Origin of the sequence: Streptomyces sp. NPDC050625 (assembly GCF_040654755.1) — a bacterium.
Taxonomy (GTDB): domain Bacteria; phylum Actinomycetota; class Actinomycetes; order Streptomycetales; family Streptomycetaceae; genus Streptomyces.
Window position 1 is genome coordinate 1 of the sequence record NZ_JBFAIQ010000030.1, and the last position, 55407, is coordinate 55407.

55 protein-coding genes and 3 pseudogenes (1 of these 58 only partly in view) are annotated in these 55407 nt (G+C 71.3%); 25 read left to right on the forward strand and 33 right to left on the reverse strand.

Annotation, left to right across the window (positions count from 1 at the left end; genetic code table 11):
• Positions 1-90 precede the first annotated feature (90 nt).
• The 5 genes from AB0I54_RS39030 to AB0I54_RS39050 all read right to left on the reverse strand — a co-directional run bounded on the left by AB0I54_RS39030 (position 91) and on the right by AB0I54_RS39050 (position 4059).
• Positions 91-819 (reverse strand): TIGR03943 family protein, encoded by a 729-nt coding sequence (locus tag AB0I54_RS39030; RefSeq protein ID WP_363301054.1) that lies wholly within the window; start codon positions 817-819, stop codon positions 91-93.
• Positions 816-1850: a permease gene (locus AB0I54_RS39035; protein WP_363301055.1), complete on the reverse strand. Its 1035-nt coding sequence runs from the start codon at positions 1848-1850 to the stop codon at positions 816-818. The genes AB0I54_RS39030 and AB0I54_RS39035 overlap by 4 nt, the downstream gene beginning before the upstream one ends.
• Positions 1851-1965: 115 nt before the next feature.
• Positions 1966-2787 carry a lysozyme gene (locus AB0I54_RS39040; protein ID WP_363301056.1) on the reverse strand — a complete coding sequence of 274 codons (822 nt, stop codon included), beginning with the start codon at positions 2785-2787 and terminating at the stop codon, positions 1966-1968.
• Positions 2788-2938: 151 nt separating this feature from the next.
• Positions 2939-3409, reverse strand: a complete 471-nt coding sequence (locus tag AB0I54_RS39045) for an NUDIX hydrolase (RefSeq protein ID WP_363301057.1) — start codon at positions 3407-3409, stop codon at positions 2939-2941.
• 137 nt (positions 3410-3546) lie between these two features.
• Positions 3547-4059: a hypothetical protein gene (locus AB0I54_RS39050; RefSeq protein WP_363301058.1), complete on the reverse strand. Its 513-nt coding sequence runs from the start codon at positions 4057-4059 to the stop codon at positions 3547-3549.
• A gap of 144 nt (positions 4060-4203) precedes the next feature.
• On the opposite strand from AB0I54_RS39050, the gene AB0I54_RS39055 reads away from it, so the two are divergent.
• From AB0I54_RS39055 to AB0I54_RS39085, 7 genes are all read left to right on the forward strand, one after another.
• Entirely contained in the window at positions 4204-4671 is a 468-nt protein-coding gene (locus AB0I54_RS39055; protein ID WP_363301059.1) for a hypothetical protein, read from the forward strand.
• Between the two features lie 76 nt (positions 4672-4747).
• Positions 4748-6358 carry a multicopper oxidase family protein gene (locus AB0I54_RS39060; protein ID WP_363301060.1) on the forward strand — a complete coding sequence of 537 codons (1611 nt, stop codon included), beginning with the start codon at positions 4748-4750 and terminating at the stop codon, positions 6356-6358.
• 254 nt (positions 6359-6612) lie between these two features.
• On the forward strand, positions 6613-7626 hold the full coding sequence (locus AB0I54_RS39065; RefSeq protein ID WP_363301061.1) for a sugar ABC transporter substrate-binding protein: 1014 nt from the start codon (positions 6613-6615) through the stop codon (positions 7624-7626).
• A gap of 71 nt (positions 7627-7697) precedes the next feature.
• Positions 7698-10142: a nitrate- and nitrite sensing domain-containing protein gene (locus AB0I54_RS39070; RefSeq protein ID WP_363301062.1), complete on the forward strand. Its 2445-nt coding sequence runs from the start codon at positions 7698-7700 to the stop codon at positions 10140-10142.
• 1 nt (position 10143) lies between these two features.
• Positions 10144-10572 (forward strand): roadblock/LC7 domain-containing protein, encoded by a 429-nt coding sequence (locus AB0I54_RS39075; RefSeq protein WP_363301064.1) that lies wholly within the window; start codon positions 10144-10146, stop codon positions 10570-10572.
• Position 10573: 1 nt separating this feature from the next.
• Positions 10574-10933 (forward strand): DUF742 domain-containing protein, encoded by a 360-nt coding sequence (locus AB0I54_RS39080; RefSeq protein ID WP_363301065.1) that lies wholly within the window; start codon positions 10574-10576, stop codon positions 10931-10933.
• 32 nt (positions 10934-10965) lie between these two features.
• On the forward strand, positions 10966-11580 hold the full coding sequence (locus tag AB0I54_RS39085) for an ATP/GTP-binding protein (RefSeq protein WP_363301066.1): 615 nt from the start codon (positions 10966-10968) through the stop codon (positions 11578-11580).
• A 54-nt stretch (positions 11581-11634) separates the two neighbouring features.
• Here the strand turns inward: AB0I54_RS39085 and AB0I54_RS39090 are convergent, their stop codons facing one another.
• The gene (locus AB0I54_RS39090) at positions 11635-12414 is read right to left on the reverse strand and encodes an SDR family oxidoreductase (protein WP_363301067.1); all 780 of its coding nucleotides are present in this window, start codon (positions 12412-12414) and stop codon (positions 11635-11637) included.
• A gap of 170 nt (positions 12415-12584) precedes the next feature.
• Here AB0I54_RS39090 and AB0I54_RS39095 point away from each other — a divergent pair, with 170 nt between their 5' ends.
• Positions 12585-13601, forward strand: a complete 1017-nt coding sequence (locus AB0I54_RS39095; protein WP_363301068.1) for an NAD-dependent epimerase/dehydratase family protein — start codon at positions 12585-12587, stop codon at positions 13599-13601.
• Positions 13602-13776: 175 nt separating this feature from the next.
• On the opposite strand, the gene AB0I54_RS39100 is transcribed toward AB0I54_RS39095, so the two are convergent.
• Together AB0I54_RS39100 and AB0I54_RS39105 are read right to left on the reverse strand one after the other, a co-directional pair.
• Complete coding sequence (locus tag AB0I54_RS39100) at positions 13777-14889, reverse strand: HAMP domain-containing sensor histidine kinase (protein WP_363301069.1); 1113 nt, start codon at positions 14887-14889, stop codon at positions 13777-13779.
• A gap of 2 nt (positions 14890-14891) precedes the next feature.
• On the reverse strand, positions 14892-15659 hold the full coding sequence (locus tag AB0I54_RS39105) for a response regulator transcription factor (RefSeq protein WP_363301070.1): 768 nt from the start codon (positions 15657-15659) through the stop codon (positions 14892-14894).
• Between the two features lie 115 nt (positions 15660-15774).
• Between AB0I54_RS39105 and AB0I54_RS39110 the strand changes: the two genes are divergently transcribed.
• Both AB0I54_RS39110 and AB0I54_RS39115 read left to right on the forward strand, forming a co-directional pair.
• The gene (locus AB0I54_RS39110) at positions 15775-16482 is read left to right on the forward strand and encodes a glycosyltransferase family 2 protein (RefSeq protein ID WP_363301071.1); all 708 of its coding nucleotides are present in this window, start codon (positions 15775-15777) and stop codon (positions 16480-16482) included.
• Positions 16479-17096, forward strand: coding sequence for a DUF2064 domain-containing protein (locus AB0I54_RS39115; protein WP_363301072.1), 618 nt, complete (start codon positions 16479-16481; stop codon positions 17094-17096). Before AB0I54_RS39110 ends, AB0I54_RS39115 begins: the two co-directional genes overlap by 4 nt.
• A gap of 22 nt (positions 17097-17118) precedes the next feature.
• On the opposite strand, the gene AB0I54_RS39120 is transcribed toward AB0I54_RS39115, so the two are convergent.
• Both AB0I54_RS39120 and AB0I54_RS39125 read right to left on the reverse strand, forming a co-directional pair.
• Positions 17119-17577, reverse strand: coding sequence for a hypothetical protein (locus AB0I54_RS39120; RefSeq protein ID WP_363301073.1), 459 nt, complete (start codon positions 17575-17577; stop codon positions 17119-17121).
• A complete protein-coding gene (locus AB0I54_RS39125) occupies positions 17574-18803 on the reverse strand; it encodes a molybdopterin-dependent oxidoreductase (RefSeq protein ID WP_363301074.1) in 1230 nt (409 codons plus the stop codon). The genes AB0I54_RS39120 and AB0I54_RS39125 overlap by 4 nt, the downstream gene beginning before the upstream one ends.
• 113 nt (positions 18804-18916) lie before the next feature.
• Here AB0I54_RS39125 and AB0I54_RS39130 point away from each other — a divergent pair, with 113 nt between their 5' ends.
• Complete coding sequence (locus tag AB0I54_RS39130; protein WP_363301075.1) at positions 18917-20311, forward strand: hypothetical protein; 1395 nt, start codon at positions 18917-18919, stop codon at positions 20309-20311.
• A gap of 97 nt (positions 20312-20408) precedes the next feature.
• On the opposite strand, the gene AB0I54_RS39135 is transcribed toward AB0I54_RS39130, so the two are convergent.
• Positions 20409-22325: a collagenase gene (locus tag AB0I54_RS39135; protein WP_363301076.1), complete on the reverse strand. Its 1917-nt coding sequence runs from the start codon at positions 22323-22325 to the stop codon at positions 20409-20411.
• Between the two features lie 146 nt (positions 22326-22471).
• Positions 22472-23440, reverse strand: a complete 969-nt coding sequence (locus tag AB0I54_RS39140) for a LysR family transcriptional regulator (protein WP_363301077.1) — start codon at positions 23438-23440, stop codon at positions 22472-22474.
• Between the two features lie 197 nt (positions 23441-23637).
• On the opposite strand from AB0I54_RS39140, the gene AB0I54_RS39145 reads away from it, so the two are divergent.
• From AB0I54_RS39145 to AB0I54_RS39165, 5 genes are all read left to right on the forward strand, one after another.
• Positions 23638-23856 carry a hypothetical protein gene (locus AB0I54_RS39145; RefSeq protein ID WP_363301078.1) on the forward strand — a complete coding sequence of 73 codons (219 nt, stop codon included), beginning with the start codon at positions 23638-23640 and terminating at the stop codon, positions 23854-23856.
• A 128-nt stretch (positions 23857-23984) separates the two neighbouring features.
• Positions 23985-25430 (forward strand): glyceraldehyde-3-phosphate dehydrogenase, encoded by a 1446-nt coding sequence (locus tag AB0I54_RS39150; protein ID WP_363301079.1) that lies wholly within the window; start codon positions 23985-23987, stop codon positions 25428-25430.
• Between the two features lie 928 nt (positions 25431-26358).
• Positions 26359-26622, forward strand: a complete 264-nt coding sequence (locus AB0I54_RS39155; RefSeq protein ID WP_363301080.1) for a hypothetical protein — start codon at positions 26359-26361, stop codon at positions 26620-26622.
• A gap of 36 nt (positions 26623-26658) precedes the next feature.
• Positions 26659-27105 carry a hypothetical protein gene (locus tag AB0I54_RS39160; protein WP_363301081.1) on the forward strand — a complete coding sequence of 149 codons (447 nt, stop codon included), beginning with the start codon at positions 26659-26661 and terminating at the stop codon, positions 27103-27105.
• A gap of 72 nt (positions 27106-27177) precedes the next feature.
• Positions 27178-27918 (forward strand): methyltransferase domain-containing protein, encoded by a 741-nt coding sequence (locus AB0I54_RS39165; RefSeq protein WP_363301082.1) that lies wholly within the window; start codon positions 27178-27180, stop codon positions 27916-27918.
• 351 nt (positions 27919-28269) lie between these two features.
• Here the strand turns inward: AB0I54_RS39165 and AB0I54_RS39170 are convergent, their stop codons facing one another.
• The 3 genes from AB0I54_RS39170 to AB0I54_RS39180 all read right to left on the reverse strand — a co-directional run bounded on the left by AB0I54_RS39170 (position 28270) and on the right by AB0I54_RS39180 (position 29963).
• Positions 28270-28905 (reverse strand): PASTA domain-containing protein, encoded by a 636-nt coding sequence (locus tag AB0I54_RS39170; RefSeq protein WP_363301083.1) that lies wholly within the window; start codon positions 28903-28905, stop codon positions 28270-28272.
• Between the two features lie 278 nt (positions 28906-29183).
• Complete coding sequence (locus tag AB0I54_RS39175) at positions 29184-29399, reverse strand: hypothetical protein (protein ID WP_363301084.1); 216 nt, start codon at positions 29397-29399, stop codon at positions 29184-29186.
• Positions 29400-29747: 348 nt separating this feature from the next.
• Entirely contained in the window at positions 29748-29963 is a 216-nt protein-coding gene (locus AB0I54_RS39180; protein ID WP_363301085.1) for a hypothetical protein, read from the reverse strand.
• Between the two features lie 271 nt (positions 29964-30234).
• Here AB0I54_RS39180 and AB0I54_RS39185 point away from each other — a divergent pair, with 271 nt between their 5' ends.
• Positions 30235-30447 (forward strand): hypothetical protein, encoded by a 213-nt coding sequence (locus AB0I54_RS39185; RefSeq protein ID WP_363301086.1) that lies wholly within the window; start codon positions 30235-30237, stop codon positions 30445-30447.
• Between the two features lie 212 nt (positions 30448-30659).
• On the opposite strand, the gene AB0I54_RS39190 is transcribed toward AB0I54_RS39185, so the two are convergent.
• From AB0I54_RS39190 to AB0I54_RS39200, 3 genes are all read right to left on the reverse strand, one after another.
• Positions 30660-31088, reverse strand: coding sequence for a hypothetical protein (locus tag AB0I54_RS39190; protein ID WP_363301087.1), 429 nt, complete (start codon positions 31086-31088; stop codon positions 30660-30662).
• Between the two features lie 33 nt (positions 31089-31121).
• Positions 31122-31595: an SHOCT domain-containing protein gene (locus AB0I54_RS39195; RefSeq protein ID WP_363301088.1), complete on the reverse strand. Its 474-nt coding sequence runs from the start codon at positions 31593-31595 to the stop codon at positions 31122-31124.
• Positions 31596-31676: 81 nt separating this feature from the next.
• Positions 31677-31811 (reverse strand): hypothetical protein, encoded by a 135-nt coding sequence (locus AB0I54_RS39200; protein ID WP_363301089.1) that lies wholly within the window; start codon positions 31809-31811, stop codon positions 31677-31679.
• A gap of 225 nt (positions 31812-32036) precedes the next feature.
• Here AB0I54_RS39200 and AB0I54_RS39205 point away from each other — a divergent pair, with 225 nt between their 5' ends.
• On the forward strand, positions 32037-32606 hold the full coding sequence (locus tag AB0I54_RS39205; protein WP_363301090.1) for a potassium channel family protein: 570 nt from the start codon (positions 32037-32039) through the stop codon (positions 32604-32606).
• A gap of 57 nt (positions 32607-32663) precedes the next feature.
• Here the strand turns inward: AB0I54_RS39205 and AB0I54_RS39210 are convergent, their stop codons facing one another.
• From AB0I54_RS39210 to AB0I54_RS39220, 3 genes are all read right to left on the reverse strand, one after another.
• Positions 32664-32870, reverse strand: coding sequence for a hypothetical protein (locus AB0I54_RS39210; protein WP_363301092.1), 207 nt, complete (start codon positions 32868-32870; stop codon positions 32664-32666).
• A gap of 183 nt (positions 32871-33053) precedes the next feature.
• The gene (locus tag AB0I54_RS39215; RefSeq protein WP_363301093.1) at positions 33054-33566 is read right to left on the reverse strand and encodes a hypothetical protein; all 513 of its coding nucleotides are present in this window, start codon (positions 33564-33566) and stop codon (positions 33054-33056) included.
• Positions 33563-36178, reverse strand: coding sequence for a LuxR C-terminal-related transcriptional regulator (locus tag AB0I54_RS39220; protein ID WP_363301131.1), 2616 nt, complete (start codon positions 36176-36178; stop codon positions 33563-33565). Before AB0I54_RS39220 ends, AB0I54_RS39215 begins: the two co-directional genes overlap by 4 nt.
• A gap of 270 nt (positions 36179-36448) precedes the next feature.
• Between AB0I54_RS39220 and AB0I54_RS39225 the strand changes: the two genes are divergently transcribed.
• The 3 genes from AB0I54_RS39225 (at position 36449) to AB0I54_RS39235 (ending at position 40462) form a co-directional block, all read left to right on the forward strand.
• Positions 36449-37906 carry a cytosine permease gene (locus tag AB0I54_RS39225; RefSeq protein ID WP_363301094.1) on the forward strand — a complete coding sequence of 486 codons (1458 nt, stop codon included), beginning with the start codon at positions 36449-36451 and terminating at the stop codon, positions 37904-37906.
• Between the two features lie 88 nt (positions 37907-37994).
• Entirely contained in the window at positions 37995-38984 is a 990-nt protein-coding gene (locus tag AB0I54_RS39230) for an aldo/keto reductase (protein ID WP_363301095.1), read from the forward strand.
• 392 nt (positions 38985-39376) lie between these two features.
• Positions 39377-40462, forward strand: coding sequence for a glycerophosphodiester phosphodiesterase family protein (locus tag AB0I54_RS39235; RefSeq protein ID WP_363301097.1), 1086 nt, complete (start codon positions 39377-39379; stop codon positions 40460-40462).
• 58 nt (positions 40463-40520) lie between these two features.
• On the opposite strand, the gene AB0I54_RS39240 is transcribed toward AB0I54_RS39235, so the two are convergent.
• Positions 40521-40994 carry an SRPBCC domain-containing protein gene (locus tag AB0I54_RS39240; protein WP_363301098.1) on the reverse strand — a complete coding sequence of 158 codons (474 nt, stop codon included), beginning with the start codon at positions 40992-40994 and terminating at the stop codon, positions 40521-40523.
• A 112-nt stretch (positions 40995-41106) separates the two neighbouring features.
• Here AB0I54_RS39240 and AB0I54_RS39245 point away from each other — a divergent pair, with 112 nt between their 5' ends.
• Positions 41107-41592, forward strand: a complete 486-nt coding sequence (locus AB0I54_RS39245; RefSeq protein ID WP_363301099.1) for a carboxymuconolactone decarboxylase family protein — start codon at positions 41107-41109, stop codon at positions 41590-41592.
• A 73-nt stretch (positions 41593-41665) separates the two neighbouring features.
• Here the strand turns inward: AB0I54_RS39245 and AB0I54_RS39250 are convergent.
• The 8 genes and pseudogenes from AB0I54_RS39250 to AB0I54_RS39285 form a co-directional block, all read right to left on the reverse strand.
• Positions 41666-42470 (reverse strand): annotated as a pseudogene (locus AB0I54_RS39250) (aminotransferase class IV).
• A 21-nt stretch (positions 42471-42491) separates the two neighbouring features.
• On the reverse strand, positions 42492-42779 hold the full coding sequence (locus AB0I54_RS39255) for a hypothetical protein (protein WP_363301133.1): 288 nt from the start codon (positions 42777-42779) through the stop codon (positions 42492-42494).
• Between the two features lie 12 nt (positions 42780-42791).
• A pseudogene (locus AB0I54_RS39260) lies at positions 42792-43313 on the reverse strand (FAD-dependent monooxygenase); the annotation flags it as partial.
• Positions 43314-43386: 73 nt separating this feature from the next.
• Positions 43387-44400, reverse strand: a pseudogene (locus AB0I54_RS39265) (AMP-binding protein); the annotation flags it as partial.
• Positions 44397-46514, reverse strand: coding sequence for an aminodeoxychorismate synthase component I (gene pabB / locus AB0I54_RS39270; RefSeq protein WP_363301100.1), 2118 nt, complete (start codon positions 46512-46514; stop codon positions 44397-44399). The gene pabB and the pseudogene AB0I54_RS39265, both read right to left, overlap by 4 nt.
• Before the next feature lie 30 nt (positions 46515-46544).
• A complete protein-coding gene (locus AB0I54_RS39275) occupies positions 46545-47132 on the reverse strand; it encodes a hypothetical protein (RefSeq protein ID WP_363301101.1) in 588 nt (195 codons plus the stop codon).
• A gap of 183 nt (positions 47133-47315) precedes the next feature.
• Complete coding sequence (locus tag AB0I54_RS39280) at positions 47316-47963, reverse strand: class F sortase (protein ID WP_363301103.1); 648 nt, start codon at positions 47961-47963, stop codon at positions 47316-47318.
• Between the two features lie 108 nt (positions 47964-48071).
• Positions 48072-48626, reverse strand: coding sequence for a hypothetical protein (locus tag AB0I54_RS39285; RefSeq protein WP_363301104.1), 555 nt, complete (start codon positions 48624-48626; stop codon positions 48072-48074).
• 339 nt (positions 48627-48965) lie between these two features.
• Between AB0I54_RS39285 and AB0I54_RS39290 the strand changes: the two genes are divergently transcribed.
• Positions 48966-49880: a DUF6424 family protein gene (locus AB0I54_RS39290; protein ID WP_363301105.1), complete on the forward strand. Its 915-nt coding sequence runs from the start codon at positions 48966-48968 to the stop codon at positions 49878-49880.
• Positions 49881-49983: 103 nt separating this feature from the next.
• On the forward strand, positions 49984-52479 hold the full coding sequence (locus tag AB0I54_RS39295) for a Helicase associated domain protein (RefSeq protein WP_363301106.1): 2496 nt from the start codon (positions 49984-49986) through the stop codon (positions 52477-52479).
• Here the strand turns inward: AB0I54_RS39295 and AB0I54_RS39300 are convergent.
• Both AB0I54_RS39300 and AB0I54_RS39305 read right to left on the reverse strand, forming a co-directional pair.
• On the reverse strand, positions 52476-53780 hold the full coding sequence (locus AB0I54_RS39300) for a beta-ketoacyl-[acyl-carrier-protein] synthase family protein (RefSeq protein ID WP_363301107.1): 1305 nt from the start codon (positions 53778-53780) through the stop codon (positions 52476-52478). The two genes, AB0I54_RS39295 and AB0I54_RS39300, sit on opposite strands and share 4 nt — an antisense overlap.
• Before the next feature lie 148 nt (positions 53781-53928).
• On the reverse strand, positions 53929-54387 hold the full coding sequence (locus AB0I54_RS39305) for an NAD(P)H-dependent oxidoreductase (RefSeq protein ID WP_363301108.1): 459 nt from the start codon (positions 54385-54387) through the stop codon (positions 53929-53931).
• 104 nt (positions 54388-54491) lie between these two features.
• Here AB0I54_RS39305 and AB0I54_RS39310 point away from each other — a divergent pair, with 104 nt between their 5' ends.
• Complete coding sequence (locus AB0I54_RS39310) at positions 54492-55184, forward strand: lipoprotein (RefSeq protein WP_363301109.1); 693 nt, start codon at positions 54492-54494, stop codon at positions 55182-55184.
• A gap of 77 nt (positions 55185-55261) precedes the next feature.
• Here the strand turns inward: AB0I54_RS39310 and AB0I54_RS39315 are convergent, their stop codons facing one another.
• Positions 55262-55407: the final stretch of a DUF1996 domain-containing protein gene (locus AB0I54_RS39315; protein ID WP_363301132.1), read on the reverse strand. The gene runs 1852 nt beyond the window's last position; the window shows 146 of its 1998 coding nt (coding positions 1853-1998); the start codon falls outside the window, past its right edge; the stop codon is at positions 55262-55264.

Below are 55407 nucleotides of genomic sequence, written 5' to 3' on the forward strand. Positions count from 1 at the left end.
CTCCGCCTTGCAGCTGGACGCACCATGCCCCGCTCACCTGCGCTGATGAGGCACCGTTGCCTGGAGCCGGCCTGATCCGCCGGACAGGCCCTAGGACGGGGTGAGAGGCAGGTCGTCCGTGAACGCGTTGACCGGCTGGGCCATGGGCTGGAGTTGACGTACGTCGAGGGCCGCTTCCGCGGATCTCGTGCCGAGGGTGCCCTTGGGGTGCCACGCGCCGGTCACCGCCAGCCAGCTGTTGGCGGGCGGGGCCGGGGTCCCGTACACACGGACCTTGACCGTCTGCGAATCGGCGGCGCAGCACGTGAAGATGATCCGGGTCAGATACCAGCCGCCGCCCGGCCCGGCCGGGGTGGCGAAGCCGGTCAGCCGGACGCTGCGGCCCTTGATGGCGAGGCTGCGGTCCTGCTGGACGCGGCTGGTGAAGTCCGTGAGCGTCAGGGGCAGCGGTGAGGCAGCGGGCAGGGGGTCGAACCGCTTCTGCGCCTTGACCGCCTTGTTGTTCGAGTGGGCCGCGGTGTAGGCACCCAGGGCGGGCGGGGCGTAGAGCAGAAGGCTCAGAGCGGGCAGGAAGAGCAGCCAGGCGACGCGGGGAGCGGTGGAGTGGTCGTGGCCGTGCGCGTGACCGGAGTGTTCCTCGTGTCCCCGGTCCAGGGCCGCGCTCGCCAGGCCCAGCAGGGTGAGCAGCACGCCGGAGGCGATGAGCAGCGGGCGCAGGCCTTCCTTGACGTAGCGCAGATAGAGGTCGCTGAACAGGGCGGCGTGCAGCAGGCCGAGTCCGGTCAGCACCAGCAGCGCCGTCTGGGCGTGGCGTTTCACAGCAGCACGCCTCCGATCAGGACGCCCGCGGCGATCGCCACCACGGTGGTCGCCGTGGAGAAGCGCCAGGCGAAGGCGCGGCCGAAGGTGCCGGCCTGAAGGGCGATCAGTTTCAGGTCGACCATCGGGCCGACGACCATGAACACGAGGCGGGCGGTCGGCGAGAAGCCGGTGAGCGAGGCCGCGACGAAGGCGTCGGCCTCCGAGCACACCGCCAGGAGGACTGCGAGGGCGGCCAGGAAGAGCACCGAGAGCCAGGCCGAGCCGGAGAACGCGTCGAGGACCGAGCGCGGCACCAGGACGTTGAAGGTCGCCGCGGCCATGGCGCCGAGGACGAGGAAGCCTCCGGCGTGCAGGAAGTCGTGCTGGAAGCCGAGCCGGAACTCGGTCCAGCGGCTGTGACCGTGCCGGTGGCCCGCGTACCGGACGGCCGGCCGCAGCCATTCCTCCTTGCCCAGCCACAGCCACAGCCAGCCCATCAGCGCGGCGGTGACGAGCGAGGCGAGCAGCCGGGCGGCGACCATCGCGGGGCTGCCCGGGAAGGCCACGGCGGTGGCGGTCAGCACCACCGGGTTGATCGCGGGGGCGGAGAGCAGGAAGGCGAAGGCCGCGGCCGGGGTGACGCCCCGGCGGATCAGGCTGTTCGCGACGGGTACGGAGGCGCATTCGCAGCCCGGCAGGACCGCTCCGGCCACTCCGGCCACCGGAACGGCGAGGGCGGGGCGCCGGGGAAGCGCCCTGGTGAACAGGTCGGCCGGTACGAAGGCGTTGATCGCGCCGGACAGCAGCGTGCCCAGCAGCAGGAACGGCAGCGCCTGGACGGTGATGGCCAGGCAGACGGTGCGCCAGGCCTCGACCGCCGGGTGGTTCAGCCACTGGGTTCCGGCGAGCGCGAACACCACCGCCACCGCGCCGGCTGCCGTCGCGGCCCCGGCGACGAACGGCCGCGGGAGCAGCCGTCGTCTCGGTGGGCTGACGGGTACGACCGCCACCCCTCCCGCCGCATCAACCAGTTCATCCGCTTTTGGCATTTCTACTCCAAATATCGGATCCGTGGCTGAACATAAGCGACGAGGACGGCCGGTGCCGCCCGCACACGCCGCCGGGCGCGAACGGAGGACTGCGGAACGGTCGTTGACGGGCAGTTCAGCCGGTGGCCAGCTCTTTCAGCCGGTCTGTGGATCCGTTGAACCTGTCGCGGTCGCCCACGAGCTCCCCGGTGGAGGTGTACTGCCACATCGTGTGCGTCGACCAGCCCGCCGGCAGTTCCCCGACGGACGAGGCGTAGCGCGCGACCCACAGGGGGTTGGTCGCCCCGAAGCCGCCGTAGCTCTTCGTGCAGGTGTTCCACCAGCTGGTGGCGGTGTAGATGACGGCGTTGCGGCCGGTGCGGGACTTGTACCGGTTCAGGAAGTTACGGATCCATGTGACCATCGCGCTCGGCGACTTGCCGTAGCAGTCGTCGCCGTAGGGGTTCCATTCGATGTCGAGCACACCCGGCAGCGTGGTGCCGTCGTCGCTCCAGCCGCCGCCGTGGTCGACGAAGTAGTCGGCCTGGGAGGCGCCGGTGCCGGTGTCGGGCGTGGCGAAGTGGTACGCGCCGCGGATCATGCCGACCTTCCGCGAGCCGTTGTACTGGTCGGAGAAGGAGGGGTTGGTGTAGTACGTGCCTTCGCTCGCCTTGGTGTAGGCCCACTTGACGCCGCTGCTCCACAACTTCGACCAGGCGACGTCACCCTGGTAGCTCGCGACGTCGACACCTTCGGTCTGACCGGCGCGCGCGTCGCCGGGTGCTCCGCTGCTGCCGTCGTGGGTCATGACTCCCATGCCCATATGGGCGGAGCCGCGCACCGGAGTGCCGTCGGCCGAGGCGGGTACGGCCGCCGACGGCACGAGCAGCGCCAGAACGGCGGAGGGGACGACGGCCGCGGCAAGACGGGTGCGGCGGGCACGTATGGCTGTGGCCATGGCTGTGTGTATGGATGATCGTTGCACGCAGACCATCTGACCCGCGGCCGACCGCCGCCGCACGCCAAGCGCCGCCCAACGGAGGGCGATCGGGGCCGGATGGCTCCGATCGAGTGACCCGGGGGCTACCAGGAGGGGGGCTCGCCACCGCTCACCCGCGTTCATCCATGAACCGCCGCACGACCGGGCCCAGGTAGTCCACTTGAGGTCCGCCGAGTCCTGCCGACTCGGCCTCGGAGCCGACGAGGACGATCCGGTCCAGCTCGGGCTCACGCCCCTGTGCCGTCTCCGCGGCGACCAGAGCCGCGAAGCGCCGGTGCAGCAGTTCGGCCGGCCGGGCCGGGGCGCGGAACAGGAATCCGACGTTCCCGTGCTCTCCGCGGGTGACCAGCCAGAGGGTCAGATCCTCGGGTGGTGTGTCGAGGCCCGTCTCCTCGACCAGTTCCCGGGCGGCATGGGCACGGAGCGCGGCCACGTCGAGCGGCTCGCCGTGCGGCGGCGGTTCCATCGAGCCTCCGGGCAACTGCAGTCGGCCCGGGGCGGCCGTCGAGGCCGACATACGGCCCACCAGGAGACGTCCGTCGTCCGTCGGCTGCACCAGGGCGACGAACACCGAGGACACCGGGGGCGCCCCCGGCACCCGGCGCAGGCCGCGGTACCGGCGGTGCGGCGGTGGCGTGCACGGGTCTCCGGGAGGAGGCCCTGCACAGGTCTGCGGAAGGAGGCGGGGAGCCTCGTCCTCTCCTGGGCGAGGGCCACCTAAGCGACGTTCCAGTCCGGCGGCAGGTCCGTGTCGCACAGGGCGCAGACGTAGTGGTCCTCGCGTACGACATTGACCTGTCGGCACGACACACAGCGGCGGAAGACCACCTCATGGGTGAAGCAACCGGGACGGACGAGGCCGGCCCGGTCCAGCGCGTCCGCGACGGCCGGCCATGAGCCGACGTCCGGGCAGTAGCCGGTCGACTGGTTGCTGACCTCGTCGACCGCCCACCGTCCACGGTCCTCCCGGAAGCTCAACTCGCCGGCCCCGAGCACCGGCCCGCCCCCGGCGCAGACCACATGCTCACTGCGGCGCGGCGCCAGGCGCAGCACGCCCTCGGGATCGACCACGAAGGTGAACGGCTCGGCCAGTTCCACCGCGGTGCGAGCCGACACCCATCGGGCGAAGTCCGCCGCGCAGCGGATGCCCTCGCCTGCTCCGCCCGGCCGTACGAGCGCCTTCGGATCACCGGGTCCGACATAGCCGTATGTCCGTGCCGCCATGCCCATGCCCCCGTACACTCCGTGCCGCCGTCTACGGACCGATCATGCACGGCGCACCACGTCGGCGCCCATTACTCCGTGCGAGTGGTGCATCGGCCGGGACGGTCGTAGCGTCGATACAGAGGCGATCGCCCACTACCGGGAGCAACGATGGCAAGACCAGCGGTGTACACAGCGATCATTCTCGGGGCGGGCACAGTGCTCACGGCGTCGATGACCACGGCCTCCGCCACCTCGCCCGCATCGGCACAGGCTGCCCCGCGGGCGGTGACGCAGCAGTCGGCCCCGGTGCTCGTCGACTGCGCGTTCCGCTCGAACACGCAGCCCGTGAACTTCATCCTGGCCTGCGGAGACGGCAACAGCCGGCTGGTCGCGATGCACTGGTCGCAGTGGGGCCCGACGTCCGCGACGGCCGTGGGGGTGAACGTGGTGAACGACTGCAAGCCGTACTGCGCGGCAGGTACGTTCCACGGATACCCGGTGGTCATCCGGCTGGAGCGTCCGGAGCCCTGGAAGAGGGACCCGCGGGTGGCGCACTTCACGCAAATGAGCCTCACCTACACCGACACCCGGCCGGAGGGATACAAGCGGGTCATGACCGTTCCCCTGTGGGACTGACCGCGGCGGCCGACACCACCGAACGAGTCGCCCCCGGTTAACGGACATATCACAACAAAACGTGTGTTATTCAGTCATGCACACACCTTCGCGCCGTACCTTGCTCCGTGCCCCGATCGCGGCCGTCGGCTTGGGAGTACTCGCCGGCTGCACCGAATCCGGCCCGGACCCGCAAACCAGTCCCCGCCTCGGCAACGGGGCGAGCGTGGACGTTGGCGGCTTCGTCCCCAAAGGCCCCAAGGGATATGTCCTGCCCTCGGGTCCCGAGGTCCGCGCCACCGAGCGGAGGCGCGGGTCCGGCCCTGTGCGCACGTACAAGTTCACCGCCGAACCGGTGACCGTGGATCTGGGCGGACGAAGGGTGAACACCTGGGGCTACGCCGACACCCTGCCCGGCCCGCTGGTCCGCGTCACCGCCGGGGACGTCCTCAGCCTCACCCTGGCCAACCGCCTGCCGACCACGACCACCCTCCACTCCCACGGCGTGCGCCTGCGCTGCGACATGGACGGCGTCCCCGACCTGACCCAGCCGCCCATCCCGGCCGGAACGGACTTCACCTACCGGTTCACCGCCAGCCACCCGGGCACGTACCTGCTGCACTCCCACGTCGGAATGCAGCCCGACCGCGGCCTGTACGCCCCCCTCATCATCGACGACCCCAAGGAGCCCCTCGCCTACGACAAGGAGTGGCTGATCGTCCTGGACGACTGGCTCGACGGCGTGAACGGCTCCACCCCCGACAACGTCCTGACGCAGCTCATCCCCCCGGGCAAGCACGTGACGATGGAGGGCATGGGCGTGGCCAGGGGTGCCGAGCACGGCCATGCGGGCCCGAAGGGCGCCGGTCCCTCCCGTCTCCTCCACCACTCCTTCAGCCCCATGCTGCACAGCGAGGGCGGCAGTGTGGCCTACCCCCACTACCTCATCAACGGACGCGTACCGTCGGCCCCGTCCGTGTTCAAGGCCAAGCCCGGCGACCGCATCCGGCTCCGGATCATCAACGCGGGCTCCGAGACAGCCTTCCGCGTCGCACTCGGCGGCCACACCATGACCGTCACGCACACCGACGGCTATCCGATCGAGCACAAGCGCACCGACGCGCTCGTCGTCGGCATGGCCGAGCGCTACGACGTCCTGGTCACCGTCAAGGACGGCGTCTTCCCGTTCGTCGCCCTCGCCGAGGGCAAGAACGGCCAGGGCATCGCCCTCCTGCGCACCGGCAAGGGAAGAACCGTTCCGCCAGCCAATGTCCGCCCCGACGAACTCGACGGAGAGCTGGTACCCGCCCGCCGCATGAGACCGCACGAGTCCGTGGACCTCGGCAAACGCGAGCCCGACCGGGAGCTACGCGTCAGGCTCACCGGCAACATGAAGCGGTTCGACTGGGGTTTCGACCACAAGCCCTACTCCGTCACCCAACGCCACCCCGTCCGTCAGGGCGAACGCGTCCGGCTCACCCTCGTCAACGCCACTGACATGTGGCACCCGCTGCATCTGCACGGCCACACCTTCGCCCTGGCCGCCCTCTGGGACGCCGGGGCCCGCAAGGACACCTCGATCGTGCTCCCCCACCGCAAGCTCGTCGTCGACTTCGACGCCGACAATCCCGGCCTCTGGATGCTCCACTGCCACAACCAGTACCACTCGGAAAGTGGCATGATGACGGTCCTCGGCTACCGCGCATAACCGCGCCGCCACGCCCGACCGCCGCTCCCCACCAGGGAGCGGCGGCCCAGGTCGCGCTCGCACCAACTCGCGCGCACCGCCCGTATCGTCACGATGCGGCAGCGACAACGCATTAACGCTGATCGCTCACTTGACCACCTGCGGTCACACGCGATTGGCTCCGGCCAGGAGAGTCGCCGGTCGGCACAGATATGTGCCGCGGGTCGCGATCCATCCCCCTCATGCTCGGCCGCACAGCGAGGTGCCGCACCCTCATGAACACTCCTCCCCCAGGTCCAGCCCACGGCAGACCGGCGCACGGCCTCATGCCGGCCGCGGTGCTGGTCGTCACCTGTCTGCTCATATCCGGCTGCTCCGGATCCGACGGCACCCGGTCGGAGTCGAGCGCCGGCAAGGCGGGCACCCCCCGGATGAAGATCACCCTGGTCAGCCACGGCGACCGGGGTGACACCTTCTGGGACCTGGTGCGCAGGGGCGCGGAGGCCGCGGCGGCCAAGGACAACGTCGAACTGACCTATGCCGGCGACCTGGACGCCGCCGGGCAGGCCGAACTGGTGCGGGACGCGATCCGGGACAAGGCCGACGGCATCGCGCTGACCCTGGCCAAGCCGGAGGCGATGAAGGGCCCGATCGCCCGGGCCAGGGCGGCGGGCATACCGGTGGTGGCCCTCAACTCCGGTATAGACGTGTGGAAGTCGGAGGGAGTCCTGGAGTACTTCGGCCAGGACGAGAGCGTCGCGGGCCGCGCGGTCGGCGACAAGCTGGACGGTCTCAAGGCCGAGCACACCCTCTGCGTCATCCACGAGCGCGGCAACATCGCCCTGGAGGCGCGCTGCGCCGGAGTGAAGAAGACGTTCACCGGCCGCACGGACATGCTCTATGTGGACGGCACCGACAGCAAGGCCGTGACCGACGCCATCGCGTCCCGGCTGCGGCAGGACCCGAGCATCGACGAAGTCGTCACGAACGGCGCCCCGTTCGCGCTCGCCGCGGTGAACTCCGTCAAGCAGGCGGGCAGCAGCGCGCACATCGCGACCTTCGACCTCAGCAAGGACCTGGTCAAGGCCGTGCGGAGCGGGGACGTGCAGTTCGCCGTCGACCAACAGCCCTATCTGCAGGGCTATCTGGCCGTGGACTCGCTGTGGCTGTACCGGACCAACGGCAACGTCAGCGGCGGCGGCGTGGCCCCCGTGCTCACCGGCCCCGCTTTCGTGACCAGGACGAACGTGGCCACGGTGGCCAAGTACGCCGCCAGTGGCACACGTTGACCTGCCCCGCCCTCGACCCACCGCGCTCCCCGCGCACTCCCCCGCCCCGCTGACCGCCCTCTAGGACGACGATGTCTCCACGGACAGGTGCCCGGCGCCGTCTCGGCTCCATACGTCTCTCCCTGATCCTGCTGGCGCTCGTGCCGAGCGTCACCCTCGCCGCCATGTGGGGCGTGACGACGACACAGATGTTCTCCGAAGGACTACGGCTGCGCTCGCAGACGCAGCTGAGCAGGTCCACCGGGGCCATGGGCACCGAGGCCACGCTCGCCCTGCAGCAGGAGCGCAGCCTGTCGGCCGTATGGCTGGCCTCGGGGCACGGCTCCCGGGCCGCACTGGACGCCCAGCGCAAGAAGACCGACGCGGCGGTCGCCAAGCTGGTCGACCGGGCCGACGCGATCAAAAAGGCACCGGCCCGCATCAAGGACCGGCTGTACTCGGTCGTCGCCTCGGTGAGCAGCCTGGAGTACTACCGCGGCCAGGTGGACGACCCCACCGACATCACCGCCGCACAGTCGCTCGGCCAGTACACCTCGATCATCGACGACCAGATCCATGGCTTCCAGGAGCTCTCCCAGGTCGACGACGGCGACCTCACCTCGCAGGCCGGTCCGCTCGTCGCGCTGGAGCACGCGGCCGAGCTGGTGTCCGAGGAGGACACACAGCTCACCCTGGCCGGGCCCGCCGGGTACATGGACGAGAAGACATGGGCCGAGTTCGCGCAATTGGTGAACGCCCGCCGTTGGCTCGTACAGGACCAGATCGTCGCCTCGCTCACCGGTGACGCGAAGCGGCAGACCGAGCGGATCCTGCAGAGCGCGGACTGGAAGACCCTGGAGTCCATCGAGGGCAAGGTGCTCGCGGCCCGCGCGACCATGGGCAAGGACCACAGGATCGCCCTGCCGGACGTGCAGAAGCAGTGGCGCGCCGCGCTGATCAAGGTCTCCGACGAGTACTCGGCCCTCATCCGGCAGCAGACGGCCGACCTGCTCCACCGCAGCGCCGATAGGGCGCACGAACTGCTGGTCACCGCCGCCTCCCTGAGCGTCGGCGGACTCGTCGCCCTGCTGCTGTGCGTCGGCATGTCCTGGCGCATCACCCGCTCCCTGTCCCGGCGGCTGCACGGTCTCCGGATGGCCACCCTCGGTCTGGCCGAGGACCGGTTGCCCGACGTCGTCGCGCGGCTGGACCGCGGCGAGCGGATCGACGTGGAGCTGGCGACACCGCCGCTGGACTACGGCGAGGACGAACTCGGCCAGGTGGCCAAGGCGTTCAACACCGCACAGCGCACGGCCGTGCACACCGCGGTCGAACTCGCCGACATCCGGCGCGGCTTCCAGAAGGTCATCCTCGGCATCGCCCGGCAGAGCCAGAACCTGGTCAACCTTCAGCTCAGCAGGCTCGACGGGCTGGAACGGCAGCACACCGACCCGGAGGTCCTCAAGGGTCTGTACGAACTCGACTCCACCGCGAGCCAGTTGCGCCGCTACGAGGAGAACCTCGTGATCATCAGCGGTGAGCGGCCCGGACGCAGCTGGACCGAGCCGGTCGCGCTGATCGACATCCTGCGCAGCGCCGTCGGCGAGGTCGCCGAGTACCAGCGGGTGGACGTGCGCACCGACGAGGAGGTGAGCCTCGCCCCGCCCGCGGTCGCGGACGTGATCCATCTGCTGGCCGAGCTCATCGACAACGCGACGGTGTATTCCCCCGCGCCCAGCCCGGTCGAGGTGCGCGCGGCGATGGTGGCCAAGGGCCTGGCCATCGAGGTCGAGGACCGCGGGCTCGGCCTGTCCGAGGAGGACTACGCCTCACTCAACGCCCAGTTGGCGGTGGAGCCCCAGTTCGACGTGGTGGCCCTGGCCGACGACCTTCGGCTTGGCATGTTCGTGATTGCCCGGCTCGCCACCCGGCACGGCATCGCCGTCACCCTGCGTCCGTCGCCGTTCGGCGGCACCACGGCGATCGTCCTCGTCCCGCACGAGATCGTCGTACGGGAGACCCCCGCCCCGCCCGCGCCGGACGTTATGGACGACGCGGCGGACGAGAAGGAGGCCGAGGCCGCGCCGCCTCTCCCCCAGCGAGCGCGGCAGGCGACGCCGGCCCGGACCGCCGACGCCCGCGAGGAGCCGCCCGGGTCCGGCGGGACCGGCCGGTCCGGCCGTCCCGTCCCGCTGCCGCGCCGGGTGCCGCAGACGAGCCTGGTGCTCGAACTGCGCGAGGAGTCGGCGCCGGCCGAGGAGGACGGCTTCCTGGACAGTTTCCCGGACGACTTCACCGCGGAACGCGCCGCGTCGTCGCTGGCCGGCTTCCAGCGCGGCACGCTCAAGGCACGTGACGAGGAGGGCGAACCGCGGTACGACCAGGCGGAGAAGGATCCGCAGTACGACCAGGCAGAGGAAACCGCTCCACAGGACCCGGGGGTGGACGTCCCCGCCACAGCCGAGCCCCCGGCTCCACCCGAGCAGCCGGACCCCGCTCCTCGACTCAGCCCGCCGACCGCTCATGAAGGACGCTGACATGACCCGCCCCACCCCTGCCACGCACACCCAGCTCGACCAATTGCTCACCGGACTCGTCGACCGGGTCGCCGAGGTGAACCACGCCGTCGTCCTGTCCGAGGACGGACTCGTGGTCAGCAAGTCGACCGGGTTCCTGCGTGACGACGCCGAGCGCCTGGCCGCGACCGCGTCCGGCCTGATGAGCCTCAGCAAGGGCGTCAGCATGGACTTCCGCGGCGGCCCGGTGCGCCAGGCCCTCATCGAGATGGCCAACAGCTATCTGATCCTGACCGCCGCCGGACCCGGCGCCCATCTCGTCGTCCTCACCAGCCAGGGCGCCGACGTGGGTGTGGTGGCGTACCAGATGAACATGCTGGTGAAGAAGATCGGCGAGCACCTCAGCGCGGCACCGCGCACGGGCCTCGTCGTGTCCGAACGCGGCGAGTGAGGTGAGCGGGGGCGACGCGGCGGGCCGTCTCGTACGGCCGTTCGCCCTGACCGGCGGACGGACCCGGCCCAGCCGCGCCGACTTCACGCTGATCACGACGGTGACCGCGGTGGATCCGCCGCCCGCGTGGGCCGGCCGGCTGCAGCCCGAGCACACCCGGATCCTTCGGCAGTGCGCTCGGCCGGTCGCCGTCGCCGAGCTCGCCGCCCACCTCGACCTGCCCGTGAGCGTCGTCGTCATCCTGCTCTGCGACCTGCTGGAGTCCGGCCGGATCACCGCCCACCCACCGCACCCCCACTGCCACGCGGAACCCGATCTGGAGCTGCTGCAGAAGGTGCGGGACGGCCTCGGGCACCTCTGAGACCCACCGAAGACGAAAGGGCACCGCCACTCATGGCCAGCCAGATCCGCCGGACGGGCCCCGGCTCCGCCGCCGGGGCGGTCGCCGCCCCCGACACCGTCAAGATCCTGATCGCGGGGGGATTCGGTGTCGGGAAGACCACCATGGTCGCGTCGGTCAGCGAGATCGTCCCCCTGCGCACCGAGGAACCGCTGACCACCGCGGGCCTCGACGTCGACGACCTCGACGGGATCGAGGAGAAACGGTCCACCACGGTGGCCCTGGACTTCGGCCGGATCACCATCGGCAGCGATCTGGTGCTGTACCTGTTCGGCACCCCCGGGCAGCAGCGGTTCTGGTTCATGTGGAACGACCTGGCGGTGGGGGCGCTGGGTGCCGTGGTGCTGGTCGATGTCCGCCGGCCGCGGGCCAGCTTCGCGGCCATCGACTTCTTCGAGCGGCGGCGCATTCCGTTCGTGGTCGGCGTCAACGGGTTCCACGGGCTCCACCCGTACACACCCGAGGAGGTCCGGGACGCCCTGGCGCTGCCCGAGGGCACCCCGGTGCTGCTGTGCGACGCACGGGAGCGTGAGTCGTCGCGCGACGTGCTGATCGCCCTGATCGACCGGCTGATCGCCGCGGCCGTCCGGGCGGGCGAGAAGGACTGAGGGAAGGGCCGTGGCGGGCAGGTGCCACGGGCTGTCCGGCGCCGCCCGCCCGTCTCACCAGGTCGGTACGAATCCCCCGTCGATGCGGATGTCGCTGCCCACGATGTTCGCGGCCCTGTCGCCCGCCAGGAAGACCACCAGGTCGGCGATCTCCGAGGCCCGGGAGAAGCGGCCGCTGACCGTGGCGGCCGCCGCCCGTGCCACCACGTCCTCGGGGCTCAGTCCGGCCGCGGACGAGACGGTGTCGGCCACTCCGCCCCCGCCCAGCCACAGCTCCGTCTCCACCGGTCCGGGACTGACGCTGTTGACCCGCACGCCACGCGGTCCGAACTCCTTCGAGAGCGCCTTGGAGAAGTTGACCAGGGCCGCCTTGGCCGCGCCGTAGTCGATGACCATGGGGTCCGGGAGTTCGGCGTTGACGGAGGCGATGTTGACGATGGAGCCGCGTCCCTCCTCCAGCATCCGCGGCAGCACGGCACGGGTCACCGCGACCGTGGCGAACAGGTTGAGATCGAGGGTCCGCCGCCACTCGGCGTCGCTCACGGCGAGGAATCCGCCGGGGCGCGCGGGGGCCGCGCCCACGTTGTTCACCAGCACATCGATGCGCAGCCCGGCTTCCGCCGCGAGCCGCTCCGCGCTGTCCGGCTCGGTCAGGTCGAGCGGGATCCAGCGGGCGGCCCCGCTCTTCACGAGCGCGTCCAGCCCTGGGGTGGAGGTTCTGGCGGCCGCGACCACCTGGGCCCCGGCCGTCGCCAGCGCTTCGGCCACGGCCAGACCGATCCCCTTGCTCGCACCGGTGACCACGGCCGTTCTGTCCTGCAGTTCCACTGCCATCGCCCGCTCCTCGCTGCGGATGGGTCCCTTCCTCTCCAGACTGAGGCCGAACGGCGGTCCCCGCCCGGGCTGCGCGACGCGGCCACGGCGACGGCGTCCGTCCTTACGGAGCGATGACGTGCCGGGCGCGCTCGTGTCGTGCGGCGGTGGTGCGGACCTAGCGTGTGGATATGCGTGTACTGGTCACCGGCGGTGCCGGGTTCATCGGGTCCCATGTCGTCGAGGCGCTGGTGGCGCACGGGCACGAGCCCGTGGTGTTCGACGTGCGGGCGGACACGGGCGGCGACGTGCGTGACGGGGCTTCGGTCGCCCGCGCCCTGACCGGCGTCGACGCCGTCTGTCACCAGGCGGCCATGGTCGGTCTGGGCCAGGGTTTCGCCGATGCGGCCGAGTACGTCTCGCGCAACGACCTCGGCACCGCCGTACTGCTCACCGCCATGGCGGACGCGGGGGTACGGAACCTGGTGCTGGCCGGGTCGATGGTGGTCTACGGGGAGGGCCGCTACGAGTGCGGGCGGCACGGGGTCGTACGGCCCGGGCCGCGGGCCGTGGCCGACCTGGACGCGGGGCGCTTCGAGCCGGTGTGCCCGAGGTGCGGTGAGGAACTGTCCCCCGGCCTGGTCGGTGAGGACGCGCCCGTCGATCCACGCAACGTGTACGCCACGACCAAGCTCGCCCAGGAACATCTGGCGGCCGCCTGGGCCAGGGCGACGGGCGGGTCGGCCGTGTCGCTGCGCTACCACAACGTGTACGGGCCCGGGATGCCCCGGGACACCCCGTACGCCGGCGTCGCCTCCTTCTTCCGGTCCGCGCTGGCCCGCGGCGAGGCCCCGCGTGTCTTCGAGGACGGCCGCCAGCGGCGGGACTTCGTGCACGTACGGGACGTGGCGGCGGCCAATGTGGCGGCGCTGGAGGCGGACCCGGCCGCCGGTGCGCTCACCGCGTACAACACGGGCAGCGGGGAGCCGCACACTGTCGGCGAGATGGCACGTGCGCTGGCCGCCGCGTACGGCGGCCCCGAACCCGTCGTCACCGGGGAGTACCGCCTGGGCGACGTACGGCACATCACGGCCGACTCGTCGCGCCTGCGGGCCGCACTGGGCTGGAAACCCGAGGTCGGCTTCGAGGCAGGGATGCACGAGTTCGCCCGGGCACGGCTGCGCGGGGAAGGGCCCGGCACACGGTGACCTTCGGCGAGATGGCCGCCTGGGCGACGTACGGCACATCACGGCGGACTCGTCACGACTACGGGCCGCGCTGGGCTGGAAGCCCGAGGTCGGCTTCGAGGCAGGGATGCACGAGTTCGCCCGGGCACGGCTGCGCGGGGAAGGGCCCGGCACACGGTGACCGTCGTGCCGGGTGTCATCGCTCGGCCGCGGGCAGGGTCACCTCGAAGCGGCAGCCGCCCGGGATGTTGCGTACGGCGGCCCGGCCCTCGTGGGCCTCGACGATCCCGCGGACGATGGCCAGGCCCAGGCCCGCCCCGGCGGGCGGCGTGCGCGCGTGCGTGCCGCGCCAGCCTGTGTCGAAGACCCTCGGCAGGTCCTCCTCCGGAATGCCGCCGCAGCCGTCGGACACCGACACCACGACACCGTCAGGACAGCGCTCGGCGGCCACCGCGACGGTCCCGTCGGCCGGTGTCCGCCGGATCGCGTTGACCAGCAGATTGCCCAGCACCCGGCTCATCTCCTTGCCGTCCACCTCGACCGGCACGGGTTCGACCCGGTCGCCGACGAGCCGCACCCCGAGTTCGCGGGCGAGCGGATCGACCCCCGCGAGGGCGTCGCCGACCAGGTCGTACAGGGAGATCCGGGACGGGGACAGGGCCAGGGTGCCGGCGTGGATGCGGGAGAGTTCGAACAGGTCGCCGACCATGTCGTTGAGCCGCTCCACCTCGGTGCGGATCTGCTTGAGGTAACGGTCCGGGTCGGCGGCCACGCCGTCCTCAAGGGCCTCCGCCATGGCCCGCAGGCCGGCCAGCGGGGTGCGCAGGTCGTGCGAGATCCAGGCGACGAGGTCGCGGCGGGAGGACTCCAGGGCGCGCTCGCGGTCACGGGACTCGGCGAGCCTGGCGCTGGTGGCCGCCAGCTCCCGGCTCAGGGCCGCCAGTTCGGCGGTCGCGGGAGCGTCCGGCGCGGCGAAGTCGCCGTCGTCGCCGAAGGAGCGGGCGGCGAGCTGGAGTTCACGGCTGCGGGCGACGACCCAGCGGCCGAGCAGCAGCGCGGTGGCGAGGGAGACGACGGCCGCCATCGCGACGACAGTCGTCACGACGCTCAGGTCGTGCGCCGACAGGAACATCGCCTCCGCCACGGCCAGGGTCCCGGCGAACATGGCGAACACGGCGACGGAGGCCACCACGGTGAGCGAGGCGGTGAAGGACCGCTTGCGGATCAGCCGCAGGACGAGCGCTCCGGCGAGGCCGGTCGCGGCGGCGCCGAGGAACGCGTACAGGGCGATGAGAAGGGCGTCCCGCACGGTCAGCTCCCTTCCTGTCCACCGGAGTCGAAGCGGTAGCCCACGCCCCACACGGTCTGGATGAGGCGCGGGCTTGCCGGATCGTCCTCGACCTTGCCGCGCAGCCGGCGGACATGGACGGTGACCGTGGACAGATCACCGAAGTCCCAGCCCCACACCTCGCGCATCAGATCCTCACGGCTGTAGGCCCGGCCGGGATGCCGCAGGAAGAAGGAGAGCAGGTCGAACTCGCGGAGTGTGAGGGCGAGTTCGACGCCGTTCTTGGTGGCGCGGCGGGCGCCGGGGTCGACCTGGAGACCGGCCGCGCCGAGCGGGCCCGTACCGACGCCGGGCCGGGTGCGCCGCAGCACCGACTCCACCCTGAGGACCAGCTCCCGGGGGCTGAACGGTTTGGTGACGTAGTCGTCCGCCCCCACCTCCAGGCCCAGGATGCGATCGTCCTCGTCGCCGCGCGCGGTGAGCATGATCACCGGCACCGGGCCGTGCCCGCGCAGCCGGCGGCACACCTCCAGGCCGTCCATGCCGGGCAGCATCAGGTCCAGGACCACCAGGTCCGGCCGGTGCGCGCTCGCCCGGGCGAGCGCCGAGGGCCCGTCCGGGGCCCGGTCCACGACAAAGCCCGCGCGGTTCAGATAGCCGGAGACGACCTCGGCGACGGTGGGATCGTCGTCCACGACCAGGACGCGGGCGCCCTCGCCCGGCCGCCTCGTGGCGGTCGCCGGTTCATCGGCTTCGGTCGCCGGGCCATCGGCTTCGTACGGCTGCTGCATGCGTCCAGCCTCGCACCACCCCACCCACCCGTGCGGTCCACCAGGGCGGTCCGGCCCCGGACGTCCGTGTTTCGTAAGGAGCGGAAGCCCGAAATGCACCGTTCGCGTTCGTAGGGTGAAAGCCGTGACGATCTCTCCCCCCTCCGCGGACGTCGACGTCGTCCTGCCCTGTCTGAACGAGGCCGAGGCCCTTCCCTGGGTTCTCGCCCGCGTTCCGCGGGGCTGGCGCGCGATCGTCGTGGACAACGGCTCCACCGACGGCTCGGCGGACATCGCCCGCGCACTGGGCGCGACCGTGGTGCACGAACCCCGCCGTGGGTTCGGCTCCGCCTGCCACGCGGGCCTGGCCGCCGCCACCGCGGACATCGTGTGCTTCTGCGACTGCGACGCCTCGCTCGACCCCTCGCTGCTGGCGCCCTTCGTCGGCGAGGTGCGCGCCGGCGAGGCGGACCTGGTGCTCGGCCGGCGGCGGCCGCAGGGCCGGGGCGCGTGGCCGCCGCACGCCCGGGTGGGCAACCTCGCGCTCGCCCTGATACTGCGCCGCCGCACCGGACTGCGCCTGCACGACCTCGGCCCGCTGCGCGCCGCCCGCCGCGAAGGACTGCTGACCCTCGCCCTGACCGACCGGCGCAACGGCTACCCCCTCCAGATGGTCGTGCGTGCCGCCGACGCGGGCTGGCGCATCGCCGAGCACGACGTGCCGTATCGGCCCCGGTCCGGCGTCTCCAAGGTGACGGGCACCTGGCGCGGCACCTGGCAGGCGGTACGGGACATGCGCCGCGTGCTGGCCGAGCCGCCCGTCCGAGAGGGGATCGCCCGGTGACCACTCTGCTCGTCATCGCCAAGGAGCCGCTTCCGGGGCGGGTCAAGACCCGGTTGACGCCCCCGTTCACCGCCCAGCAGGCGGCGGCGCTCGCCGAGGCGGCCCTCGCGGACACCCTGCACACCGTGGCGGCCACTCCCGCCGCCCGGCGCGTCCTCGTCCTGGACGGGGCGCCCGGCCCCTGGCTGCCGCCCGGCTTCGACGTCGTACCGCAGTGCGCGGGCGGGCTGGACGAGCGACTGGCCGGCGCCTTCGCCCGCTGCGACGGCCCGGCGCTGCTCATCGGCATGGACACACCGCAGGTGACCCCAAATCTGCTCACGGTGGACTTCGCCGGCTGCGACGCGTATTTCGGTCCCGCCGAGGACGGCGGGTTCTGGGCCCTGGGGCTGGCAGAGCCCGACCCGGGACTGCTGCGGGGCGTGCCCATGTCGACGCCGGAGACCGGAGCCGTCCAGCGGGAGCGGCTGGTCGCCGCGGGCCTGCGGGTGCGCGACCTGCCCCGGCTGCGCGACGTCGACACCGCCGCCGACGCTCTTGCCGTCGCCGCCGCGGCACCGTACGGCCGGTTCGCGGCCCGGCTGGCCCGGCTGACGGCGGTCGCGGGCCGATGAGCCCCGGGCCAAAGCCCGGTGTTCAGTGGGTCTCGGGCGACCGGTGCCTCGTGGCCCTGCGCAGTCGCAGCACCAGCAGCAGGGCCGAGCCGCCGAACAGTACGGCGGTGATCAGCAGCCAGCGGGCCAGGAAGCCGTCCGTCGACAGGCCGGCGGCCAGCTGGTAGTCGCTGTCCATCTGACCGCTGATCAGGGGGAACCACATCAGGAGCAGGAGCAGGGACAGGGCCGCCGGGACCCGGACGTACATCGCCCACTCCCGGCGGTCGGTCGCGTCCAGGCCCCGGACGACGGCACGGTCGGCCGACGAGTACAGCGGCAGGAGCACCAGGTCGTGCAGCAGTGCCGCGCCGACGAACCACAGCACCACGCCGAGCCAGTCACCCGCCAGCAGGCGCACCCCGGCGTATCCGGCCAGCGCGAACGAGCAGACGAGCAGCAGCAGTTGCAGCGGGCTGCCGAGAGGGATCCGACGGGTCATCCCAGGTCTCCGAAGGTCATGCGGGCCACCCACTTGGTGTTGAGGACACCGGGCGCCGCGGGAACGATGATCCGTGCCGGAAAGCCGTGGTCGAGGGTCAGGTCCTCGCCGTTGGCGTACAGGGCGAGCAGCGAGCGCGGGTCCGCCACCTGGTTGGCGCGCAGCGCGGCCTTGCGGAACGCGCCGTGGCGCTGCAGGGACTCGACGAACACGTCCGGTGGACGGCCGTCGTACCCGACGAGGGCCGCGAGGTCGCGCAGGCGCACCCCGCGCCACCACTGGTCGCCGGTCGACCAGCCCTCGACACAGGCGATGGGCAGCGCGGAGCTGTACAGGGGCAGCCGGGCGAGTTCGGCGCGGCCGAGCCGGACGATTCCGGTGCGGCCGGTGACCACGAGGCGCCAGGCGTCGTCGCTCGTCTCCGCCGCGGTGATGTGCGCGTACGCGGCCGTCTTGTTGATCTGGAAGCCGCCGGGGCCGCTGCCCGGATCGGCCCAGCCGTGCGGCGCGAGCAGGGCGGTCGCGCGCAGCGGCTGGTCGAAGCTGCGGCCGGCGCTGGTCGCGAACAGCAGCAGGGAGCCGCCTCCGACGAACCACAGCGCGCCGCGCCGGGACACGGTGGGCGGACCGGGCCTCGGCGACACCAGTTCGCCCTCCTTCGGCAGCCCGCGCAGGGTCCGTACGGCCGTGGGCAGCTTGAGCGCGGCGTGCGCGACGAAGGCCGCGAAGAAGACCCAGGCGCCGTAGAAGTGCAGGGGGTAGAAGGAGCCGGGGAAGATGTAGTCGAGCTGGATGTTGAGGACGCCCGTCGTGAACTCGAACAGCGCGCCCCCGACCAGCAGCAGCAAGGAGACCCGTTCCAGCGCGTGGGCCATGGAGCGGGCCGGTGGCAGCGTGAACAGCTTCGGCACGACCGACCACAGCTTGGCCAGCAGGACCGGGATCAGCGTGAGCCCGAGGGTGACGTGCACGCCCTGGGTGAACCGGTAGAGCCAGTGCGGGCTCGTCGGCCAGGAGAAGAGGTAGAAGCCGAGGATGCCCTTGTCGGGGGTCGTGTCGTTCACCGGCGACAGGTCCGGGTTGTAGGCGGCGTAGGAGACCAGCCCGGTCACGAACAGCACGGTGATACCGGCGAGCAGGACGACGCCGAGCACGGAGGTGAACCAGGGGCCGCGCACGGAACTGCGCCAGAAGCCGGGCGAGGTGGGGAGCCGTTGGTCGCGCATGATCAGACCGTAGGGCGGGAGCACCCCCGCACCGGGCGCGCAACTCCTGACGAAACGCTGACGTCCGGCCCATGCGCCGATGTTCCGGCCGCCTTTCGGCCTAGCGTTCCGCTGTGACCCGCGCCCATCTCCGCGACCTGTGTGCCGTCGCGGCCGCCGCCCTGCTCGTCCTGACGGCCGTCGTCGTCGGCCGCCACATCCAGGACGCCCATCGCACCCTGTTCGTCCACTGGCCGCCGCTGTTCGCCGACTGGGACCCCCATGTGGGGCCGGGCACCCCGGCGGCCCTGGTCGTGGCGGTGGCCGTGATCGCCTACGGTCCGCGTCTCGCCCTGCGGCTGCCGTGGCGGGCGCTGCTCGTGGCGGCCTGGGGCGCCTCGCTCGCCTGGACCTGGTCGCTGGCGCTGGTCGACGGCTGGCAGCGGGGCGTCGCGGGCCGGCTCACCACCACCAATGAGTACCTCCGGGTCGTCGACCGCTTCCACGACGTCCCCGGCACCCTGCGCGACTTCACCCACCACATCCTGGCCCATTCGCCCGCGCCCTGGCCGGCCCATATCGCCGGCCACCCCCCGGCAGCGACGGTGACCTTCGTCCTGCTCGACCATGTGGGTCTGCGGGGCGGGGGCTGGGCGGGAGCCTGGTGCATCACCGTCGGCACCACCGCCTGTGCGGCCGTGCTGGTGACGGTGGGGCTGCTGGCGGGACGGGAACTCGCCCGACGGGCCGCGCCGTTCCTGGTGCTGGCGCCGGCCGCGGTGTGGGTCGGGACGTCGGCCGACGGATACTTCGCGGCCGTGGCCGCCTGGTCCGTCGCGCTGCTCGCGGTGGCGGTGGCCGGGCGGTCGGGGGCCGGGGCACGGGCCGCGGCCACGTTCGGCGCGGGGCTGCTGTTCGGTCTGACCTGCTATCTCTCGTACGGCCTCACACTGTTCGCGCTGATCGGTGCCGTCGTGGTGCTGCTCGGCCGGGTCCGGGCCCATGACCTTCTCCGAGGGCTGCCGTTGCTTCTGGCGGGCCTCGCCGTGGTGCCGCTGCTGTTCACCCTCGCCGGCTTCGACTGGTGGGAGGGGTACCGGCTTCTGGTCACGCGCTACTACCAAGGGGTCGGCGGCATCCGTCCCTACGGCTACTGGGTGTGGGCGAACCTGGCCTGCACCGTGCTGACCGTCGGATTCGCGACGGCGGCCGGTCTCGGCCGGGCCGGTTCCGCTCTGGTCCGCGACCGCACCGCCCTGCTCCCTCGTCGGTCACGGGAAACCGCCGACGTGGCCGACCCGTCCGCCGCTGCCGACGCGCGCCTCGCCCTGCTCGTGTTCAGTGCGCTGGCGGCGCTGCTCGTCGCCGACCTCTCCGGCATGAGCAAGGCGGAGACGGAACGCATCTGGCTGCCGTTCGCCCTGTGGCTGCTGCCCTCCTGCGCACTCCTCACCGGGCCGCGGGCCTGGCTCACCACACAGGCCGTCCTCGCTCTGCTCATCAACCACCTTCTTTTCACGGGTTGGTGATGGCGCAACAGCAATACGCGCGGACGACGCAACAGCAATGCGCGCGGACGACGCGGCGGCAACCTCCCGGTCGCCGCCGCTGTCCGTATGGATCGGACTACGGGGTGGCGCAGGCGCCGGACGCGCACGCCGTGAGCCACTGGTCGAAGTCGGCGTCGTAGCGGGTGCCGATGCCGGTGGCGTAGACGTCGTATCCGCCCTGGTAGTCGCCCACCCGGAAGCGGGCGAGCATGCTCTGGATGTCCGCCGGGTGCTTCTCGAACATATAGCGGGCCGCCAGATAGCCCCACGGATAGGTGCGGGTCACATCGCTGTTGGCGTAGGTGTTCTGGAACAGCGTGCTCAGCCGGTAGGTGTGCTTGCCGGCCTCGGTGACCGCCTGGTCGTCGGTGATTCCGCGGTATCCGTAGGAGACGTACTCGGCCAGGCCCTCGATCCACCAGACGTCCGGGACCGACGTCTGCCGGCCGAAGTCGCCCGGCATGTCGTCACGGGCGTCGAGGAAGTGCGTGTACTCGTGATTGAGGTTCCATATCCGGGCCGGGAAGCCGTTGTCGTAGTCCTTCTGATACATGATCGAAAGCGGTTGGTTGGCCGGGTCGGACGGGTCTCCCTCCAGGGTGATGCCGCCGTTGTCCGTGCTGACGCCGTAGATCGCCCCGGCGTAGGTCTGGTAGTCGGCCCGGCTGGCGAAGACGACGAGGTGGATGGTCGACACATACTGGCCGGGTATGGGTCCGTCGTCCTTGACCAGGCCGTGGAAGTAGGCGTCCTGGCCCAGCACACTGGCGCAGGCGGCGTCGAGGTCGGCCGCGGTGAGCGACTGCGCGCGGATGGTGTGCGCGGAGTCGCAGGTGTGGGTGATCGGCAGGGCGGCCCTGGTCAGCAGGCCGGGCAGGTCGCACACGCCGTAGTACGAGCAGTTGGCGCGGTCGTAGGCGTCCGCCTGCGTCGCCACCGCGACCCACAGCCCGGCCGTGGGGCCGGTGATCGCCGAAGTGTCCAGCAGGTCCTTGGCCAGGGGCCGGACCATCGCCTGCAGCGCCGGGTGCTCGACGTAGCGGGCGAGGTTCATCCCGGCGTTGGAGTCCAGGTAGGCGCGGTCGGTGCCGAGCAGGTCGAGGTGGTCGTGCGCGAAGGTGTCGAGGGTCTCGACGACGCCGGGGTCCGCGGCGACCGCGGCGACGTACTCCGGGTTCCAATTGCCGCGCCAGAGAGGGGTGTAGACGTCGTTGACGGCCGCGACCATGGCGGCGATGTCGTCGTAGGAGCTGTCGTAGTCCTGGAGCATCCGCTGGTAGACGCTCAGATAGCGGGACTGCTGGTCGGCGCTGTCGGTGAGGATGACGACCTCGCCCAGCACGTCGCCGTTGGCGGCGGTGACGTCCCGCGAGTGCCGGCGGGCGAAGAAGGCGTCCAGGCCGCTCGTGGTGGCCGTGGTCAGCCGCGGGCCGTAGGGGCCGACATCGGTCGGGTGGTTGAACTGCACGTAGTAGCCGGCGCGCAGGAACAGGACGAGTTGCCACACGCGGTCCGCGTTGTCACCGCGGTAGGTGCGCGCGGCGCGGGTGAAGGCGTTCGCGACGGTGACCATCTGGGACTGGCGGAAGACGTCGTGCGCGGCCGAACCGGTCACCGCGAACAGGGTGTTGACGCAGTCCGTGGTCGAGGCCCTGACCAGGGCGACGAGCGCGGCACCGGTTCTGCTGCCGAAGTCGGCGGGTGTGCACGAGGCCGCCTTCTCGGTGGTTCGCGGACGGACGGGCGCCGGCCGCAGGGGTGGCAGCTCGGCGGGGCTGAGCTGCCGGTCCTGTACGGCGGGACGGTCGGCGGTGCGGACGGTCGCCCCGGTCGGCGGCGGGGCGGGCGTCGGCCTGTGCGGGGTGGTGACTGCGGTGCTGACGGCCGGGGCGGGGGGCGCTGCGAGAGCCGGCGTCGACAACAGGCCGGCGAGGATGACGCAGACGGCGAGAACGCCGGCCTTGCGTCCGGGCAGCGCGGAGCGATAGCGCATCTGGGCTCCTCCACGGATGGCTGCGCCTCTATGGGGGTTGGTGAGGCGTGTCCAGCACTGTGCCAAGGGCCGCGTGCGCCAACAATGGCATGTGACATAGCACATGACGTCCGACGGCCCATAACATCCGGCGCGGCCGGCCCCGGCTACTTGCCGGCGCCGCTGGCGCCGCTCCAGGTGCGCGCGGCCCAGGACCTCAAGTGCGGTGACTGCGCCACGAGTTCGCGATGCGCGGCGACGGCCGACCGGAACAGCGTCTCCGCCAGGTCCTGGTCCACCGCGCCCGGCCGCCAGGCCAGTACGTAGCGGCACCACAACGGCGTACCGACCAGCGGTTTGACCACGACCTGCGGGATCGGCCGCATGGTCGGCTGGACGAGGGACACACCGAGTCCGTCGGCGATCATCCGCTGCAACTGCAGCTGGTCACCGAGGAATTCGTGCACGGTCACCGGGGTGAAACCGGCCGCCTCGCAGGCCGTGTAGAAGACTCCCGGCCACCCGGCGCCGTCGTCCGGTGTCACGAACCACGCGTCCTCGGCCAGGTCGGCCAGCGACACCTGGGCGCGGTGCCGCAGGCGGTGGCGGGACGGAAGGGCCACGAAGGTCGGCTCGGTGACGATCCCGCGGTGCGTCACCGCGGCCGAGTGCCGCAGCTCCATGCCGGGGTAGTCGGCGGCGATGGCCGCGTCCACCGTGCCCTCCTCAAGCAGCTCGACGATCCGCGAGGAGGCGTACACGCTGCTCACCGAGAGGTCGACGTCCGGCAGCCGGGCCCGGAACCGGGACACCGCGCCCGACAGCACCGGCGAATTGGTCGCCGCCACCCGCAGGGTCCTGCGCACCTTCGGGGCACCGGGGGCCGGACGGTGGCCGATCGCCTCGACGCGGGCCAGGACGTCGCGGGCCTGGGTGAGCACCTCGGCGCCGTACGGTGTGGGCCGCACCCCGGTGGCCCCGCGCTCGAACAGGGGCTCACCGAAGTGCCCCTCGATCCGTCGGAGCTGGGTGCTGATGGCCGGCTGCGAGTACCCCAGGTCCGCGGCGGCCCGGCCCACGCTCCCCGCATCGGCGATCGCGCACAGCACGCGCAGATGCCGAAGCTCCAGCTCCATCCGTCCACTCCTCTTCCCTCGGCTCCGTCGGTGGAGTCCCTCGGCTCCGCCGCCGGTCAGGAAGCGTTTCATCCCGCCATGGGGCACACAAGGCGGGGCCCCGGACCGTGTCCGGCACGCGTCCCACCTCGTTGGACGGGCCGTAGCGCCCGAGCACCGCGGGCGCGTGCGAGGCGCCCGGTGAGGAGAGACACAACGTGACGAAGCACACGACGCGAGTACCGGCGGTCCTGCTGCTGGCCGGCGCCGCTCTGGCCGCCACCGCGGCGCCGGTCCTGGCGGCCGGCTCCGGGGCGGGGGCGGGGGCGTCCGATCAGCCCGTCGCCAGGCTGATCGGCCAGGTGGGCGGGCCGCTGGTCGAGTGTGCCGTCGACAGCGGGCTCCAGCACTGCCGGCCGATGAGCATCAATCCCTGACTGGGGCACTCCCAGGGTTACCGGGGCACTCACAGGCGGGTCCAGAGGTTCACTCCGATGACCCGTTTGAATGATGAAAGCGGGGTGGCGCTAGCATATGAGCGCCACCTAGCTCGAAAGAGATTCCTGTGACTGTCAACGACGACTCGTTCACCGACTGGAAGAACCGCGAAGAGATCGCGGAGTCCATGATCCCGATCATCGGAAAGCTCCACCGGGAGCGGGACGTGACGGTCCTGCTCCACAGCCGCTCCTTGGTGAACAAGTCGGTGGTCAGCATCCTGAAGACGCACCGCTTCGCGCGGCAGATCGACGGCGAGGAGCTCACGGTCACGGAGACGCTGCCGTTCCTGCGGGCTCTGACCACGCTCGACCTCGGCCCGTCCCAGATCGACATCGGCATGCTGGCCGCGACGTACAAGGCCGACGACCGCGGCCTCACGGTGGAGGCGTTCACCGCCGAGGCCGTCGCCGGTGCCACGGGCGCCAACAAGATCGAGGGCGGCGAGGGCCGCGACGTCGTCCTCTACGGCTTCGGCCGCATCGGCCGCCTGGTCGCCCGGCTGCTGATCGAGAAGTCCGGCTCCGGCAACGGCCTGCGGCTGCGCGCCATCGTGGTGCGCGGCGGTGGCGATCAGGACATCGTGAAGCGCGCCTCGCTGCTGCGCCGCGACTCCATCCACGGCCAGTTCCAGGGCACGATCACCGTCGACGAGGCGAACAGCACGATCGTCGCCAACGGCAACGCGATCAAGGTGATCTACGCCAACGACCCGAACGAGGTCGACTACACGGCGTACGGCATCAGGAACGCCATCCTCATCGACAACACGGGCAAGTGGCGCGACCGCGAGGGCCTGTCGCAGCACCTGCGCCCCGGCATCGACAAGGTCGTCCTGACGGCGCCCGGCAAGGGCGACGTCCCGAACATCGTCCACGGCGTCAACCACGACATGCTCAAGCCGGACGAGCAGATCCTGTCCTGCGCGTCCTGCACCACCAACGCGATCGTGCCGCCGCTGAAGGCGATGGACGACCGGTTCGGCGTGCTACGCGGCCACGTGGAGACCGTCCACTCGTTCACCAACGACCAGAACCTGCTGGACAACTACCACAAGGCCGACCGCCGCGGCCGCTCCGCGCCGCTCAACATGGTCATCACCGAGACCGGTGCCGCCTCCGCCGTGGCGAAGGCGCTGCCCGACCTCAAGGCGAAGATCACCGGCAGCTCGATCCGGGTGCCCGTGCCGGACGTCTCGATCGCGATCCTCAATCTGCAGCTCGCGGGCGAGACCACCCGTGAGGAGGTCCTCGACCACCTCCGCGACGTGTCGCTGACCTCGCCGCTCAAGCGCCAGATCGACTTCACCACGGCCCCCGACGCGGTCTCCAGCGACTTCATCGGCTCGCGCCACGCGTCGATCATCGACGCCGGCGCCACGAAGGTGGAGGGCGACAACGCGATCCTCTACCTCTGGTACGACAACGAGTTCGGCTACTCCTGCCAGGTCGTCCGTGTCGTCCAGCACGTCTCCGGGGTGGAGTACCCGACGTACCCGTCCCCGGCGGTCTGAGCGAGGCCGATCACGGACGCAGGCTCCGCCCCGGCGAGCCATCAAGCCGGGCCGGAGGAGCGTCCTGACCTGCACCTCGCACGGTGAGACGCTGACACACCGAGGGGCCGCCACCCACACCGGGTGGCGGCCCTCAGTGATCGCCTACAGGCCGAGGGAGTTCTCAGGGGGTTTCGGCGGAAGCCCGCTCGCCGCTGCCGCGCCGCCCAATCAGGGGCCGCCCGAGCGCCTGGTACGGCCTGACCGCCTCCGGGAAGTCCCCGTTCAGACTGACCGCTCGGACCACGGCGAATCCCTCGCGCTCACAGTGCTCCTCCACCCACGCAAGCCCTGCACCCAGAGCGGCATACGGAGCGCCGGGGTCCGTACGGATCTCCGATCTCCCCGAGCAGCAGGCCGTCGTCACACGTCTGCGCGCCCACGGCCCAGCGGCCGCCGTACCGGGCGCCCGACAGGAGCACGTCGAAGGTTGCCTCCGCGGCGGCCGACAGGGCCAGGGGGCTCGACTCCGTGAAGGCCAGGCACCCCGAGTTCACCGAGCACGCCGGCGTCGAAGCGATCGACGTCCAGACCCGGCGGGCCCGACGGCAGCAGACCTTGTGGGAGCGCCGGGTGCAGAAGCTGTCCGCGCTGCGGCAGACCCGGGTCGCGCAGAAAGAGCGTGGCGAGTGGCCTGCCGGCGTGGCGCGTTCCGGGCAGCCCGAGACGGACGACAAGGCGGCCCAGGTCTGCGAGGGCTTCCCATGGATCGGCCGGTCCTTCGCAAGCTGCGATCGCTGCGGGCAGCCCGCGTGGGGGCACACGGGCGAAGAAGTCCCAGCCGAGGGCGCGGGCCGTTCGGCGCCCAGCGGACGGTCCGACCCTGGAAACCGGGCGAGGCCGACGCGATCCGCGCCAAGTGGACGCCCGCCGCTGAGAAGCCCCGCTCGTGATCGTCCGTGATGCCGTAGCCGCCGCACTCGCCGTGTACGACGCGGCCGTCATATGGGTGGAAGTCCTCGCCGGGGCCGCCGCGATGATCCTCTGCGCGGCCGCCGCGCTCATCGCCCCCACCGCCAGAGCCGTACGCCACCGCGTCACGCGCCCGTCCTGGGCACGCGGACCCCGCGGCTGCTGCGCTCACCGCCAGCCTTGCGTTCGACACCACTACCCCCACGCCGAACGCGCCGTCCTCACCCACGCGCTCCACTGACCCACCTGCCGGCCCATCGCTGACGACCTGCGCCGTATGCAGTCCCGCCAGACCGAACGACTGGGCGCTGAAGCGCGCGAGGAGACGGAGCGCACCGCCATCCCGGTCCTCGACCAGGCCGCGCACGTCATCGAAGGCAACGGCTTCTCCAGGCACTACCTGTGGGACACCCGGCAGCACGACACCGGAACCCCGATCGACCAGTGCCGAGTCGACATCGCCGGCGCACTCGCGATCACACTCCACGGCAGCCCCACCTACGCGGGCTCCCCAGCCGTCCACAAGATCGAACCGCTACTGGTCAATCGCATCCCCGCACCCCGCCTCGCCGCCTGGCATACCCACCCGGGCATCGGCCAGAAGCAGGCCACAGCACTCCTGCAAGACACCGCCCGCGAGTTGCGCGGCCGCACGACGCCCTGCCGTGAGTGCAAGACCCCGAAGCCGGTCCGCCTCTACCATTGGGGTAGCTGCTGGCGTTAGGGACCGAGGCGAGGGCCGGCCAGTGCCCTAATCGTGTTGACCGCCCCCGGCAGGCAGTGCTGGAGTCGGCACGTGGACAGCATCCCCGCCAACCGGCGGCTCTGGAACCAGATCAGCAGCGCCTACCAGCACGAGCACGACCCGCAAATCGGCGCCGCACCCCGGCTGTGGGGCATGTACTCCATCCCCGACGCGCACCTGCACGCCCTGGGCGACGTCACCGGCAAGCGCGTCCTCGAACTCGGCTGCGGCGCCGGCCAGTGGTCCAGGGCGCTCGCGGCCGAGGGCGCCAGCGTGGTCGGGCTCGACCTGTCCGAAGCCCAACTCGCCGCAGCGGCCCGCGCGATGGGAACGGCCCGCTACCCGCTGGTGCAAGGCGCCGCCGAACAACTCCCCTTCGCCGCCGACAGCTTCGACCTGGTGTTCTGCGACTTCGGTGGCCTCAGCTGGGCGCCCCCGCACCTGGCCGTCCCGCAGGCCGCACGCGTCCTGGGCCCAGGCGGGCGCCTGGTGTTCAACGTCGCCAGCCCATGGTTCGAAGCCTGCTACGACGAAGCCGCCGGCCGCGTGACCACGACGCTGCAGCAGGACTACTTCGGGCTGAACACCATCGCCGAAGACGACGGCGCGACCAGCTATCAGCTCACCTACGGCGACTGGGTCAAGGTCCTGCGCGGCGCGGGTCTCATCATCGACGACCTCATCGAGCCACGGCCCGAACCCGGAACACCCAACGGCTACAACGAAACCGACCCACCCGACTGGGCACACCGCTGGCCGGCGGAACTGCTCTGGGTAACCCACAAACCGTAAGTTCCGCCGCGCCGAGACGTGAAGGCATCCCCTCACCGAACAGGCCTAGTAGTTGCCTTCCATGCCCTTCTTCAGCGCGGCGAGCTCGGGCCCGCTGAGCGCCGACCGTCTTCGCCGCCTTCCCCCACGCCAGCGTCTGGGTACCCGCGGCTCCGTCTCCGCCCGTGCCGGCAGCGTCGGCGCAGTGTTCCATCCATTCGGCCTGGCTCAGGCTGTCGTCGCATGCGGTGAGAGCAGCCAGGAGCAGGGCAGCCCTAGCCGCGGTAGCGCGAACGCGCATGAATCCCCGAGGATTGATTTCGCCTTGCTGATCACCGTCGCCACGCCAGCCGACGAGGAGACTGGCCTTTGTTACGGGCAGGACTCTCCGAACTTGACCGCGGTCAACGACACCGGCTGCCCGTTCAACGCCGCACCAGCGGCCGGAGTCTGGGTGCACACCTGCCAGTTCGACTCGACGAGCACCCAGCGGTCCTCCGTCGACGCATCCTTCACCGTGAGCGAAGTGCTCGAGTCCAGCGCGGCGCGGGCGGCCTTCACCGACTTGCCCTTGAAGTCCGGCATCTTCCCGCCGACCGCCGATGGTTCCGTCTCGTCCTTCGCCGGGCAGGTCTCGTCGAGCTTGACCGCGCCGAAGTCCAGCTTGCTGTCCGTCGGCACCGTGCTGCCGGCTTTCACGTTCTGGGAGCAGACCTTCCAGTCGCGGTCGAGGATCTGCATGCGGCCGCGGCCGAGGGAGTCGTGGGAGGTGAGGCTGTAGAACCCGGCGTCCTGGGCGTGGTCTTGGGCGGATTGGAGGCCCATGCCGACGAAGTTCGGGACCTGCTTCTTGTCGGTCTGCTTGCTGTCGCTCTGTGAGGTCTGGCCGGTCGATGCGGTGGCGGTGCTGCCGGTGGCGGTTCCCGGTGTGTTGTCTTTCGGCTGGCATGCGGTGAGTGCGCCGATCGCGGCGCAGGCGGCAATGATGGTGATGGTGCGGGTACGCACGGATTCCCCCCGGCTGGTACTGGTACTGGCGGAATACCGTAGACCACATGTGACAGAAAGGTGATGGATTGTCATCGATCCGTGACATGGTGGCGGCTGCCGAAATCCGGTGGACGGGGAGCCGGCCGCACCCGTTACCACGGCCCCTCATACACCTCCCGGTGCGCAGGCCCGCGGCAACTTCTTTGGGTGAATCACGCCGCAGGCCGTCCTTGATCTCGGGAGGCACAGGCACGCGCCGCCCGCCACGGGGGACACCGACGGGCGGCTTCGTCGTGTCAGTGCTCCCACACATCCGGGCCGCCACCACGCCACTCGACAAGCGTGGATCGGACGACGTCCATCTCGTCCCAGTCCTGCAGCCCAGCCTCCTGAAGGAACGCCGCGACATCCAGCAGCCCATAGGCGATGCCAACGAAGTGGTCGCCGACCCGGACACGCCGGCCGCCGTCCTCGGTGGGCGGGTACACGACGACGGGGTGATCGCTGGCCATGGTGTCAGCGTCCCGCTGAGCCGGGTGGGGCGCACGGTGTGCTGCGCCAGCCGCGTGGCGGCCGTAGGCTGATGGCGCCCGGGGCAGTTGCGGAGGTCTGCCATGCCCCGGCGAAGGCCTCCCGCGGCGAACCGGCCGAGGTGCACGAGCTGCCGAAGCCGAAGAAGAAGGCGGCCGCGAAGAAACAGCCGGCCAAGACTGCCGCGGCGAAGAAGAAGCCCGCGAAGAAGACGTCGGGCCGTCGATCGCGCAGCGCCTGGGGACAGTCTGCAGTTGTGATCAGTGGGCTTTCAGGAGACTGCCGATCCAAGTGGGTCGCCGCCAACTGCAGACCGTCGCCAGGAGCCCTCAGAAGGGGACACCCCTGAGGGAGACCTTGTTCGGTGGTACGAACTTCGCGAAGCAGATCGGCGTCGATGAGTCTGGCCCATAGACCAGCAAGTTGCCATGGCCACCCGGGATGAACTCCTCCTGGAGGTAACTGATGAGCTCCTCCACAGTCATGGGGCCGGGGGCCCCCTCGGTTTGCCGGACGGCCCTGGTTTCGTTTGGCTTGTCGGTCATGGCTATGCCACCTCTTTGATCGATTGACTCCTTCTCACGCTCACTGAGGGCGGCCCGCGGCGCGACCAAGGTTCCACCGTCCGGGTGACGTGGGGAGGGGGCACCATTCGAGGAAGCCGAAGCTCGCTGTCGGGCCGGCAGTGGCTGCACGCGAGTACGCCGGACAAGTGGCCCGCGCTCGCACGACGTTCGCGACGAACAGCGCGCTGCCCGCGTCCTGGTCGCCGAGCACGCCGAAACCACGCGCTCCGACGCCAAAGCCGCCCAGGACGTGGGAGGAAAGACCGGGCAACTCGTTGCCCGGGTTTCCGTCTTCGGTATCTCCGTCGCCGGGTACGTCGCCCTGTCGGTCTGGGGCCAGGCGACCGCCGAGTACGTCGCCCTCGTTGGCCCCGTCCTTGGCACGGCGTTCCTGATGTCCAAGCTCGGCCAGCAGGATCAGGTCCTCGGTGAGATCTCCGGAGGGGGTCCCCAGGGGGCCTGAGCGAAAGACAGCGAAACACAGAGAAAGGCACTGAAAGACATGAACGGCCTGGTGAGAGCAGTCGTCCCCGACTCCGCCGCAGACCGGGACTGCACCGGGGTGGGGTACCCGACGTACCCGTCCCCGGCGGTCTGATCACCTTCCTGAAAACACCGCCCCCGGCGCCGTGCCCAACGGCGTCGGGGGCTTCCTCACCCGGTGTGTGGCAGGTGCTAGGCGGGTTGTGACGGCCGTTCGGTCGGGGACACGCACAGCGCCCAGATGACGAAGCCCGAGAAGGCGATCATCACGATCGACCAGATCGGGTAGTACGGCAGGGAGAGGAAGTTGGCGATGATGAGGAGCCCGGCGATGGTCACGCCGGCGACCCGCGCCCACATCGACCTCTGGAACAGGCCGAGACCGACGATCACGGCGACCGCGCCCAGGATCAGGTGGACCCAGCCCCAGCCGGAGAGGTCGAACTTGAAGGCGTAGTTGGGTGTCGTGACGAACACGTCGTCCCGGGCGATCGCCATGATGCCCCGGAAGACGTCCAGGATCCCGGCGATCATCAGCATGACGGCCGCGAACGCCGTCAGGCCGGCGGCCCATTGCTGCTTGGTCGTCTGCACTTGCGTCGTGCTGCGTGGAGCGGTCATGCCCGTGCCTCGATTCCCTATCGTCGGATGTGCTCAGCGACCGGAGGTCGACTGGACGGTTCCGCTCGGGCCGCCCACCGGTCCGGAGTCGCCCAGGACCAGTGCCTTCGCCCTGCCGTACTCCTCGTCCGTGATGTCGCCACGAGCGCGCATCTCGGACAACTTGGCCAGCTCGTCGATGCTGCTGGGCCGGCCCCCGCCGCCCTTGGCGGTCTCGCGGATGTAGGAGTCGAAGGCCTGCTGCTGTGCGCGTGCCTGCTCCACCTCCCGGCGTCCCATGCTCTTGCCGCGGGCGATCACGTAGACGAACACACCGAGGAAGGGCACCAGGACCACGAACACCAGCCAGCCGGCCTTGCCCCAGCCGCTCATGGAGTCGTCGTTGAAGATGTCCACGACGATCCGGAACAGCAGGATGAACCACAGGATCCACAGGAAGAACCACAGCATGGTCCAGAAGGCGCTCAGCAGCGGATAGTCGTACGCCAAGTACATCTGCGCGCTCATTTGGTCTCCTCCGTTCCGGGCGCTCGCCCGGCAGCCGGCTTCTGCCGAATTCAGCGTGCCCAGGGCAAGGACGGGTCGGCCTCACCCGGGGAGGGTGATCGTGCCCGCCCCGCTCGGGGCACCGGCTCGGTGTGCGTTCACCGCTTCGGTGGAGGCCGCCCCGTCGGGAGTGTGCTCCGGTCCGGGACCCGGCTCCGGGCCGCGTGACTCGGTCATGGCTCCTCCTCACGCGATCGGACGGGTCGCCCCCGGACCGCCGACGGGGCGGTGTGCGAGGGCCTCGCCCGGCCAGCGTCCCCCCTGCCGTCGCCCACCGGGTCACCCTCGGCGGGTGATCCCGCCGCACCGCGGTGACGATGAGGGGAAGGCGCACGCGCCCGCCGGTTTCCCGGCCGATCCGCACGAGGAGTTGTCCGTCGCGATGGAGCGTGGAGGCACAGGATGAGCGGCCCGTTCGACGGCCCGAAGCGGGCGACGCTGCTGGCCGTGACGCGTACGGTCCTCATCACGGCCGCACTCGTCACCGCCTACTACGTGCTTCCCCTGCGTGAGCGCAGCATGACCGCCACCTCGGCGCTGCTGCTGGGCGGGGTGCTGGCGGTGCTGGTGGTCTTCGCCTGGGAGGTCTGGGCCATCCTGCGCTCGCCCCACCCACGTCTGAAGGCCGTCGAGGCCCTGGTCATCACGCTGGCGCTGTTCCTGGTGCTCTTCGCCAGCGCCTACTACGTGCTGGACGGCACCAGCCCGGGGTCCTTCAGCGAGCCGCTGACGAAGACGGACGCCCTGTACTTCACGCTGACCACGTTCGCGACCGTCGGCTACGGCGACATCACCGCCGTCTCTCAGCTGGGGCGTGTGATGACGATGCTCCAGATGACCTGCGGCCTGCTGCTCGCGGGCGTCGCCGTACGGGTCCTGACGAGCGCGGTGGAGGTGGGGCTGCGCCGGCGGACGAAGGAGCCGCCACCCGAGCCGGACGCCGGGCGAAGGGCCGGACGGGACAGCCCGTGACCGTCACGCAGGCCGTGACCGACACACAGGCCGTGAGGCTCACGCCGGCCGTGAAGCTCACGCCGGCCGTTCCGGCAGCCGCCGCATCTCCAGCACGCGCAGCCCCAGCGACTGGCAGCGCTTCAGCAGCCGGTAGAAGTGGGCCTCGTCGACGACCGGGCCGATCAGAACCGTCTGACCGGCCAGCGCCGCATGGTCCAGCTCGGGGAAGGCCTTGGCCAGCGTGTCGGACAGGTGTCCTTCGATGCGGATCTCGTAGCGCATGAGCGGCTCTCCCGCGGGCTGTCCGGGGCAGGCGGACCGTTCCCCCTGTCTGTGATCGTCCGCCTCGGGGTGGCGTCCGGCCTCACCCGGTTCGGGTGACCTGCCAGGGCTTCGCAGCTTCGGGCCGTCGGGCCTTCGGGCCTTCGGGCGTTCGGGCGTTCGGGCGTTCGGGCGTTCGGGCGTTCAAGCCTTCAGGGCCAGCTTGAACGCGATGATCAGCAGGCCGAGGACGAGGTTGACCACGGCGGTGGCGGCCGACTGCCGCCAGGAGGCACCCGCGCGCCGGGCCGCCGCCACCGACCAGCCCACCTGCCCGGCCACGGCCACCGCGAGCGCCAGCCAGAGCGTGCCCGGCAGGCCGAGGCCCAGCAGCGGGCTCACGGCCACCGCCGCAGCCGGCGGGACGGCGGCCTTAACGATGGGCCACTCGTTGCGGCACACGTGCAGGACGGTCCGGCGGTCCAGGGCCATCTGTGCCAGACGCTCCCCGAACAGCTCGGCATGCACATGCGCGACCCAGAACACCACGCCCGTGAGCAGCAGCAACAGCATGAGTTCCACGCGCGGGAACGCGCCCAGGAGGCTGGCGCCGGCCACCACGGAGGCGGCGAGCATGGAGCCGTAGACGCCGCCCGTGTAGTCGGCATGGGCCCGGCGCTCGGCACGGCGTGCCCCCGCGGACGCCGGTGGAGTCACAGCAGTCCCAGTTCGCGTGCCCGGCGCACGGCGTCGCTGCGCCGGTTCACCGCGAGTTTCCGGTAGACGCTCTTGAGGTGGGTCTTGACGGTGTTCACCGAGACGAACAGGTCGGCGGCGATCTCCTCCGTGGACATCATCTGGGCCAGCCGTTGCAGCACGTCGCGCTCGCGTCCGCTCAGCTCCTCCACGATGAACGGCGCGGGCTCCACGGTGATCCGCGGCGGCCCGCCGTGCCGTGGACCGTCGGAGGTGAGCCAGCCCTCGGTCAGTCCCTGGAGCGGGGCCGTGCACAGGAGCCGCCGGACGCGTGGTCCGGCTTCGAGGAACGGCCGCCGCAGCCGTTCCCGCCGGGCCTCCCGGAGTGCCTGGGCGACTAGTCTGCGGGCGGTGTCCGTGTCCCCCTCCTCGTCGGCGGCCTGGGCGCGTACCAGCGCGGCCCGGACGGTGACCGCGGGACCGGACCGGCCCTTGGTGCACAGGTGGTCGAGCAGATCGATCGCCTCCCGGCGGCGCCCCGCGGCGAGATGGGCGCGCGCCACCTGCACGGCGCACGCCGGCTGGTCGTCGTAGGGCACCTGCTCCAGCACCTCCGCGGCGCTGTCGGGCCGCCCTTCGGCGAGGTGGGCGGCGGAGGTGATGAGCGCCGCGTGGCCCTTTGCCCAGGGCGAGGGAACGTCGGCGGGGACGGCGGGGTCGGCCGCCGCCACGGCGGCCTGCGCGTCTCCCCGCGCCAGCAGCAGACGCGCCGCCGCGATGGACCGGCCCGCCGCGGTCACGGGGTCCTGGACGTCGGGGCTGGCGTCGGCCGCCTCGTCGAGGAACGCCTGGGCCCGGGCCAGTTCGTCCCGGTCGACGGCCACGGCGGCCAGGACCAGCCGCCCGATGCCGCAGCCGGACGGCTGGGGCAGGCCGACCCGCTCCGTCTCCGTCATCGCCGCCAGTGCCTTGCGCTCGGCCCGGCCGGGCCAGCCGTTGAGGTAGTCGATCAGTGCCAGATGGCCCAGGGACTCCTCCCGGGGCAGTGCCGTCGAGGCTCCGCCGGGGCCGCCGACCACCGAGGACAGGGCGGCGCACGCGTCGTCGAAGCACCCGGCCCACAGGCGCACCGAACCCAGGTGCGTCAGCAGCAGGGCGGTCAGCTCGGGGTGCTTCTCCAGCAGGTGGGCGGGTATCTCGTGGCGTAGCTCCTCGGCCGTCTCCACGGCCTTCTCGGCCATGCGGGGAGAACCCGTGAGCCGGGCCGCCAGGGCTTCCAGCAGCGCGCAGCTCAGCCACGCCGTCACGTCGGACCCGTCCGCGGCGAGCCGGTCCTCGGCCTGGCGCAGATGGGTCAGGCCCCGGTCGAGGTCGTGCCGGGACAGGTCGCGCGCGGCGCGGACCAGCTCCGCCGCGGGGCTGGTGGTCTCCGGTCCCATCCGGGAGAACAGTTCGGTCAGGTCGTCGCAGCGCAGGCCGGTGAAGAGCTGCCCGATCGCCAGGTCGTCGACGAGGGCGCCCGCGGTGAACTCCCAGTCGCCCGCGGCCGCGCCATGGGCCAGGGTCTCCGGCAGGGAGCCGGAGCCGCGCAGCCACTTGGCGGCCCGCCGGTGGAGTTCCGGTTCCAGACCGGGCGAACGCGCCCGCAGATGGGCCCGGAGGATCTCCGCGAACAGCGGGTGGAGCCGGTACCAGGTGTGTCCGAGGTGCTCGACGAAGGCGTTCTGGCGGTGCAGCTCGGCCAGGACGGACGCGGCACCGGCCTGCCCGGTCAGTGCCTCGGCGAGGTCGGGGCAGAACCGGTCCAGGACGCTGACCCGCAGCAGGAGGTCCTGTGTCCGGTCCGTCTGCTGTCTGAGCACCTCCGCGAGGAGGAAGTCGGCGACCGCGCTGCGGTCGGCCTCGAACTCCTTCAGGTACGTCGCGGGATCGGGGCTCTCCTGAGCGGCCAGGGCGCACAGCCGCAGCCCCGCGGCCCATCCCCGGGTGCGGTCCACCAGGGTGCCTGCGGCCTCCACGGGAAGGGCCAATCCGTGCAGCTCCAGCAGGGTGGCCGCCTCCTCGGGGGTGAAGGCGAGCTCGGCGTTGCGGATCTCGGTCATGGCGTCCGCCGCCCGGTAGCGGTGCAGCGGCAGCAGCGGTTCGGTGCGGGTGACCAGGACCAGCCGCATGCCGCTCCCCGCGTGGTGCAGGACGAATTCCAGCTGGTCCGCGATCTCCGGCGCGCTCACGTGGTCGTACTCGTCGAGCACGACCACCACCGGGCGCTCGCGGCCGCTCAGCTCGGCGGCGAGCCGCGCCAGGAGCTTGTGGTCCACCCGGGTCGCGTCCGCCGGGCAGCCGACCTCGCCGGACACCGGCACGCCGACGGCGCGCAGGGCCTGCAGCAGATAGGCCCAGAACATGCCGGGGCCCTGGTCGCCCGCGTCGCTGGTGAGCCAGGCGACCGTCTCCTCGATGCCCGCGGCCCAGTCGGCGACCAGCAGGGTCTTGCCGGCCCCGGCCGCGCCGTTGACGACCGTCAGCGGCGTCCGCAGCGCCTGGTCGAGGTGGCCCGCCAGGCGCTCGCGCCGAAGGAAGGTGGCAGGCACCGTAGGCAGGGCGAACCGTGTCTGAAGAAACGGTTCTCCCATGGGATCGACGTACGCGTCGGTCGCCGATCCCTCCTCGTTCTCATCAACCGCGGCCACTGCACTCACCACCCCGTCCATCAGGCCATGGGCAGCGCATTCCGGCTCAATGATCCCATTCATCCCAGATGCGCGCAGAACTCACATCCCACACATGCGCAGGACTCACGTGCCGCACCATCCGGTCGATCGGGTCCGATTGACCGGTGGGGCCCCGCGGAGGAATGTGGCCACAGAGGTGTACCAGCACTCAGGAGGCACTCAGGAGGCACCGTGACCACCTCAGCGCAGCCACGGGTGTCGGGCCTGGAGATCCGGTCCATCGACTACGTCCCCCTGGACGAGCGCCACGGCAAGCTGTGGCACCTGGGCCCGCTGTGGTTCATGTCGAACGCGCAGATCGCCACGCTGGCGGTCGGATTGATCGGCATCACCGAGGGCGGCAACCTCATCTGGTCACTGCTGGCGATCGTCACGGGCACCCTCGTCGGCACGTTCTTCATGGCCTTCCACTCGGCCCAGGGTCCGCAGCTCGGGTTGCCCCAGATGATCCAGTCACGGCCGCAGTTCGGCTATGTCGGGGCCCTGCTGGTGTGGCTGTTCGCGTATGTGCAGTACGCGGGCTTCAACGTGTTCAACACCATCCTCGCCGGGCAGGCCCTGCACACCACGCTGCACGGGGGCGTCAAGCTGTGGGTGGCCGTGGTCACCGTGATCGCCCTGGTCGTCGCGCTGGTGGGCTACGACATCATCCACAAGGCCGAGCGGATCCTGACGTACACCTTCCTGGTCGTCTTCGGGATCTTCACCGTGGGCGTCCTGGTCCATCTGCACTATCCGCCGGGCTCCTTCGACCTGAGCGGCTTCAAGTGGACCCCGTTCCTCGCACAGTTCGGCGTGGTCGCCGGCTACCAGATCAGCTGGGCCATCTACGTCTCGGACTACTCGCGCTATCTCCCCCCGGATGTGACGGTCCGCAAGACCTTCTACTGGACCTACTTCGGGTCGGCACTCGGCGGAATCTGGCTGATGGTCCTCGGGGCGCTGCTGGCCGCCTGGGCCGGCAAGGGCTTCGAGACGATCGCGTCGATCGACGCGGCCGGCGACGAGGTGTTCAGCGGCTTCGGCGCGATCGTGCTGCTGTTCGCAGCGCTGGGGCTGGTGTCGGTCACCGCGCTGAACATGTACGGCGGGTCGCTGACGCTCATCAGCGCGATCGACTCGTTCAGACGGGTGCGGCCGACGCTCGGTGTGCGGCTGCTGACCATCGGGCTCACCGCGGCGCTCTCCCTGGTCGGAGCGCTGGCCGCGACCTCCCACTTCCTGCAGAACTTCAACAACTTCCTGCTGCTGGTGCTCTATCTGTTCATCCCGTGGACCGCGGTGAACCTCATGGACTACTACGTCGTACGGCGCGGGCACTACGCCATCGCCGAGATCTTCAACCCGCACGGCATCTACGGCCGTTGGGGTGTGCACGGCATCGTCTCCTACCTGGTGGGATTCGCCGTCATGATTCCCTTCTTCTCGGTCGGCACGCTCTTTGTCGGCCCCGCGGCCAAGGCGCTCGACGGCGCGGACATCTCCCTGTTCATCGGGTTGCCGGTCTCGGCGCTGCTGTACTGGTGGCTGACCCGGTCGATCGACGTGGCGGCCGAGCAGCGGGTGGCCGCGGCGGAGGCGATCGAGCTGGAACGGGCCGCGCACGAACACCGCGAACCCTCGCCTTGACTTCGAGAGCACTCCAAGTCCTAACGTCCCGGACGTAACGGCACGACGATCGTTTTCGCAAGGAAAGCAAGGAAAGGCTGGAACTCCCATGGAACAGCGCACTCTGCGAGACCTCCGGGTATCCGCCATCGGCCTCGGCTGCATGGGCATGTCCGCGTTCTACGGTTCCACCGATCATGACGAGGGCATCAGGACCATCCGGCGCGCACTCGAACTGGGCATCGACTTCCTCGACACCGCGCAGCTGTACGGGCCGCTCACCAACGAGAGCCTGGTCGGCGAGGCGATCAAGGGGCATCGCGACGAGTACGTCGTCGCCACCAAGTTCAACTACCGGATGGACGACGCCGTTCCGGGCGACATGAGCACCGTCGGCCGGCAGGACGGCTCCGCCGAGCACGTACGCAGCTCGGTCCATGGCTCGCTGAAGCGGCTCGGGACCGACTACATCGACCTGTACTACCAGCATCGCGTCGACCCCGATGTGCCGATCGAGGAGACCGTCGGTGCCCTCGGGGAGCTGGTCGCGGAGGGCAAGATCCGTCACATCGGCCTGAGCGAGGCCAGTCCCGAGACCCTCCGCCGGGCCAACGCCGTCCACCCGATCACGGCGCTGCAGACCGAGTACTCGCTGTGGACGCGGGACCCGGAGGCCGAGGTGCTGCCCACGTGCCGGGAACTCGGGATCGGCTTCGTCCCCTACTCCCCGCTGGGCCGCGGCTTCCTCGCGGGCCGGTTCTCCTCCCCCGAAGACCTCGAAGAGGGCGACTTCCGCCGCACCGGTCCCCGCTTCACCGGCGACAACCTGGACGCCAACCTGCGCCTCGCCGCGAAGGTGAAGGAGATCGCCGCGGAGAAGGACGTGACCCCGGCACAGCTGGCGATCGCCTGGGTCCTGGCACAGGGCGACGACCTGGTCCCGATCCCGGGCACCAAGCGACGCACCTACCTGGAGCAGAACGCCGCCGCGGTGGACGTCGAACTCACCAAGGAAGACCTGTCCCGCATCGACGCCGAACTCCCGCAGGTGTCGGGCGAGCGCTACAACGAGGCCGGCATGAGGAGCGTGAACCTCTAGCGCGGGCCGTGTACCCCCTTGCCGGCGCGGGGACTCGGCCGACGAGGATGGTGTCCGTCAGCCCGACCGGGCCGAACTCCGAGGCGGCGTGGGCCCGGTACTCGTCGTAGGCCCGGTACTCGTCGAGGATCATGGCCCCGCCGTTCTCGCCCTTGCGGTTGCCGGTGAGGACAGGTACGTCGGCGCGGGAGTCGAAGGGGGGTGAGTCGCCCATGCTGCGTCGAACTCCCCGTGCCCGGTAAGCGCATCGGCCGGACTCACAGGTTCCGCGGGGAGCGGCCGACCGCGGCGCGCAACGCGCCGTTCACAGGAGCATCACGCCCACGCCCTTCCGCGGGTGCGGGGCGGGACTACCGTCGGCTCTCCGCCCGAACCGACACGAGTGAGGTTTCATGTCCGCAAGACACATCCTCGCCGGCCTGGCGCTGGTGCCGGTGTTCGCGTTCCCGGTGGCCGCCCACGCGACGACGTCCGGCCCTGCCGGTGTGCCGCCGGTACCGGCCCTCCAGGCCCGTTTCGATCTCCAGGCCCACCGGGGCGGTATCGGCATGACCACCGAGGAGTCCCTGGAGGGGTTCGGCAAGGCGATGCGCCTCGGGGTGTCCACGCTGGAGCTGGACACCCACGTCACCAAGGACCAGAAGGTCGTGGTCAACCACGACCGGCAGATCAGCGCCGTGAAGTGCCGTGACACCGCGCCGGTCACGCCCGGCGACCCGATGTACCCGTACGTCGGGAAGTACATCAAGGATCTGACGCTGGCCCAGATCAAGACCATGGACTGCGGCTACCAGCAGTTGCCCGGCTTCCCCGAGCAGGAGGTCGTCAAGGGGTTCCGGATGGTCGAGTTGAAGGACGTCCTGAACCTGGTCAAGAGCTATCACGCCAAACAGGTCAACCTGAACATCGAGACGAAGGTCGAGGCCGACGCGCCCGAACAGACCGCGCCGCGCGAGCTGTTCGTCCGCCGCGTGTACGAGGAGATCCACCGCTCGGGCATCGAGGACCAGGTCACCATCCAGTCCTTCGACTGGGGCGCGCTGAAGGTGATGCACCGGCTCGCCCCCAAGTGGCCCCTGGTGGCGCTCACCAACTACGACTTCCTGCAGGTCGGTCAGCCCGGTGCCTCGCCGTGGCTCGGCGGGATCGACGCGGACGACTACGACGGCGACTTCGTCAAGGCGGCCGCCACGATCCCGGGTGTCACGACCCTCTCCCCCAACTACGGCTTCCCGCAGAGCGGCAAGGTCGGCGACCCGGGCTTCCGCTTCTACTCGGACGCCGCCATGGTCGCCGAGGCACACGCCCGGGGTCTCAAGGTCGTGCCCTGGACCTGCGACGACCCGGCCACCGTGGAGGCGCTGATGGACTTCGGCGTCGACGGCATCATCACCAACTACCCCAACCACGTGCGGCAGATCATGGCCGACCGTGGGATGCGCCTGCCCCGGCCGTACCACCCGCACCGGGAAGCCTGAGCACGCACGACCCTGAGCACGCACGACGGAGCCCGCCGCGGCGGCCCTGTGCTTGCGGTCAGGCGGTCGCCGGTCCGGTCCGCTCGACCAGCCGGGCGAGCTTGTCGAGGGCCATGCGGGTGCCGAGTTCGTTGTCCGCCTGGGGGATCTCGTCGGGGATCCCCTCGTGCACCATGACGACATCGGTCCCGCCGTCGGCCCCGGTCAGCGAGGTGGTCAGGGTCATCGGGCGGCGCAGGGCGTCGTCGTCGGACTCGAACTCGATTTCCTCTACGACCAGTTGGTCCGGTACCAGGCGCGCGAAGTGCCCTCGGTACGTGTCCGTGCGTCCGCCGGACTTTCCGGGGACGCCCTGCTCGTCGTGGACGAGCGAAACACGGAAGGCGCCGCCTTCGCGGGCGTCGAACGCGTGGACGTGGGCGGTCATGCCGTCGGGTACGCGCCAGACGGCGATCGCGTCCGGGTCGACCAGGGCCCGGTAGACGACGGCCGGCGGCGCCTGCAGATGCCGGGAGACTCGCGTGGCGTACATGCCCTCAAGCTACTCCGCCCGGCCTCCCACCGCGCCCGCCGAAAGAATTCCGGGATTTCTGGTTCTCATAACCCTCGCTCGCTTTCTCCTTTCCGCATATAGAGTTGCACCCATGACAACAACCATCTCCCCCGCCCGCGTCGCCCTGAAGAAAGTCACACCCGCCGTATCCGGAGCAATGGGCGCCCTGCACGGTGCCGCGGTGGCCGCCGCGCAGGAAGCCAAGGTGGAGCCCGAACTGCTGGAGCTCGTGAGAATTCGGGCGTCACAGATCAACGGGTGCGCTTTCTGCCTGGACATGCACACCAAGGACGCGCGCGCCGCGGGTGAGAGGGAGCAGCGGATCTACGCGCTCAACGCCTGGCGCGAGACCCCGTTCTTCTCTCGACGGGAGCGTGCCGCACTGGCGTTGACCGAGGCGGTCACGCTGGTGCGGGACGGCCACGTACCGGACGAGGTCTACGCGGAGGTGGCCGAGGTGTTCGACGAGCCGCAGCTCGCCGCACTCATCTGGGCGGCCACGGTGATCAATGCGTACAACCGGATCGCCATTGCGACCCGTATGGTTCCGGGCGCCTATCAGCCCACCCCGGAGTAGAACGGAAATCCGCGCACGGTCAATCGCGCCGGCCCTTTTACGGATCAGGTCCGGCGCGCTTTCATCGCGTATTTCAGCGCGCCCGGGAAAGCGGCTCCATCATTTCATCGAGCCACGCTCTCCATTCCGGCGCGCACCGCGGACCCCGCATTCATCGGCCGGCCCAGCCAGGCCGTGACGGGCCGGATTCCGTGCAGCGCGTTCACCACCCAGACTTCCCTGCCGTCCAGTTCCGCGAGGGTCCGTTCGCGATGGGCGACGCGCACGCCCGACTTCCGCGCGCGTTCCTGGACGAGCCCGATCGTGACACCGGCCAGGACGGGCAGCTGAGGCGGCGGCAGGCACAGGACGTCGTCCTCCCACCACACCAGACTGGCCGTCGCGGCCTCCAGCACCAGCCCGGTCGGCGCGACCAGGACGGCCTCGTCGGCGCCGTGTGCGACGGCCCGCTCCCGCAGGCGGGCCAGGGCGGGCAGGTCCGGTCCCTTGCGGCGCGGGAGCGTGCGGGGATCGGGCTGCCCGGTCGCCCACACCCGTACGTCCTGCGCAAGGGGCGGGGCGGGCCGCAGAAGAAGCCTCAACTGCTGTGATCCAGAGGCGAGTTCGACCCGGGGGAACCAATCGCCGACGCGTGGCAGCGCCGCGGTCACGTCCTGCCAGAACTCCACGAGCCGGCGCAGCGGCGGACCTCCGGCGCCCTCGCAGTCGGCGCAGGCGCGCAGGAAGCGTTCCCGGTGGCGCTCGTGGCCCCGCATGCGTCCCTCGCGCAGCAGCCACGAGTCGGCGACGAGCAGCCGCCCGTCGGCCGGCGGGCAGGGCGTCAGGCCACCGCCCGGGCTCCAGGCCAAGAGCCCCTCGGTGAGGGTCGGTTGTGTCATCGGTACACCTTCCTCGGCACCTCAGTACTTCCGGCCCGCGACGGCCGGCGCGCCGTTGCGGGGTCCGTAGGGTGCGTGCTCCAGCCAGGCACCGCACCACGGCAGGACGGGTGCGAGTGCGGCGGCCGCGCGCTGTTTCACCCGGACGATCCTGCGCCTGGGCCGCAGATGGTCCAGTGCGGTACCGGCGGCGGCGCTGTTGAACAGGGCGGCCGCCCGGCGGACCTCGGCGAACTCCGCCACGGCCGCGACGGTTCCGGCGGCAGCGGCCGTGGCGGCGGCCGCCGCGTCCGCGATCCCGCTGTTCATGCCCCGCGCCCCGAACGGCGGGAACAGATGGGCCGCCTCACCGACGAGGAGCACCCTGCGCCGCGGATCGGTGAAGGAGGCCGCTACCTTGTGCAGGAAGCGGTACGTCGACACCCACAGGATGCGGTCCTCGTACCCCTCCCCCACGACCGAGGGCAGCCACCCCCGTACCGCCTCCTCGGTGCCGCACGCCTCGTGGGCGTCGTCGTCGTGGCACTGGAGGTCGAGCTGGAAGCCCCCGGTGAAGGGGATGCGCATGACGCTGCGGCCCGAGGTGCCGGGGTGCTCGTAGTGGAAGACCCGCTCCAGCGGGAGTTCGGCGCCCGGGATGTCGGCGATGTCGACGACGACATGGAAGCCGTTGCCGTGGCTGCCCTCCAGTGGAATGCCGAGTTGACGCCGGACGGTGGAGCGGGCTCCGTCCGCGGCGACGACATGGGTGCCGGTCCAGGTCCGGCCGTCCTCCGCGGTCAGGACGACGCCGGTCGGCATGGCCCGTACGCCCTCGACCCGGGCCTCCCACTCGAGCTCCACCCCGGCCTCCTCGCAGGCGGCGAGCAGGAAGCGCGTCCACCTGGCGCAGGCTGGTGAAGGGGGGCCGCCCGGACGGGGGCAGGAAGGTGCGGGCGTACACCTCGCGGCCCCGGTAGAGGGTGCGCCGGGTCAACGCGTGCCCGGCCTCCGTCGAGCCGATCTGCTCCAGGACGGGCGCGCCCAGCAGTTCGGTGATCCGGCGGCCGAGATCGGCGGGCAGGCCCTCGCCCGCGGAAATGGCGGCCCGGACGGACGCGAAGCACGCCTCGTGCCCCTCCGCGCGCTCCGCCAGCAGGGCCGCGTACGCGGAGGGCACGGAGTAGAGCAGGGTCACCCGGTGCCGTACGACGAGGTCGTCCACGGCGGCCGGGGTCGGGCGGCGGTCGACCAGGACGGCGGAGGAGCCGGAGAAGAGCGGGAAGACGAAGGCGTTGCCGAAGCCGTAGGCGAAGTACAGCTTGGACACCGACAGGGTGACGTCGTCCTGGGTGATGCGCAGCAGCCGTCTGCCGATGAGGTCGTGGTACGTCCTCGGGTCGCCGTGGCAGTGCACGACTCCCTTGGGCCGGCCGGTCGTTCCGGACGTGTACTGGAGGTACAGCGGGGTGTCGGCGTGGGCCTGGTGGGCGGTGGTCATCGGCTCGGCGCCGCGGGTGAGCGCGACGAGCTGGTCGGCGCCGAGGCGGGCGCGGCGCGGGAAGCGCTCGTCGAGGCCCGGTCCGGTCACGCACAGCGCGGCCTCGGTGTCGTCGGCCATGAACTCCAGCTCGGGCGGGGTGAGTTCGGGGTTGACCAGGACGGCGACGGCACCGAGGCGGGCGGTGGCCAGGAAGGCCATCACCCAGGCCATGGAGTCGGGCAGGGCGAGCAGCACCCGGTCGCCGGGGCCTACGCCGTGTCCGGCGAGCACGGTGGCCGCGCGGGCGGCGCGGTCGTGCACCTCGCCGTGGGTCCAGGAGCCGTGGCCCTGGTGGAAGGCGGGCCGGCCCATCCACCCGCGCCGCTCGGCGAGCTCGGCCAGGTGGGCGGCCAGGTTGCCGGGCGCGCCGGTGTCGGCGGGGCTCAGGGTGGGTTGCGGTGTTGTCATCGGGTCCGCTCCTGTTCGGGGGCCGGGAGCGAGCTGTGTTCCCGGTGGGCGCGCATCGGCGCGGCCGCCTTGAGCAGCATCTCGTCGTACTCGGCGGCCGGGTCGGAGTCGAGGACGATCGCTCCGCCGGCCCCGAGGTGCATCCGGCCGCCGCTGAACACGGCGGTGCGGATGACGATGCCGAGGTCGGCGCCGCCGCCACAGCCGAAGTAGCCGAGGGCGCCGGAGTACACGCCGCGGGCCTCGGTCTCCAGCGCGTCGATGATCTCCATGGTGCGCAGCTTGGGCGCGCCGGTCATGGAGCCGCCGGGGAAGCAGGCGCGTACGCAGTCCACGGCGGCGGTGCCCTCGCGCAGCCGTCCCTCGACGGTGGAGACCAGTTGGTGCACGGTGGCGTACGTCTCGGTGGCCATGAGGCGGGAGACCCGTACCGTTCCTGTCTCGCAGACCCGGCCCAGGTCGTTGCGGAGCAGGTCGACGATCATCAGGTTCTCGGCGCGGGTCTTCTCGTCGGTGGCCAGCGCGTCCCGCAGGCGGTCGTCCTCCTCCGGGGTGGCGCCGCGGGCGGCGGTGCCCTTGATCGGCTTGGCCTGTGCGATGCCGTCCGAGGTGATCCGCAGGAAGCGCTCGGGCGAGGAGCCGGCCACATCGAGCTCCCCGAAGCGCAGGAAGGCGGCGTACGGTGCCGGGTTGATGCGCCGCAGCACCCGGTAGAAGTCGTACGGGTCGTACGGTGCGGGAACCCGGGCGGCGTCGGTGAGGCAGACCTCGTAGCTGGTGCCCGCCCTCAGTTCCTGTTGGCAGGCCTCGATGTCCGCGAGGTAGGTGGCCCGGTCGCGCACCAGCCAGGGTTCGGCGGCGCGGGCGTAGGGGACGGCCGGTGCGGTTGCGGCGGCCGGGTCCGGGGCGACGAAGGTGAGCTGGGCGAGGGTCTGGTCGAGCCAGTCCTCGGCCTCGCGCGCGGCCTGGGGGGTGTCCTCGGCCAGACAGACGGCGTAGGTGGCCTCCTCCTCGTGGTCCACGACGACCAGCCGGTCGGCGAACAGCCAGCAGGCGTCGGGTGTTCGGGCCCGGTGGCGGTTGGGGGAGCCGCAGTCGGCCTTCGTCTCGTAGCCGAAGTAGCCGACGTATCCGCCGGTGAGGTCGAAGGGCAGTCCGGTGCCGTCGACCCGCCGGGTCGCCAACTGCCGTTTGAGATAGTCGAATACGCTCGCCCGGACCTTGCGCGGCGGGCGTCCGGGCCGTTCGACCTCGCAGACGCCGGCGTCGACGTCGTACCGCACGAACTCGCTGAGCGGACCGGAGCCGTCGCCTAAGAACGAGAAGCGGGAGCGGCCCTGTTCGACGAGGGAGCTGTCGAGCCAGAAGGCCCTGGGCACCTCGGCGTGGAGCCGGGTGAAGGCCGCCTCGGTGTCGACGGCGGTGGCGATGCTGCGGTGGTGCAGCCGGTAGGTGGGGACGACGGACCGGCGGGGGCGGGGGATCGCCGCGGCGGTCGGGGTGATCGTGGTGTTCTTCGTACGGGTCCTGCGGGTGCGTTCCGCCGTGAGGTTGCGGAAGTTCATCAGCAGGCGGTGGCCGTGGTCGGTGAGAACGGACTCGGGGTGGAACTGCACGCCCCACAGGGGCCGGCTGCGGTGCCGCAGGCCCATGAGGACCCCGTCCTCGGCCCAGGCCGTGGCCCGGAGGGTGCCGGGCAGTGGCTCGGCGACGGCCAGCGAGTGGTAGCGCACGGCGGTGAAGTTCTGCGGCAGCCCGTGGAACAGGCCCTGACCGTCGTGCCGTACCGCGGTGAGGTGCCCGTGCCGGGGCTGTGGCGCGGGCTCCACGCGGGCTCCTTCTCCCGCCGCGATGCCCTGGTGGCCCAGGCAGACGCCGAGCACCGGGACCTGGGCCTCGGCGAGGACCCGGCCGGCGATGCCGAAGTCCCGTGGCTCGGCGGGGTGTCCCGGCCCCGGCGACACCACGATGTTGTCGAAAGCGCGCAGGTCGGGGAGGTCGTCGGCCGGGGTGTCGTTGAGCACGACCACCGGTTCCTCGCCGTTCACGTCGGCGATCAGCTGGAACAGGTTGTACGTGTACGAGTCGTAATTGTCGATGAGCAGGGTCTTCACCCGCTCACCTCCCTTGCGTCGTTCTCGGGCCTAGGCGGTACGGCGTTTGTGCCGGCCGCGCAATGCCTGCAGCGGCGGATACAGCCATTTCTTGAAGAAACGCTGAAGTCGCGGCATCAGAATCCAGGTGACGAGCGCCGTCACGCACAGGCAGAGCACCAGTGTGCGGATCAGCGGATTGAGGCCGCCGAGATAGGGGAGCGCTATCAGATTGAATAGGAGCACCTTCGGGAAAACCGCGCTCATATTCACGAACCACAGCTTCCATTTCGGTGGCGGGCGGGGTGCCTCGCGCGCCGGGTTCCGGGCGGTCTGGGAGTCGAACCAGGTCTTGGACCCCTCCATGACCCGGCGTCCCGTCTCCCGGGCCAGCCCGTCGGCCCGTGCCGACCACTGGGCCCACGACAAGGAGTTCTCCCGGGTCCGGGCGTCGTTGGAGGTGCGGAAGCGGTAGACCACGTGCCACTCCGCGCCTCCGTCGACCAGTACGCCGCCCCCGAGGAACCCCGGTTGACCGGCACCCGCGCGCAGCACGGCCCACCCCCAGGCATGGAAGTCGGCCTCACGGCCCGGCATCACGTGATATGCCACGGTGACGGTTACGGGATTCCTGGTCACGCCATTGATTACGCACAACCGTCACAGCACGTTCAAACATTCAACGAGTATTTTCAACTGTCCGGATAGCAACCGTTTGCTGGCTTTTCTGGGGCGTCTGCGGCATTCAAAGTTCGACCACCCGAACAAAAGCGACCGCCCCGGCCCGCCGTCCTCGGGGACGGGCAGGCGCGGGGCGGGTGGTCAGACGAGGTGGGCGAAGACGACGAGGTTCTCGGTGTAGTCCCCGACCGCCCGGTCGTAGTCCCCGGCGCAGGTGATGAGGCGTGCCTCGGCGCGGGGTGTGTCGCCGTACACCCGGTGGCTGGGGAACTGGTCCTTCTCGAAGGTCTCGGCGCTGTCGACCACGAAGGTCGCGTTCTTCCCGTCGGCCCGTGCCACCGAGAAGCGGTCCCCGGTCTCCAGCTCCCCGAGGTCGGCGAAGACGGCGGCGGACGTGGTCGTGTCGACGTGCCCGGCGATGATGGCGGTGCCCGCCTCTCCGGGCGAGACTCCCTTGGCGTACCAGCCGACGAGGTTCACATCGTCCCCGGGCGGTGGCAGGAGCTGCCCCGACGGGCCGATGGTGAGGGTGGTGAAGGGTGCGTCCACGTCAATCTTCGGGATGAGCAGGCGCGTCGGCGAGGAGCGGGGCAGATGTCTGCCGACCGGGTGCGCGGTGGGCGAGGACCCGCCGGCCTGCGAGGTGTCGGACGACTTGCCATGACCGCCGATCGCACTGGCGGCCACGAGCAGGATCGCGACAGCCCACATCACCATGCGCATGCCGGAGCGGGCGTCCGGTGCGCCCGGCTCCGGCTCGCCGGGGGTCGCGGACGGAGAAGCTGCCATCGGACTCCACCTCACTAGGTCACGGCAGCAGAGAGGTCATGGCGGAGGGGAAGCCGACCGCCGGCGCGGTGCGCACACGGCGGCGGCCTCGGCTCGGTCGGACGCGGGTCAGGAGGCCTGCTCGGCGGCCTTCTTGCGGCGCAGCGCGTACAGGCCGGTGGCACCGACGGCCAGTACCGCCAGCCCGCCCGTGGTGACTCCGCCCGGTGCGGCCAGGCCGCCGCCGCCGGTGTGCATGCCGCCGCTGGGCTTGTCGGAGTCGTCGCCCCACGAGTCCTTGCCGCGGTCGCTGTCCGACCCCTCGTCGCTGTCGTTGCCGGAGTCCTTGTTCTTGTAGGTCTCGGGGTCGTACTTGCTGTTGTCGCCGTCCGAGCTCCTGTCGTCGCTGCTCAGCATGGCGAGCGCACCGCCACCCGTGTGCATGCCGCCGCGTGGCTCGTCGCCGCTGCCGTCGTCCTCGTCCTCCTTGCTGTAAGAATCGCCCTTGCCGTGAGAGTCCCCCTTGCTCTGGGAGTCGCCCTTGCCGTGCGAATTGCTGTCCTCCTTGCTGTAGGAGGAGTCGTCATGGCTTTCGTCACCTCCGGAGGCAAGGGCCACTGGAGCGGCGATCGCGAGGGCGGCGGTCGCGGCCGCCGTGGCCAGGATCATGCGGGCAGAACGCATGTGGGAGTCCTTCCGCCGTGGCCCGGGCAGCCGACACTCCATCAGCTGGAATCACCCGGCCCCGACATGAACCACCGTCAGTCAGGCCCCCGAAGCACACCATCCGGGCCGCCCAGCCGGGTTACCAACACACCCCGGCCAGCCCCTTCCGCGCCGGGATCCGAGACACGGATGGCGGTATGAGCGGGCGGTACCGGTGCGGAACCGGTCTGCCGAGCCGTGCACGCCGGACTGCTCCGTTCGAGTCGACGTCCCCGTTTTCCGGGCGCACGATGAACACAGGGGTAGTTGGCGCCGCGGGCCGGACGCGAGCCCGCGGTCGGCACGAGGAGGCAAGCCATGACCGTCGCCCCTACGCGAGGGAAGGCCCGCAAACCGGTCACGCTCCCGCCCGGCGGAGTCGAATCGGAGAACCATCCCTGGCGCATACGTCTGGTCGAGCATCCCAAGCGCTTCGAGTCCTCCTTCTTCCGCGCGGCGAAGCGGGCCGCACAGCAGATCCTGCGTGAGGTGAGCGACGACGACCTGCCCTACGGCCCGCGGCCGCCCGCCCCGGAGCCCTGGGAGATGCACCACGGCGGCAGCCTCTGGGTCAAGGGGAACAGCGGCTGGCGGATGTACCGCGCCCGGGTGGGCATCGAGTGGAGCATGCAGTTCTGCGCGGAACCGGTGAAGGTCGACCGGCTCCGGCGGGAGGCGGCCGAACTCCTCGACGCCTTCCCGCTGACCCTGCCCGCACTGCGGGACCTGGGCTACGAGGAGGCGGAGGAACTGCTGCGCACCCCGGTCGAGGACGCCGACGGCGTCGAGGCGTGGACCGACTCCCTCTTCAACGCCTGCGTGCCTATGAGCCGTGGCAACCACCAGGGGATCCTGCCCAAGGTGCCCGGCGAGCACCACTACCCCTGGCCGGTCAAGGGCGCCGACTTCGTCCGGTACGACGACTTCCAGCTGTGGGTGACCCTGCCCGACGGCACGCACGGCGCCGTCGCTCCGGTGGACCGGCGCGGCTCCGGCGACGGGCATGTGCGGCTGGCCTTCGTGCCCGAGGGCAGCGAGGCGGCCCCGGCGCTGGCCCGGGCGCAGGACCTCGGGCTGATGGCGGTGCTGCCGCCCAACAGCTCGGCCGCCCTCCAGGCGTTCTCGGCGCAGATCACCCCCGGCAGCCGCACCGCTGCCGCTGCCGCCGTGCCGGCCGGCCATGCGGCACGACACGGCGGCACGCACCCTCGGGGGGACCGGCGCTCCGCCTAGGACCCGCCGCCTCGAACCTCTGGGATCCAGCCCCTTCGCCGTCCTCGCCACGGGCCTCGTCGGCCTCGCCGACGGGGCCCGATGTGTGGGTGTCCGGTGGACTATGGTCGCTTGCGTGAGACTACGCCCCCACCAGCGCGAAGCCGTGGACGCGGTGGTACGCGCACTCCAGCCGCCGACAGGAGCGTCCCTGCCCCCGCGTGGCCTCAGGACCCAGGTGGTCATGGCGACCGGGTCCGGGAAGACCCTCGTGGCGGTCCGTGGCGCCGAGGAGCTGCGCGCGGGCCGGGTGCTGGTGCTGGTGCCGTCGCTGGACCTGCTCGCCCAGACGGAGGCGGCGTGGCGTGCGGGCGGCCGCCGGGGGCCGATGATCGGGGTGTCCTCGCTCCGTGGCGACCAGGCGGTGTTCCCGAACACCACGGACGCGGGGGAACTGGTCGCCTGGGTGCGCCCCTTCGACAAGGTCACGGTCTTCGCGACGTACGCCTCCCTCGGTCTGGGCACGCTGGAGCGGGCGCACGCCGCCGGTCTGCCGGGCTGGGATCTGATCGTGGTCGACGAGGCGCACCGGACCTCGGGGCGGATCGGCAAGCCGTGGGCGGCCGTGCACGACAACGCGAGGATTCCGTCGCTGCGGCGGCTGTACATGACCGCGACGCCCCGGCTGTGGCAGCCGGAGGAGGACCAGCCGGCGCAGGGGGTGCCCGGTGAGCTGGTCGCCTCCATGGACGACGACCCGGACGGTCCCTTCGGCGCCCGCTGCCACACGCTGACGCTGTCGGCGGCGATCGACCGGGGGATCTGCGCGCCGTACCAGGTCGTGTGCGTGGACGTCACCGACACCCAGCTGCAGGCCGCCCAGCTGCTCGGCATGGAGGGCCGCACGGACGAGATGCGCGGGGCCCGGCTCGCCGCTCTGCAGGCCGCCCTGGTGAAGGCGGCCGGCGAGGAGGGGCTGCGGCGCACGCTCGTGTTCCACCACCTCGTGCGGGAGGCCGAGGCCTTCGCGACCGGTCTGCCGGCGGTCGCGGCACAGCTGCACACGGCCGAGCCCGGCCGCTACCCGCGCACGGTGTGGGCCGACTGGCTGTGCGGCGACCACGCGCCCCAGCACCGGCGCCGGGTCCTGGACGACTTCGCGCGGGTCGGCGGCCGGGGCACCAGGGCCTTCCTCAGCTCGGTGCGGGTGCTCGGCGAGGGCGTCGACACCAAGCACTGCGACTCGGTGTACTTCGCCGACGTCCGCGGCTCCATGCCCGACCTCGTGCAGGCCGTGGGGCGCGCGCTGCGCATCCGGCCCGGTGAGGGCAAGACCGCGTCGCTGGTGGTGCCGGTGCTGCTCGGGCCGGGCGAGACACCCGACAACATGCTCACCAGCCGGGCCTATGCGGGCCTTGCCCGGCTCCTGGAGGCGCTGCGCGCCCATGACGCGCGGATCGTGGAACGCCTGGCGGAGCCGCAGGTGCCCAGCCACTCCCCCAAGGGCCGCAACGTGGGCGGGGCGGGCGAGGAGCACGGCGACGCGGAACTCCCGGGCGTGAGCGCCCCGGCCAGGGCCCTGCTGAAGTTCTCCACGCCGCGTGATCCGGCCCGGCTGGCCGCCTTCATCGAACTGCGGGTGATCAACCCGGAGCACGCGCACTGGCGGCGCGGCGTCGAGGCGGCCGGTCTCTACGCGCGCGTGCACGGCGATCTGCGGGTGCCGTTCACGTTCCGGGTGCCCGGGGGCGAGGAGGCGGCGGCCGAGGGGTGGCCGGTCTCGCTCGCCGGGTTCCCGCTCGGACAGTGGATCGCCGACGCCCGCCGCTTCCGTGCCCGCGGCACGCTCGACGACGACCGCGCCCGTCAGCTCGAACAGCTCGGCATGGTCTGGTCCCACTTCGACCTCGCCTGGGAGGAGGGGCTCACCGCCGCCCGCGCGTGGGCGGCCGAGCACGGGCACCTGCTGGCCCCCCACGACGCCACGCACCAGGGGTTCAGGATCGGTATCTGGCTGAAGAACCAGCGCGCCGCCGCCCGGAGGGCGGCCGAGGACGAGGAGCGGCCGGAGAAGGACACGACGGCGGCACCGGCGACGGGTGCGCTGTCCGAGGAGCGCCGCGAGCAGCTCGACGAGATCGACCCCGCCTGGTGCCCCGCCTGGCCGGTGGAGTGGCAACGCCGCTTCCATCTCACCCGGCTCCATCTGGAGGAGGGCGGACAGCTGCCCACCGCCGCGGGTGAGGCCGTGCGGCAGGGAGAGGACCTCGGCCGGTGGGTGGCTGCGCAGCGCCTCGGCTGGGACGGGCTGACCGTCGGTCAGCAGTGGCTGTGCGAGCACGTTCTGGGGATCGAGCCCGCCACCGCGGCACAGCGGCCGAAGCCACGTGTGCCGCACGCCGACAAATGGGCGGTCAACCTCGCCGCCGCCGCGCAGTTCTTCGAGCGCGAGGGCCATCTCGGCGTCCCGCGCAAGCACGTGGAGACCGTCACCGTCGGCTCCGGCGAGGACCGCCAGGTCAGGCTCGGCGCCTGGATCAGCAACCAGCGCAGCCGCGCCGCCGCGCTCGCCCCCGAACGCGTGCGGCAGCTGACCGACCTCGGCATGCGCTGGGCCTAGAGCGGTACCGGAGGGCCGGGTACGCGCGCGCCGGCCTGCGGCGGTGGGGGCGAGGCGGCCGTGAAGGCGAGTACGGCGTTCTGCCCGCCGAATCCGAAGGAGTTGCTCACCGCGTGCTCCATCCGGTGCGACCGAGGCGCCTTGGCCACGACGTCCAGGTCCATGGCCGGGTCGAGCGTGTCCAGGTTGGCGGTGGGCGGGATGACCTGGTGCCGGAGCGTCAGCACGGTACAGGCCGCCTCGATGGCTCCGGCGCCGCCGATGGCATGGCCGATGGTGCCCTTGACGGCGGTGACGGGCGGCGGACGGCGGAAGACCCGGCGGAGCGCGTTGTGTTCGGCCGTGTCTCCCTGAGGCGTGGAAGTGCCGTGGGCATTGATGTGATCGATGTCCTCGGGGGCCAGTCCGGCGTCGGTCAGGGCGCCGCTGATGGCGCGTGCCGCGCCGTCGCCCTCGGGGTGCGGGGAGGTGAAGTGGTGGGCGTCGCAGGACGCGCCGAAGCCGGACAGCAGGGCCTGCGGGCGTACGCCCCGGGCGCGGGCGTCCTCGGTGCGCTCCAGGACGAGGACCGCGGCCCCTTCGCCGAGCACGAATCCGTCGCGGTCCCGGTCGAACGGGCGCGATGCCGCCCGCGGCTCGCCCGCCCGGCGGGACAGGGCCCGCATCTGGGCGAAGCAGGCGGCGGTCATCCGCAGCCGGGCCGACTCACTGCCCCCGGCGAGTACGAGGTCGCAGTGACCGGACAGCAGCCAGTCGCGGGCCAGGCCGATGGCGCTGGTGCCCGAGGCGCACGCGGTGCTGACCGCCATGTTGGGGCCGGTCGCACCGAGGTCGAGCGCGATCTCGGCCGCGGCCATGTTGGGCACGCTGCGGGGCAGGGCGAGGGGTGAGATCCGTTCCGGCTCCAGGTCCGCGAGCCGGTCGAACTCGGCCTGCCAGCTCTGCATGGACCCGGTGCCGACGCCCATCACCACGCCCACGCGCGCTCCGTCCCAGCCCCCCGGGCAGAGCCCGGCGTCGGCCACGGCCTCCCGGGCGGCGAGCAGCGCAAAAGTGGTGAAGCGGTCGAGGCGGCGGCTGAGCCGGTGCCCCAGCAGGGTGCGTACGTCGACGTCGGGAACCCGGCAGGAGAAGGCGACGGGCAGCCCGTCGAGGCCCGGGTCGGCCGTGGCGGTGGAGATCCCGGCGCAGAGCCCCGCCCAGGCCTCGTCCCTGCCGACACCGGCCGGAGTGACCAGCCCCAGACCCGTGACGGCCACCGCCGGCCGCCGCAGGGAACGCCGTGGATTCACCAGCTGCATGAGCGGTGATTATCGATGGCCCGTGCGCTTCCGCCCGCTTCGGCCACTCCGTTCGGCCGAGAGGCGAACGCGCTACCACCCGGATGCGGGAACGGTCCTGCCGCACCGATCACGACGCGGGCCGCGGCGGCTGTCCGGGTCCGGCTCGTCAGCCCTCGGACATCAGTCCCGCCGCGATGGTCGCGCCCAGTTCCCAGCACGCCTCGATGTCGGACTTGGCGGGCTCACCGGTCACGGTCACCGCGTCCGCCGTGCGCCGCCAGCCGAGGCCCGTGGTGATCGACTCGATCCCCCGTACGGCTCCGGTGACGTCGTTGCCGCCGTGCACGTAGTAGCCGAAGGGCCGGCCCCGGGTCTCGTCCAGGCAGGGGTAGTAGACCTGGTCGAAGAAATGCTTGAGGGCGCCCGACATATAGCCAAGGTTCGCCGGCGTGCCGAGCAGATAGCCGTCGGCGGCGAGCACGTCGGAGGCGGTCGCCGACAGCGCCGCCCGCCGCACGACCCGTACACCCTCGATCTCGGGCGTCGTCGCACCGGACACGACGGCCTCCAGCATCGCCTGGCAGTTGGGCGACGGCGTGTGATGAACGATCAGCAAGGTAGCCACACCCCGAACCCTGCCGTGGCGGCCCTTCCGCTCGCAAACGGCGGTACGGAGCTGTCGGTACCCTTGGATACAGTGTCCTACCTGGATCGATGGGGTGGGAGACGATGTTGCGGATCACGATGGGGGCCGTGCGGGGCGGACTGGCCCCTGTGCTGTTGCTGGCGGGTGTGCTGACGGGTTGCGGCGAGTCGCCGGAGGAGGACCCGAAGGCGACGGCTCGGGCCGAAGGGACGACGGACGCGTCGGGTGCGGCGGGTGCGGCCAAGAGCGGTGGCACCATCGGCGCCGCCGGCTCGGCCTGTGAGCTGCCGATCACCTTCGCCATCGCCAAGGGCTGGAAGGCCAAGGCCGTCGACTCCGGTGCGGCTTCGGGCAGTTCGGGCGGCTCCGACAACGAGCTCGCGGAGGATGTCGCCGACGCCCTCCTCCACCAGGGTCCCGTGACGGCCGCGTGCGAGATCGACGCCAAGCCCGCGGGGAACATCGGCTTCCTGCGCGTGTGGACCGGCTCCTCGGCCGACGCCGACGCACGCACCGTACTGCGGGCCTTCGTGGCGGCCGAGGACAACACGAGCAAGGAGAAGTACCGCACGTTCAAGGCGGGCGACCTCTCCGGCGTCGAGGTGGAGTACCTCTACACCAGCAAGCTCCTGGACGAGGTGAAGAAGGAACGCGCCCTCGCCGTCAGCACCCCGGACGGGCCGGTCGTGCTGCACCTCGGCGGGCTGGACACGGAGGAGCACGAGGCGATGCTCCCGGCGTTCGAACTCGCCAAGCGCACGCTGCGCGTGGCCTGAGCGGTCAAGGGGGTCCGCGCGGTCCGGGTGCCCCTTCGTGCACCCGGACCGCGACGGCCGACCGTCCGCGGCGGACGTCACACGGAACGGCGTCCCATCCGGCGCAGCACCACGAAGCCCGCGATCACCAGCAGCGCGCCGATCCCGGCGGGCCACAGGTTGGCGCCCGTCTCCGCGAGTCCGCCCTGGGCCTGCGGCTGGGTCTGGACGGCGGCTGCCGACG

Coding starts and splice junctions, on each gene's coding strand:
- AB0I54_RS39300 (WP_363301107.1), bottom strand. CDS start 53,780: ATGCAGCTGGTGAATCCACGGCGTTCCCTGCGGCGGCCGGCGGTGGCC.
- AB0I54_RS39230 (WP_363301095.1), top strand. CDS start 37,995: ATGGAACAGCGCACTCTGCGAGACCTCCGGGTATCCGCCATCGGCCTC.
- AB0I54_RS39055 (WP_363301059.1), top strand. CDS start 4,204: ATGGCAAGACCAGCGGTGTACACAGCGATCATTCTCGGGGCGGGCACA.
- AB0I54_RS39290 (WP_363301105.1), top strand. CDS start 48,966: ATGACCGTCGCCCCTACGCGAGGGAAGGCCCGCAAACCGGTCACGCTC.
- AB0I54_RS39120 (WP_363301073.1), bottom strand. CDS start 17,577: ATGACCCGTCGGATCCCTCTCGGCAGCCCGCTGCAACTGCTGCTGCTC.
- AB0I54_RS39060 (WP_363301060.1), top strand. CDS start 4,748: ATGCACACACCTTCGCGCCGTACCTTGCTCCGTGCCCCGATCGCGGCC.
- AB0I54_RS39180 (WP_363301085.1), bottom strand. CDS start 29,963: ATGACCGACAAGCCAAACGAAACCAGGGCCGTCCGGCAAACCGAGGGG.
- AB0I54_RS39125 (WP_363301074.1), bottom strand. CDS start 18,803: ATGCGCGACCAACGGCTCCCCACCTCGCCCGGCTTCTGGCGCAGTTCC.
- AB0I54_RS39190 (WP_363301087.1), bottom strand. CDS start 31,088: ATGACCGCTCCACGCAGCACGACGCAAGTGCAGACGACCAAGCAGCAA.
- AB0I54_RS39085 (WP_363301066.1), top strand. CDS start 10,966: ATGGCCAGCCAGATCCGCCGGACGGGCCCCGGCTCCGCCGCCGGGGCG.
- AB0I54_RS39210 (WP_363301092.1), bottom strand. CDS start 32,870: ATGCGCTACGAGATCCGCATCGAAGGACACCTGTCCGACACGCTGGCC.
- AB0I54_RS39160 (WP_363301081.1), top strand. CDS start 26,659: ATGCAGTCCCGCCAGACCGAACGACTGGGCGCTGAAGCGCGCGAGGAG.
- AB0I54_RS39175 (WP_363301084.1), bottom strand. CDS start 29,399: ATGGCCAGCGATCACCCCGTCGTCGTGTACCCGCCCACCGAGGACGGC.
- AB0I54_RS39255 (WP_363301133.1), bottom strand. CDS start 42,779: ATGAACAGCGGGATCGCGGACGCGGCGGCCGCCGCCACGGCCGCTGCC.
- AB0I54_RS39095 (WP_363301068.1), top strand. CDS start 12,585: ATGCGTGTACTGGTCACCGGCGGTGCCGGGTTCATCGGGTCCCATGTC.
- AB0I54_RS39245 (WP_363301099.1), top strand. CDS start 41,107: ATGACAACAACCATCTCCCCCGCCCGCGTCGCCCTGAAGAAAGTCACA.
- AB0I54_RS39205 (WP_363301090.1), top strand. CDS start 32,037: ATGAGCGGCCCGTTCGACGGCCCGAAGCGGGCGACGCTGCTGGCCGTG.
- AB0I54_RS39195 (WP_363301088.1), bottom strand. CDS start 31,595: ATGAGCGCGCAGATGTACTTGGCGTACGACTATCCGCTGCTGAGCGCC.
- AB0I54_RS39295 (WP_363301106.1), top strand. CDS start 49,984: ATGGTCGCTTGCGTGAGACTACGCCCCCACCAGCGCGAAGCCGTGGAC.
- AB0I54_RS39075 (WP_363301064.1), top strand. CDS start 10,144: ATGACCCGCCCCACCCCTGCCACGCACACCCAGCTCGACCAATTGCTC.
- AB0I54_RS39220 (WP_363301131.1), bottom strand. CDS start 36,178: ATGGGAGAACCGTTTCTTCAGACACGGTTCGCCCTGCCTACGGTGCCT.
- AB0I54_RS39200 (WP_363301089.1), bottom strand. CDS start 31,811: ATGACCGAGTCACGCGGCCCGGAGCCGGGTCCCGGACCGGAGCACACT.
- AB0I54_RS39065 (WP_363301061.1), top strand. CDS start 6,613: ATGAACACTCCTCCCCCAGGTCCAGCCCACGGCAGACCGGCGCACGGC.
- AB0I54_RS39070 (WP_363301062.1), top strand. CDS start 7,698: ATGTCTCCACGGACAGGTGCCCGGCGCCGTCTCGGCTCCATACGTCTC.
- AB0I54_RS39140 (WP_363301077.1), bottom strand. CDS start 23,440: ATGGAGCTGGAGCTTCGGCATCTGCGCGTGCTGTGCGCGATCGCCGAT.
- AB0I54_RS39105 (WP_363301070.1), bottom strand. CDS start 15,659: ATGCAGCAGCCGTACGAAGCCGATGGCCCGGCGACCGAAGCCGATGAA.
- AB0I54_RS39035 (WP_363301055.1), bottom strand. CDS start 1,850: ATGCCAAAAGCGGATGAACTGGTTGATGCGGCGGGAGGGGTGGCGGTC.
- AB0I54_RS39090 (WP_363301067.1), bottom strand. CDS start 12,414: ATGGCAGTGGAACTGCAGGACAGAACGGCCGTGGTCACCGGTGCGAGC.
- AB0I54_RS39135 (WP_363301076.1), bottom strand. CDS start 22,325: ATGCGCTATCGCTCCGCGCTGCCCGGACGCAAGGCCGGCGTTCTCGCC.
- AB0I54_RS39040 (WP_363301056.1), bottom strand. CDS start 2,787: ATGGCCACAGCCATACGTGCCCGCCGCACCCGTCTTGCCGCGGCCGTC.
- AB0I54_RS39285 (WP_363301104.1), bottom strand. CDS start 48,626: ATGCGTTCTGCCCGCATGATCCTGGCCACGGCGGCCGCGACCGCCGCC.
- AB0I54_RS39280 (WP_363301103.1), bottom strand. CDS start 47,963: ATGGCAGCTTCTCCGTCCGCGACCCCCGGCGAGCCGGAGCCGGGCGCA.
- AB0I54_RS39310 (WP_363301109.1), top strand. CDS start 54,492: ATGTTGCGGATCACGATGGGGGCCGTGCGGGGCGGACTGGCCCCTGTG.
- AB0I54_RS39240 (WP_363301098.1), bottom strand. CDS start 40,994: ATGTACGCCACGCGAGTCTCCCGGCATCTGCAGGCGCCGCCGGCCGTC.
- AB0I54_RS39235 (WP_363301097.1), top strand. CDS start 39,377: ATGTCCGCAAGACACATCCTCGCCGGCCTGGCGCTGGTGCCGGTGTTC.
- AB0I54_RS39050 (WP_363301058.1), bottom strand. CDS start 4,059: ATGGGCATGGCGGCACGGACATACGGCTATGTCGGACCCGGTGATCCG.